The sequence below is a fragment of the Micromonospora sp. CNZ322 genome (genome assembly GCF_007827755.1).
Window position 1 is genome coordinate 173,015 of record NZ_VITD01000011.1, and the last position, 57,671, is coordinate 230,685.

General features: G+C 70.8%; 47 protein-coding genes (1 of these 47 cut by a window edge). 27 read left to right on the plus strand and 20 right to left on the minus strand.

The features are described from left to right. The 4 genes from FB453_RS24355 to FB453_RS24370 form a co-directional block, all read left to right on the plus strand. Nucleotides 1–1,780 carry the 3' portion of a LuxR family transcriptional regulator gene (locus tag FB453_RS24355; protein ID WP_145793803.1) on the plus strand. The gene continues 1,046 nt to the left of window position 1, outside the view, so only the last 1,780 of its 2,826 coding nucleotides appear in the window; the start codon falls outside the window, past its left edge; the stop codon is at nucleotides 1,778–1,780. A gap of 46 nt (nucleotides 1,781–1,826) precedes the next feature. Continuing rightward, entirely contained in the window at nucleotides 1,827–2,975 is a 1,149-nt protein-coding gene (locus tag FB453_RS24360) for an acyl-CoA dehydrogenase family protein (protein ID WP_145793805.1), read from the plus strand. Between the two features lie 20 nt (nucleotides 2,976–2,995). Continuing rightward, nucleotides 2,996–3,460 carry a MaoC family dehydratase gene (locus tag FB453_RS24365; RefSeq protein ID WP_112589469.1) on the plus strand — a complete coding sequence of 155 codons (465 nt, stop codon included), beginning with the start codon at nucleotides 2,996–2,998 and terminating at the stop codon, nucleotides 3,458–3,460. A gap of 501 nt (nucleotides 3,461–3,961) precedes the next feature. Then, nucleotides 3,962–7,606: an nSTAND1 domain-containing NTPase gene (locus tag FB453_RS24370; RefSeq protein WP_145793807.1), complete on the plus strand. Its 3,645-nt coding sequence runs from the start codon at nucleotides 3,962–3,964 to the stop codon at nucleotides 7,604–7,606. A gap of 20 nt (nucleotides 7,607–7,626) precedes the next feature. Here the strand turns inward: FB453_RS24370 and FB453_RS24375 are convergent, their stop codons facing one another. Together FB453_RS24375 and FB453_RS24380 are read right to left on the minus strand one after the other, a co-directional pair. Next, nucleotides 7,627–8,625 carry an acetylxylan esterase gene (locus tag FB453_RS24375; protein ID WP_145793809.1) on the minus strand — a complete coding sequence of 333 codons (999 nt, stop codon included), beginning with the start codon at nucleotides 8,623–8,625 and terminating at the stop codon, nucleotides 7,627–7,629. Between the two features lie 21 nt (nucleotides 8,626–8,646). Then, complete coding sequence (locus FB453_RS24380) at nucleotides 8,647–9,684, minus strand: LacI family DNA-binding transcriptional regulator (RefSeq protein ID WP_145793811.1); 1,038 nt, start codon at nucleotides 9,682–9,684, stop codon at nucleotides 8,647–8,649. A gap of 318 nt (nucleotides 9,685–10,002) precedes the next feature. On the opposite strand from FB453_RS24380, the gene FB453_RS24385 reads away from it, so the two are divergent. The 9 genes from FB453_RS24385 to FB453_RS24425 all read left to right on the plus strand — a co-directional run bounded on the left by FB453_RS24385 (nucleotide 10,003) and on the right by FB453_RS24425 (nucleotide 23,946). Then, a complete protein-coding gene (locus tag FB453_RS24385) occupies nucleotides 10,003–12,366 on the plus strand; it encodes a beta-xylosidase/alpha-l-arabinosidase (RefSeq protein ID WP_145793813.1) in 2,364 nt (787 codons plus the stop codon). 10 nt (nucleotides 12,367–12,376) lie between these two features. Beyond that, nucleotides 12,377–13,366 carry an ABC transporter permease subunit gene (locus tag FB453_RS24390; protein ID WP_145793815.1) on the plus strand — a complete coding sequence of 330 codons (990 nt, stop codon included), beginning with the start codon at nucleotides 12,377–12,379 and terminating at the stop codon, nucleotides 13,364–13,366. After that, the gene (locus FB453_RS24395; RefSeq protein WP_244166150.1) at nucleotides 13,363–14,271 is read left to right on the plus strand and encodes a carbohydrate ABC transporter permease; all 909 of its coding nucleotides are present in this window, start codon (nucleotides 13,363–13,365) and stop codon (nucleotides 14,269–14,271) included. The genes FB453_RS24390 and FB453_RS24395 overlap by 4 nt, the downstream gene beginning before the upstream one ends. A 53-nt stretch (nucleotides 14,272–14,324) precedes the next feature. Then, complete coding sequence (locus tag FB453_RS24400; protein WP_145793817.1) at nucleotides 14,325–15,962, plus strand: ABC transporter substrate-binding protein; 1,638 nt, start codon at nucleotides 14,325–14,327, stop codon at nucleotides 15,960–15,962. 88 nt (nucleotides 15,963–16,050) lie between these two features. Next, the gene (locus FB453_RS24405) at nucleotides 16,051–16,740 is read left to right on the plus strand and encodes a DUF624 domain-containing protein (protein ID WP_145793819.1); all 690 of its coding nucleotides are present in this window, start codon (nucleotides 16,051–16,053) and stop codon (nucleotides 16,738–16,740) included. After that, nucleotides 16,737–18,770 (plus strand): beta-galactosidase, encoded by a 2,034-nt coding sequence (locus FB453_RS24410; RefSeq protein ID WP_145793821.1) that lies wholly within the window; start codon nucleotides 16,737–16,739, stop codon nucleotides 18,768–18,770. The genes FB453_RS24405 and FB453_RS24410 overlap by 4 nt, the downstream gene beginning before the upstream one ends. Further along, entirely contained in the window at nucleotides 18,767–20,905 is a 2,139-nt protein-coding gene (locus FB453_RS24415) for an alpha-glucuronidase (RefSeq protein ID WP_486480414.1), read from the plus strand. The genes FB453_RS24410 and FB453_RS24415 overlap by 4 nt, the downstream gene beginning before the upstream one ends. A 307-nt stretch (nucleotides 20,906–21,212) precedes the next feature. After that, nucleotides 21,213–22,523 carry an extracellular catalytic domain type 1 short-chain-length polyhydroxyalkanoate depolymerase gene (locus tag FB453_RS24420; protein WP_145793824.1) on the plus strand — a complete coding sequence of 437 codons (1,311 nt, stop codon included), beginning with the start codon at nucleotides 21,213–21,215 and terminating at the stop codon, nucleotides 22,521–22,523. Between the two features lie 40 nt (nucleotides 22,524–22,563). Further along, a complete protein-coding gene (locus tag FB453_RS24425; protein ID WP_145793826.1) occupies nucleotides 22,564–23,946 on the plus strand; it encodes a glycoside hydrolase family 10 protein in 1,383 nt (460 codons plus the stop codon). A gap of 100 nt (nucleotides 23,947–24,046) precedes the next feature. Here FB453_RS24425 and FB453_RS24430 read toward each other — a convergent pair whose 3' ends face one another. Next, nucleotides 24,047–24,766 carry a methyltransferase domain-containing protein gene (locus tag FB453_RS24430; RefSeq protein ID WP_145793828.1) on the minus strand — a complete coding sequence of 240 codons (720 nt, stop codon included), beginning with the start codon at nucleotides 24,764–24,766 and terminating at the stop codon, nucleotides 24,047–24,049. Between the two features lie 28 nt (nucleotides 24,767–24,794). Between FB453_RS24430 and FB453_RS24435 the strand changes: the two genes are divergently transcribed. Continuing rightward, on the plus strand, nucleotides 24,795–25,202 hold the full coding sequence (locus FB453_RS24435) for a MerR family transcriptional regulator (RefSeq protein WP_486480415.1): 408 nt from the start codon (nucleotides 24,795–24,797) through the stop codon (nucleotides 25,200–25,202). On the opposite strand, the gene sthA is transcribed toward FB453_RS24435, so the two are convergent. The 4 genes from sthA to FB453_RS24455 form a co-directional block, all read right to left on the minus strand. Next, entirely contained in the window at nucleotides 25,199–26,602 is a 1,404-nt protein-coding gene (gene sthA, locus FB453_RS24440; RefSeq protein WP_145793830.1) for a Si-specific NAD(P)(+) transhydrogenase, read from the minus strand. The genes FB453_RS24435 and sthA overlap by 4 nt on opposite strands. A gap of 53 nt (nucleotides 26,603–26,655) precedes the next feature. Further along, nucleotides 26,656–27,675, minus strand: coding sequence for a cellulose binding domain-containing protein (locus FB453_RS24445; RefSeq protein ID WP_145793832.1), 1,020 nt, complete (start codon nucleotides 27,673–27,675; stop codon nucleotides 26,656–26,658). A gap of 88 nt (nucleotides 27,676–27,763) precedes the next feature. Further along, complete coding sequence (locus FB453_RS24450) at nucleotides 27,764–28,402, minus strand: response regulator (RefSeq protein ID WP_112605503.1); 639 nt, start codon at nucleotides 28,400–28,402, stop codon at nucleotides 27,764–27,766. Then, complete coding sequence (locus FB453_RS24455) at nucleotides 28,399–29,601, minus strand: histidine kinase (RefSeq protein ID WP_145793834.1); 1,203 nt, start codon at nucleotides 29,599–29,601, stop codon at nucleotides 28,399–28,401. Before FB453_RS24455 ends, FB453_RS24450 begins: the two co-directional genes overlap by 4 nt. 146 nt (nucleotides 29,602–29,747) lie before the next feature. Between FB453_RS24455 and FB453_RS24460 the strand changes: the two genes are divergently transcribed. Beyond that, nucleotides 29,748–30,506, plus strand: a complete 759-nt coding sequence (locus FB453_RS24460; protein WP_112589497.1) for an ABC transporter ATP-binding protein — start codon at nucleotides 29,748–29,750, stop codon at nucleotides 30,504–30,506. 8 nt (nucleotides 30,507–30,514) lie between these two features. Continuing rightward, nucleotides 30,515–33,034, plus strand: coding sequence for an ABC transporter permease (locus FB453_RS24465; protein WP_486480416.1), 2,520 nt, complete (start codon nucleotides 30,515–30,517; stop codon nucleotides 33,032–33,034). Between the two features lie 51 nt (nucleotides 33,035–33,085). Here the strand turns inward: FB453_RS24465 and FB453_RS24470 are convergent, their stop codons facing one another. The 8 genes from FB453_RS24470 to FB453_RS24510 form a co-directional block, all read right to left on the minus strand. Continuing rightward, nucleotides 33,086–34,699 (minus strand): ricin-type beta-trefoil lectin domain protein, encoded by a 1,614-nt coding sequence (locus FB453_RS24470; RefSeq protein ID WP_145793838.1) that lies wholly within the window; start codon nucleotides 34,697–34,699, stop codon nucleotides 33,086–33,088. Nucleotides 34,700–34,904: 205 nt separating this feature from the next. Continuing rightward, complete coding sequence (locus FB453_RS24480) at nucleotides 34,905–35,738, minus strand: MmyB family transcriptional regulator (RefSeq protein WP_145793922.1); 834 nt, start codon at nucleotides 35,736–35,738, stop codon at nucleotides 34,905–34,907. Between the two features lie 98 nt (nucleotides 35,739–35,836). Continuing rightward, entirely contained in the window at nucleotides 35,837–37,261 is a 1,425-nt protein-coding gene (locus tag FB453_RS24485; RefSeq protein ID WP_145793840.1) for an aldehyde dehydrogenase family protein, read from the minus strand. Between the two features lie 85 nt (nucleotides 37,262–37,346). After that, nucleotides 37,347–38,312 (minus strand): quinone oxidoreductase family protein, encoded by a 966-nt coding sequence (locus FB453_RS24490; protein ID WP_145793842.1) that lies wholly within the window; start codon nucleotides 38,310–38,312, stop codon nucleotides 37,347–37,349. Beyond that, a complete protein-coding gene (locus FB453_RS24495) occupies nucleotides 38,309–38,671 on the minus strand; it encodes a hypothetical protein (protein WP_112589508.1) in 363 nt (120 codons plus the stop codon). Before FB453_RS24495 ends, FB453_RS24490 begins: the two co-directional genes overlap by 4 nt. Further along, nucleotides 38,668–39,534 (minus strand): DODA-type extradiol aromatic ring-opening family dioxygenase, encoded by an 867-nt coding sequence (locus tag FB453_RS24500; RefSeq protein ID WP_145793844.1) that lies wholly within the window; start codon nucleotides 39,532–39,534, stop codon nucleotides 38,668–38,670. Before FB453_RS24500 ends, FB453_RS24495 begins: the two co-directional genes overlap by 4 nt. A gap of 30 nt (nucleotides 39,535–39,564) precedes the next feature. Further along, nucleotides 39,565–40,335: a citryl-CoA lyase gene (locus FB453_RS24505; RefSeq protein ID WP_145793846.1), complete on the minus strand. Its 771-nt coding sequence runs from the start codon at nucleotides 40,333–40,335 to the stop codon at nucleotides 39,565–39,567. Beyond that, nucleotides 40,320–41,456, minus strand: coding sequence for a CaiB/BaiF CoA transferase family protein (locus FB453_RS24510; protein ID WP_112725027.1), 1,137 nt, complete (start codon nucleotides 41,454–41,456; stop codon nucleotides 40,320–40,322). Before FB453_RS24510 ends, FB453_RS24505 begins: the two co-directional genes overlap by 16 nt. Before the next feature lie 198 nt (nucleotides 41,457–41,654). Between FB453_RS24510 and FB453_RS24515 the strand changes: the two genes are divergently transcribed. The 5 genes from FB453_RS24515 (at nucleotide 41,655) to FB453_RS24540 (ending at nucleotide 48,160) form a co-directional block, all read left to right on the plus strand. Next, nucleotides 41,655–43,091 carry an amidohydrolase family protein gene (locus tag FB453_RS24515; RefSeq protein ID WP_145793849.1) on the plus strand — a complete coding sequence of 479 codons (1,437 nt, stop codon included), beginning with the start codon at nucleotides 41,655–41,657 and terminating at the stop codon, nucleotides 43,089–43,091. A 4-nt stretch (nucleotides 43,092–43,095) separates the two neighbouring features. Then, a complete protein-coding gene (locus FB453_RS24520) occupies nucleotides 43,096–43,899 on the plus strand; it encodes an IclR family transcriptional regulator domain-containing protein (protein WP_091399055.1) in 804 nt (267 codons plus the stop codon). A gap of 143 nt (nucleotides 43,900–44,042) precedes the next feature. After that, complete coding sequence (locus FB453_RS24525; RefSeq protein WP_145793851.1) at nucleotides 44,043–44,618, plus strand: DinB family protein; 576 nt, start codon at nucleotides 44,043–44,045, stop codon at nucleotides 44,616–44,618. Nucleotides 44,619–44,697: 79 nt separating this feature from the next. Beyond that, complete coding sequence (locus FB453_RS24530) at nucleotides 44,698–45,948, plus strand: HNH endonuclease signature motif containing protein (protein WP_145793853.1); 1,251 nt, start codon at nucleotides 44,698–44,700, stop codon at nucleotides 45,946–45,948. A gap of 631 nt (nucleotides 45,949–46,579) precedes the next feature. Beyond that, nucleotides 46,580–48,160 (plus strand): DHA2 family efflux MFS transporter permease subunit, encoded by a 1,581-nt coding sequence (locus tag FB453_RS24540; protein ID WP_145793856.1) that lies wholly within the window; start codon nucleotides 46,580–46,582, stop codon nucleotides 48,158–48,160. Between the two features lie 51 nt (nucleotides 48,161–48,211). On the opposite strand, the gene FB453_RS24545 is transcribed toward FB453_RS24540, so the two are convergent. The 4 genes from FB453_RS24545 to FB453_RS24560 form a co-directional block, all read right to left on the minus strand. Beyond that, nucleotides 48,212–48,673: a DUF5709 domain-containing protein gene (locus FB453_RS24545; protein WP_112589637.1), complete on the minus strand. Its 462-nt coding sequence runs from the start codon at nucleotides 48,671–48,673 to the stop codon at nucleotides 48,212–48,214. 120 nt (nucleotides 48,674–48,793) lie between these two features. Further along, nucleotides 48,794–49,678 (minus strand): alpha/beta fold hydrolase, encoded by an 885-nt coding sequence (locus FB453_RS24550; protein ID WP_145793858.1) that lies wholly within the window; start codon nucleotides 49,676–49,678, stop codon nucleotides 48,794–48,796. A gap of 113 nt (nucleotides 49,679–49,791) precedes the next feature. Further along, complete coding sequence (locus tag FB453_RS24555; protein WP_145793860.1) at nucleotides 49,792–50,715, minus strand: sigma-70 family RNA polymerase sigma factor; 924 nt, start codon at nucleotides 50,713–50,715, stop codon at nucleotides 49,792–49,794. A gap of 94 nt (nucleotides 50,716–50,809) precedes the next feature. Then, entirely contained in the window at nucleotides 50,810–51,778 is a 969-nt protein-coding gene (locus FB453_RS24560) for a helix-turn-helix transcriptional regulator (protein WP_145793862.1), read from the minus strand. Nucleotides 51,779–51,840: 62 nt separating this feature from the next. On the opposite strand from FB453_RS24560, the gene FB453_RS24565 reads away from it, so the two are divergent. From FB453_RS24565 to FB453_RS24575, 3 genes are read left to right on the plus strand one after another with little or no spacing between them, the layout of a single operon-like run. Next, nucleotides 51,841–52,974, plus strand: a complete 1,134-nt coding sequence (locus tag FB453_RS24565; RefSeq protein WP_145793864.1) for an epoxide hydrolase — start codon at nucleotides 51,841–51,843, stop codon at nucleotides 52,972–52,974. Beyond that, a complete protein-coding gene (locus tag FB453_RS24570) occupies nucleotides 52,971–54,128 on the plus strand; it encodes a winged helix DNA-binding domain-containing protein (RefSeq protein WP_145793867.1) in 1,158 nt (385 codons plus the stop codon). Before FB453_RS24565 ends, FB453_RS24570 begins: the two co-directional genes overlap by 4 nt. Before the next feature lie 37 nt (nucleotides 54,129–54,165). Further along, a complete protein-coding gene (locus tag FB453_RS24575; RefSeq protein WP_112589536.1) occupies nucleotides 54,166–54,930 on the plus strand; it encodes a YqjF family protein in 765 nt (254 codons plus the stop codon). Here the strand turns inward: FB453_RS24575 and FB453_RS24580 are convergent. Continuing rightward, nucleotides 54,924–55,901 (minus strand): aldo/keto reductase, encoded by a 978-nt coding sequence (locus tag FB453_RS24580; RefSeq protein ID WP_145793869.1) that lies wholly within the window; start codon nucleotides 55,899–55,901, stop codon nucleotides 54,924–54,926. The genes FB453_RS24575 and FB453_RS24580 overlap by 7 nt on opposite strands. Nucleotides 55,902–56,070: 169 nt before the next feature. Between FB453_RS24580 and FB453_RS24585 the strand changes: the two genes are divergently transcribed. From FB453_RS24585 to FB453_RS24595, 3 genes are read left to right on the plus strand one after another with little or no spacing between them, the layout of a single operon-like run. Further along, a complete protein-coding gene (locus FB453_RS24585) occupies nucleotides 56,071–56,430 on the plus strand; it encodes a nuclear transport factor 2 family protein (RefSeq protein ID WP_145793871.1) in 360 nt (119 codons plus the stop codon). A 33-nt stretch (nucleotides 56,431–56,463) separates the two neighbouring features. Beyond that, the gene (locus FB453_RS24590; RefSeq protein ID WP_145793873.1) at nucleotides 56,464–57,024 is read left to right on the plus strand and encodes a carboxymuconolactone decarboxylase family protein; all 561 of its coding nucleotides are present in this window, start codon (nucleotides 56,464–56,466) and stop codon (nucleotides 57,022–57,024) included. A gap of 4 nt (nucleotides 57,025–57,028) precedes the next feature. Continuing rightward, nucleotides 57,029–57,595: a TetR/AcrR family transcriptional regulator gene (locus FB453_RS24595; RefSeq protein ID WP_145793875.1), complete on the plus strand. Its 567-nt coding sequence runs from the start codon at nucleotides 57,029–57,031 to the stop codon at nucleotides 57,593–57,595. Nucleotides 57,596–57,671: the final 76 nt, after the last annotated feature.

Below are 57,671 nucleotides of genomic sequence, written 5' to 3' on the forward strand. Positions count from 1 at the left end.
CGCGGCGCACCGACTGCTTGCCGAGGTGCTGGTCGCGGACGGGCAGCGGCTGCGCCGGGCGATGCACCTCGCCGCCGCGACCGCGGGTGCCGATCCGGCCCTCGCCGCCGAGCTGGAACAGGCGGCGGTCGGCGGACCCGACGGCTGGGCCGCCGCCTCGGTGGCGCTGCGGTGGGCCGCCGAACTGAGCGACCATCCGAGGCTGACCGCCACCCGTCTGCTGACCGCAGCCCGCTACGCCTGGGCCGGGGGGCAACCCGACGAGGCCCGGCTGCTACTCGACCGCCTCCGCGCGGTCTGCCTAGACCCGGTCGTTCGAGGCCGTGCCGACCTGCTCCGCGGTGAGCTGGAGCTGCGCTGCGGCACCGCGTCGAGTGCGTCGGCCACGCTGCTGGCCTCCGCCGCGGCGGTGGACGGCACCGACCGTGCCCTGGCGCTGACCGGGCTGGTGCGGGCCGGCGAGGCGGTCTGCTTCACCGGCGACCAGTACCGGTACGCCGAGGTCGGCCGGCGGGCACTGCCGTTGCGGCGCCCGAACGACCCGCCGGCCCTGGAGGTCATGGGCTGTCTGATCGCCGGGGTGGCGGCGACCCTGCGGGGCGACCACGAGCGAGCCGGGCCCGCGCTGCGCCGCGCCGTGGTGCTGGGCGACCGGCTGACCGGTTGGGCGTTGACCCCCACCGCGCTCAGCTGCGCCGCGGCGGCCGGACTGCTGGTGGCCGTGGACGGCGCGGCCCACCGGCTCGCCGAACGCGCCGTCGAGCTGGCCCGGGAACGGGGCGAGCTGTCCATGCTGTCGCGGGCGTTGGAGCTGCGAGCGGTCGCCGAGTACTGGCTGGGTCGACACGAGGCGGCGGCGGAGACCTCCCGCGACGGGCTGCGCGTCGCCCGGGCAACCGGGCAGGTCAACTGCGCCAACGTCCATCTGGGCATGCTCGCCGTCCTCGCCGCGATCCGGGCCGATCGGGACACCAGCCTGCGGCGGATCCGCGAGATCGGCGAGTCGCCGACGCCGGGCAGCCGCCCGCACGCGCTCGCCGTGTGGGCCCTGGCGGTGCTCGACCTGATCGACGGCCGGCACGCCGAGGCAGCGGAGCGGTTGGCGTCGCTGGCTCGGCTCGGCACGCGCCGAGGTCAGGTCCTCGTGCAGGTGATGGCCACCCCGCACCTGGTGGAGGCGGCGGCGCACCTGGCGCACCGGCCGGCGGCGACGGCCGCCCTCGCCGCGTTCGACAGGTGGGCCAGCAGCACCGCGAGCCCGTTGCGCCGGGCCCTGTCCGCGCGGTGTCACGCACTGCTCGCCCCTCGGGGCGGCGCCGAGGCGGAACGAGACTTCCAGGCGGCGCTGCGCCTGCACCCGACCGAGGCCGGCACGTTCGAGCGGGCCCGCACCGAACTGCTCTTCGGCCAGGAGTTGCGCCGTAGTCGACGCCCTCGCGACGCGCGGACGCACCTGCACCAGGCCCGCGAGATGTTCAGCCTGCTCGGGGTGGAGTGCTGGGCCGAGCAGGCCACCACGGAGCTACGAGCTGCCGGGGAGTCGATCGGTCCGCCGGACCTGCCCGCGGCGCGGTTGTTGACCGGCCAGCAACTGCGGATCGCCGAGCTGGTCGCCGAGGGTGCCACCAACCGGGAGATCGCGGCCCGGATGTTCCTCTCCACCCGGACGGTCGACCACCACCTGCGCAACGTGTTCCACCGGCTGGGCATCCGTTCGCGGACCGAGCTGGCCCGCGCGTTCGCCGCCGAGCGGCACGTCGGTCTGGCCTCCGACCGGTGAACGTCCGGTCTGGACGCGTTTAACTATCGCCGCTAGTTTGAGCGTCATGGACCTCACCCTCTCCGCCGAGCAGGCGGCGGTCCGCCAGCTGGCCGCCGAGTTCGCCGACCGCGAGCTGCTGCCGCACGCTGCCGCCTGGGACCGCCGCGAATCGGTCGACCCCGCCATCCTCGGCATGCTCGGTGACCTGGGCTTCCTGGGGCTGACCATCGCCGAGACCGACGGCGGTTCCGGCGGCGACCACCTCGCGTACTGCCTGGTCCTGGAGGAGTTGGGCCGGGGCGACTCGGCGGTGCGCGGCATCGTCTCGGTCTCCCTCGGCCTGGTGGCGAAGTCGATCGCCGCGCACGGGAGCGCGGAACAGCGGGCCGAGTGGCTACCGAGGCTCTGCGCCGGCAGCGCACTCGGATGCTTCGCGCTGACCGAGCCGGACAGCGGCTCGGACGCGGCCGCCCTGCGCACCCGTGCGGTCCGCGACGGCACCGACTGGCTGCTCACCGGCACGAAGACGTTCATCACCAACGGCACCACCGCCGACGTCGCGCTGGTCTTCGCCCGCACCGGCGGCCCCGGGCACCGAGGAATCACCGCGTTCCTGGTGCCCACCGACAGCCCCGGGCTGACCCGGCGGGAAATCCACGGCAAGCTCGGCCTGCGCGGTCAGGCCACCGGCGAGCTGGGCTTCGACGAGGTGCGCGTGCCCGACACGGCCCGCCTCGGCGCCGAGGGCGCCGGATTCCGGCTAGCCCTGGCCACCCTCGCCAAGGGTCGGATGTCGGTGGCCGCGGGGTGCGTCGGCATCGCCCAGGGCTGCCTCGACGCGGCGGTCGGTTACGCCGGGCAGCGCACCCAGTTCGGCAAGCCGATCGCCGGGCACCAGCTCGTCCAACAACTGCTGGCCGCCATCGCGGTGGACACCGCCGCCGCCCGGCTGCTGGTCTGGCAGGTCGCCGACCTGATCGACCGCGGCCAGCCCTTCGCCACCGAGGCGTCGATGGCCAAGCTCTTCGCCAGTGAGGCCGCCGTCCGCGCGGCCAACAACGCGGTCCAGGTCTTCGGCGGGTACGGCTACATCGACGAGTACCCGGTCGGTAAGTATCTGCGCGATGCCCGGGTGGCCACTCTCTACGAGGGCACCAGTCAGATTCAGCAACTCCTCATCGGACGCGCGCTCACCGGCGTCAACGCCTTCTAGTAGCTGTAGGGAGATCCGGCATGAGAGTCTTCACCTCGTTCGAGGAGTTGGCCGCCGCGACCGGCGAGAGCCTCGGGCCCGGTCCGTGGCAGCGCGTCGAGCAGAGCCGCGTCGACCTCTTCGCCGACGCCACCGACGACCACCAGTGGATCCATCTCGACCCGGTCCGAGCCGCGGCGGGGCCGTTCGGCGGGACGATCGCACACGGGTACCTCACCCTGTCGCTGTTGCCGGCGTTGGCGAGCGGGCTCTACCGGGTCGAGGGGGTGGCGATGGGCGTCAACTACGGGCTGAACCGGGTGCGCTTCCCCGCGCCGCTGCGGGTCGGCGCCGCCGTACGCGCCACCGCCACCATTGCCGACGTGTCGCCGGTGAGCGGCGGTGTGCAGCTGGTCGTGACGGTCACCGTGGAGAGCGACAGCGGCGGCAAGCCCGTCTGCGTGGCCGAAACCGTGAGCCGGCTCTACCACGCTGTGGAGCAGTGACCCTCCGCGGGCTGACGGGGCGGCGACGGATCCCGTCGCCGCCCCGTCACCGCACCGCCGTAGCAGTCGATGCGGAGGGAGATGGTCCTGATCCTCGCCGATTCGATACCAGCGGCGACCGCGAGGGCCGCGAATCGATGACGCACCGAACGTTGGGCCCCGAGGCGAACTGCCGAAACGGTCCCCGTTCAGCCGCGCTAGCGAAATCGTAATCGAATAAGAGCCCCCCTTGTCTATCCGGGATTGTGTGACGCCCCCCGTACCCAGGACGACCATCAGTGCTGTGGGTAACAGCGCCGGTGCCGTTTCTGGCGTGCATCACACACCCCCTCCCGGTCCTCCTCCGTGTCGTGATCGCGTTGAGTCGTCGCACGCCAAGTTGCGCTGTGGCTGCTACCCGACACTCGCCGATCGACGTCCACGGAACTAGATATAGTCCCCTATGGATTGTTTGCCAATCATGTCGCCAGGCTGACAAACAACTCTGTGACGGGGGACAACGTGGGAAGACCTGAGCGGCCGCTCGACCCGGAGGCAGGCGAGCTGGAGCGGTTCGCGCTCGACCTACGCCAGCTGCGGACGAAGGCGGGTTCGCCGACCTACCGTCAACTGGCCAGACGCGCGCACTTCTCGGTGACCACCCTGGCGAAGGCCGCCAGCGGAGAGACCGTGCCAAGCCTTCAGGTGACACTGGCGTACGTGGCCGCCTGCGACGGCGATCCGGCCGAATGGACCGAACGGTGGCACAGCCTGATCGCGAGCGTGACGTCCGCCGAGACGGTGGGGGTCGGCCGCGGACCGTACTGGGGAATGGCAGCGTTTCAGCCGGAAGACTCAGAATGGTTCTTCGGACGCGAGCGCATGGTGGCTCAGCTCTGTGAAATGCTCAACCGCCTCCGGTTCGTCGCGGTTTTCGCCCCGTCCGGTGCGGGCAAGTCGTCCCTGCTACGAGCGGGTCTGATAGCGGCCGTGGTGGAGAATCCCGTCAAGGGTCAGCCGGCCTGGGCCACGGTGCTGATGACGCCCGGCGAACATCCCATCGAAGAGCTTGCGTTCCACCTCGTCAATGAGCAGGACCTGGCTCGTGACACGATCCAGCGCCACCTGGCCGATGATCCGGTCAGCATTCGCGGAATGATCGAGCAGATTCTCAATTCGCGTCCATCGGTCGCGAACATGCTCATCGTGGTGGACCAGTTCGAGGAGCTCTTCACGCTCTGCCGGAACGAGGAGGAGCGATCGGGCTTCATTGCCGCGCTGCTCGCCGCAGCGGAGATCCCCAGGGTGCGCGTGGTGCTGGGAGTGCGGGCCGACTTCTATGGTCGGTGTGCCGCCTATCCGGCCCTGGTGGCCGCTCTCCATGAGCACCAGCTGTTGATCGGCCCGATGGACGATGAGGATCTGCGTCGGACGATCACTGGCCCCGCGGAGCGCGCCGGGTTGCTGGTGGATCCGGCGTTGGTGGAGATGGCCGTGGCAGACGTTGGCGGTCAGACAAGTGCGCTACCGTTGCTGTCCCATGCACTCTTGGAGACGTCGCGCCTGCGGCAGGGCAAGCGGATCACGCTGGCCCACTACCGCGAGTCAGGCGGCGTGAACGGCGCCATCACCCGTACCGCTGAAGGGGTGTACGCGCAGTTCGATGAGGGGCAGCGAGGGCTGGCACGGGACATCTTCCTGCGCCTGACCGCCCTCGGCGACGGCACCGAGGACACCCGACGCCGGGCACCCCTCGCCGAGTTGGTGGGCGGGGTGGACCCCTTGGCCGCGGCCGAGGTGCTGGGCAGGTTGACGGCCGCGCGGCTGGTGACGGCGGACGAGAAGGGCGTCATGGTGGCCCACGAGGCCCTGATCCAGGAGTGGCCCCGGCTGCGTCGCTGGCTGACCGAAGATCGGGAGCTGCTGCGCTCGCACCGCAGGCTGACAGAGGCTGCCGCCGAGTGGGATCGGCACGACCGCGTGGACGGATTCCTGTATCGGGGGGTCCAGTTGGCGCTCTGGGGAACGCGCCAGGTGATGGACCTCAGTGACCTGGAACAGGACTTTCTGGAGACCAGCCGTGCACGCGAGAGCCGGCACCGGGCAGCCCGACGGCGGCGGAGCAGGGTGGCATTGACCGGGCTCGCGGCAACAGTTGTCGTGGTGAGCGTCCTCGCGGCAGTGGCACTGGTGCAGGCGAACCGGGCGGCCGCCGAACGAGACCTCGCTGTTTCCCGGCAGCTGACGGTCGAGGCCGACAACCAACTCCAGATCGATCCGCGGCAGGCGCAGCGCCTCGCCAGACGCGCTCTGACCACCCGCCCGACCGTCGGTGCGGAGATGGTGCTCCGCCAGGCCGCCGTCGACGACCGGCTGCAGGCGATTGTGCCGATGAGCAGCAAGAAGGCCTTGGGCGTGGCGTTCAGTCCGGACGGAAGGCGGGTGGCGGCCACCGGGACGGACGGCGAGGTGCGGGTGTGGACCTGGGCCGGGCACGGCGTCTCCGGACCGGGCCAGGCTCTCACCGGCGGACCCGAGGGGCAGGTCTGGAGCCCGATGTTCAGCCCGGACGGGAAGCGACTGGTCACCGCCGGCTCGGACGGCACCGTCCGGATCTGGCAGGTCGATGGAAAGGCTGGGCCCATCGTCCTCCGCGGGCACGAGGGCCCGGTCTGGGGAGTGGCCTTCAGCCCCGACGGACGGTTGGTCGCCAGTGCTGGCGAGGACACCACCGTTCGGGTCTGGGATGCCCGCGGCGACGAACGACCGGTGGTGCTGCGTGGGCACACGAAGGTCGCGGTCGGTGTGGCCTTCAGCCCCGACGGGCGCCAGTTGGCCAGCAGCGGCCACGACGCGACGGTACGGCTCTGGGATCTGGCCGCGCGATCCACCAGAACGGTCCTCACCGGGCCACGCGAGGCCACCAGGACGTTGGTGTTTAGCCAGGACGGCACCCGCCTGGCCTGCTCCAGCGCCGACGGTACGGTCTGGGTGTGGCCACTGACCGGGTCGGCGGCGCCGGTGGTGCTGCGTGGGCATGAGGGCACTGTGGAAGGGCTCGCGCTGAGCCCGGACGAGCAGTGGTTCGCGACCACCAGTGACGATCTGACCGTACGGATCTGGAACGCCAACGGCGCTGGTGACCCGTTGGTGTTGCGCGGCCACACCAACCGGGTCTGGGCGTTGGCGTTCAGCCCGGACGGATCCCGGCTGGTGAGCGCGGCCGATGATGGCACGCTACGGATCTGGGACCCGGGCAGCGATCGTCTGATCCTGCGGGGCCACAAGAAAGCCACCTGGTCCGCAGCGTTCACCCCGGACGGGCAGCGGGTGGTCAGTGGCGGCGAGGACGGCACGGTACAGGTCTGGAACCTGGCCACACCGGCCGAGCCTCGGGTGCTCGGCCGCCACGACGGCGACGTCTACGGTCTCACTGTGAGTCCGGACGGGGCGAGTGTGGCCACCGGTGGCCGCGACGGCAGCGTGCGAGTCTGGGACCTCGCCGGCAGACGCGATCCTGTGGTGCTTCGGGGGCACGAGAAGCAGGCGTGGATCGCCGACTTCAGCCCTGACGGCCGTCGCCTGGCCAGCGTCAGCAACGACAGGAGCCTACGAATCTGGGACCTCACCGGCCAGAGTGCCCCGGTAGTCCATCGAGCCGCCGAAGAGATCCGGTACGCCGCCTTCAGCCCGGACGGCAGGAAGGTCGCCACAGCTGGCGCGGAGGGCGCCCTACGGATCTGGGATGCTCTCGGCACGGCCGAACCACTGCTACTTCCCGGTCACGAGGGATTGGTATGGGCCGTGGCCTTCAGCCCGGACGGACAACGGGTCGCCAGTGCCGGCTTCGACGGCACCGTGCAGATCCACTCCGTCACGAGCGGCATCGCGCCAATGGTGTTGCGAGGACACGAGGGGCCGGTCTGGCACGTGTCGTTCAGCCCGGACGGGCAATGGGTGCTCAGTTCTGGAAAGGACGGCACCGCTCGGCTGTGGCGCGCTTCGGAGGCCGCGCGGTCCGTGACCTTCGGGGGATTCGGCGCTTCCGTGGAGACCGTCGACTTCAGCCCGGACGGCGAGCGGCTCGTCTCGACGCATGACGACGGCACCGTACGCGTCTGGCCCTGCCGGGCGTGTGCTCCGGTCCAGAACCTGCTGGAGCCGTGACCAGGAAAGGGGTGGGCCGTTCAGGCCCGCGCTGAGTGGAGCACCGAGCCCAGCCAGCGCAGCTGGCGCCGGACGTGCACGGCCTCGCCGCCCTCATGACCGTTGAACGGGTAGACGTGCATCTCCCGCTCGGGCGGGACCGGCTTCCCGTTCGCGGCGCCGTAGTGGTTGTAGGCGGCGAAGGCGGTTCGCGGTGGGCAGACGGTGTCGCGTTGGCCGACTCCGAAATGTGCCGGCGCCGTCGCCCGACGCGCGAAGCTCACGCCGTCGACGTAGGACAACGTGCGCCACACCGCCTCCTCGGCCTCCCGGTGCACCGCCAGGTACCGGGCGATCTCGCCGTACGGCGCGAGGTCGGTGAGCGCGACGGCCCGGCGCATGTCGCACAGGAACGGGGCGGTGGTCAGCACCGCGCTGAGATCCTCGACGAGACCTGCCACCGCCAGGGCGATGCCACCGCCCTGGCTGTTGCCGACCACGCTGACCCGGTCACCAGCGACCCCCGGCAGCGCGCGGACCGCCTCGACCGCCCGCACCGCGTCGGTGATCAGGCGGCGGTAGTGGTAGTCGCGCGGATCGAGGATCCCCCAGGTGGCCGGCCAGGGCCCGCCGGGCGCGCCGTGCGGGTCGGGGGTGTCTCCGGCGCCGTGCTGCCCCGCCTGGCCCCGGTTGTCCATCAACAGGTGCGCATACCCGGCAACGGCCCAGGTCGGCCGCTCGTGGGGCAGCCCCCGCCCGCGACCGTAGCCGGCGTACTCGACAACGGCCGGCAGCGGCTCGCGAACCCCGGCCGGGCGGGTGTACCAGGCGCGGACCGGGTCACCGCCAAAGCCGGCGAACGTGACGTCCCAGGAGTCGAGCAGCCGCAGGTCGGTGGGTTCGGGGCGGACGTCGACGAGCACCGGCACGACGGCCGCCTCGGCGAGCGTGTCCCGCCAGAACTCGTCGAAGTCGTCGGGTTCGGCGACCTCGGGTGCGTACCGCTGAAGGTCGTCGAAGGTGGAGGCGGAGTGGGGCACGGGTCCTCGCAGGGGCCGGGGTCAGTGCGGGTGGGCGGGGGGCGCGGTGCTCTCCCGGACGACCAGCTCGGTCACCAGGTCGATCCGGCTGGTCGCCGGCTCGTTCCCCCTGGTCAGGTCGAGCAACATCTGGGTGGCGATGCCGGCCATGTCGCGCAACGGCTGGTTGATCGTGGTGAGGGCCGGGTCGGTCCAGGCCGAGACGGGCAGGTTGTCGTACCCGATCACCGAGAGGTCCTCGGGCACTCGCAGGCCGCACTGACGGGCGGCCCGGAGCACCCCCATGGCCTGGATGTCCGACCCGGCGAAGATCGCCGTGGGTCGGTCCGGCCGCTGGAGCAGTTGCAGCCCGTGGGCGTGCCCCGCTCCGGCGGAGAAACTGCCGTAGCGGATCAGCTCGCGGTCGACCACTATCCCGGCTTCGTCGTGGGCCGACTGGAAGCCGGCGGCCCGGGCTCTGCTGCACAGCACGTCGGGTGGCCCGGAGATGATGGCGATCCGGCGGTGCCCCAGCTCCAGCAGGTGCCGGGCGGCGAGCAGACCGCCGTTCCAGTTGTTCGACCCGACGGTCGGCACGGAGGCCGAGGTGGCACTGTCCGTGTCGACGACGACGAACGGAATACCCTGCCGGCGTAGGTGCTGCTGTTGGGTCTCGGCCAGGTGGGAGAGGACGAACACCACGCCCAGGGGACGGTCGGCGAGTAACGCCTCCAGCCATCGTGCCGGCGGGCGGTGCGCGCCGTCGAGCTGGGCGATCGACAGCCCGATGCCGGCGGCGGAGGTCACCGCCTCGACGCCCCGCAGGATCTCCATCGCCCAACCCGTGTCGAACTCGTGGAACACGAGGTCCACCCGGCCGACGCTGGTCGCGTGTCGCCGGGCGCGGCGCTGGTACTGGTGGCGGTCGAGGCTCGCCTCCACCCGGGCTCTGGTGCCGGGGGCGACATCGCCGCGTCCGTTGAGGACCTTGGACACGGTCGCGACCGATACGCCGACATCGTTGGCGATGGTCGCGATGGTGGTGGAGGCGGGTGGGTCGAGCGGGCGGTGCTCTGTCATCGCGGCCTCATACAACATCCGAAAGTTTCGGGCGACCTTAACACGATGAGACATTCATGCCAGTAGGTGCCGCACTCGGGCTGCGCATTCACGTGACATTGCGCGGCTTCTCGGCGACTGAGCGTTGATCGTGGGGTCACCGTGTGCAGGAACCGCCCCCTGGTAGTCCGATTGAGACTCTTGACAGGCATCGATGGGACACTTAGGTTGCCGAAAAGGTTACGCAGGTTTCCGGAAAGTTTCGGATCGTGAGATACGTCCGCCACGCAGCTGGTTCACGAGGGCACGGGGATGTGGCCGGAGCTAAGGGGTCATGGCATGAGAAGTCAGTCGCTCGAGGACGGCGGCGCTGCGCCGTGGCGTGATCAGCGGCTGTCGCCCACCGAGCGAGCCGAGGCGCTCCTACCGAAGATGACCCTCGAAGAGAAGATCGCCCAGCTCGTCGGTGTCTGGGTCGGCGCGGACGCCAGCGGCGAGGGCGTCGCACCGCACCAGTCGGACATGATCAGCGAGTTGCCGCCGTGGAGCACTGTCATCCAGTACGGGTTGGGTCAGCTGACCCGCCCGTTCGGCACCGCCCCGGTCGACCCGGTGTTCGGCGCCCGGTCGCTGGCGGCCTCACAGGCGCAGATCGTGGCCGCCAGTCGGTTCGGCATTCCGGCGCAGGTGCACGAGGAGTGCCTCACCGGGTTCGCGGCCTGGCGGGCCACCGTCTACCCGACTCCGCTCAGCTGGGGCGCGTCCTTCGACCCCGAGCTGGTCGAGGCGATGGCCGACCGGATCGGGCGGTCGATGCGCGCCGCCGGTGTGCACCAGGGCCTCGCACCGGTGCTGGACGTCACCCGGGACTACCGCTGGGGCCGTACCGAGGAGACGATCGGCGAGGACCCCTACCTGGTCGGCACGACAGGTGCCGCCTACGTGCGGGGCCTGGAGCGGGCCGGCGTGGTGGCCACTCTGAAACACTTCGCCGGCTACTCGGCCTCCCGGGGCGGACGCAACCTCGCGCCGGTGCCGATGGGTCGCCGCGAACTGGCCGACGTCATCCTGCCGCCGTTCGAGATGGCGCTGCGCCTCGGCGGCGCCCGCTCGGTGATGAACTCCTACGCCGAGATCGACGGCCTGCCCGTGGCGGCCGACCGTCGGCTGCTGACCGGGTTGTTGCGGGACGAGTGGGGCTTCACCGGCACCGTGGTGGCCGACTACTTCGCCGTACGGTTCCTCCAGACCCTGCACGGAGTCGCCGGGGATGCCGCCGACGCGGCCCGGCTCGCCCTGCGGGCCGGGATCGACGTCGAGCTGCCCACAGTGGACGCCTTCGGTGGACCGCTGGTGGAGGCGGCTCGCCGCGGCGAGGTCGACGAGGCGCTGATCGACTGCGCGCTGCGTCGGGTGCTGATCCAGAAGATCGAGCTCGGTCTGCTCGACGAGGGCTGGCAGGAGCTGCCCGACGACGTGGCGTCCCTGCGCTTCGACGACGAGGCCAGCCAGGACATCGCCCTTCGCCTGGCCCGGGAGTCAGTCGTCCTGCTGCGCAACACCGCCGTCCTCCCGCTGCCCCTCGGTAGCCGGATCGCCCTGGTCGGTCCGGTCGCCGACGACCCGATGGCCATGCTCGGCTGCTATTCGTTCCCCAACCACGTGGGCATCAACCACAGCGAATTCGGGCTCGGCCTGGACATCCCCACACTGCGCGACGAGTTGGCCCGACGCGTCCCGCTGCTCACCCACGAGCCGGGCTGCGCCATCACCGGCGAGGACACCTCGGGTATCCCGGCCGCGGTCGCCGCGGCCGCCGCCGCCGACGTGTGCGTGCTGGCCGTCGGCGACCGGGCGGGAATGTTCGGCCGGGGCACCTCCGGTGAGGGCTGCGACGCCGTCGACCTTCGACTACCCGGCGTGCAGAGCGACCTCGTCCGCGCCGTCCTCGCCACCGGCACCCCGGTCGTCCTGGTGTTGATGGCCGGTCGCCCCTACGCGCTCGGCCCGGAGTTCGACGGCGCGGCGGCCGTGGTGCAGACGTTCTTCCTCGGTCAGCTCGGTGGGCAGGCACTCGCCGAGGTGCTCACCGGCGCGGTCAACCCCTCCGGGCGGTTGCCGGTCAGCGTCCCCCGGCACGACGGCGGGCTGCCGAGCACCTACCTGGCGCCGCCACTCGGCCGGCGCAACAAGGTCTCCTCGGTCGATCCGACCCCGGCGTACCCGTTCGGCCACGGGCTGAGCTACACCACCTTCGAGTGGTCCGACGCGACGGTGGTCGAGCCGCGCGACGATCCGGCTGCCTGGCCGGTCGACGGCGAGGTACGGGTGCGGATCACCGTCGCCAACACCGGTGAGCGGGCCGGCACCGAGGTCGTGCAGCTCTACCTGCACGACCCGGTCGCGCAGACCACGCGTCCGGTGGTGCGGCTGATCGGCTACACCCGGCTGCCGTTGGCGCCCGGCGAGGTGGCGCACGTGACGTTCGGCGTACCGGCCGACGTGGCGTCGTTCACCGGGCTGACCGGCCAACGGATCGTCGAGCCCGGCGACGTCGAGCTGCGGTTCGGCCGATCGAGCGGCGACGCGGCGGCGGCCCTGCCGCTGCGACTGGTCGGCACCGAGCGCCAGGTCGGTTTCGAGCGGGAACTGCTCACCTCGGTGCGGGTCGAGCCCCTCGTGGCCGTTCCACAGTCGGTATAGGAGGCCACGGATGACATCCACCCTGCGGCCACCGCCGCCGGCGCCGCCGAGCTCCCCGCGGCCGGCGCAGAGCCCTGCCCCGCGATCACCGCGACGCCGTCGCAGTTGGCGGCAGGCGCTGCGCCGGGACTGGCAGCTCTACTCGCTCGCCGTCCTGCCGCTGCTGTTCTTCCTGGTCTTCCGGTACCTGCCGATGATCGGCAACATCATCGCCTTCCGCCGGTTCAAGCCGGGCGGCAGCATCTTCGGTGAGTACTGGGTCGGGCTGCGCTACTTCCGGATGTTCCTCACCGACCCGACGTTCTGGGAGGTGTTCACCAACACCCTGGTGCTGGGGACGCTGACCCTGCTGTTCTGTTTCCCGCTGCCGATCGTGCTGGCGCTGATGCTCAACGAGGTGCGCGCCCGCCGGTTCAAGCGGTTCGTGCAGTCGGTGTCCTACCTGCCGCACTTCCTGTCGATCGTGATCGTGGCGGCGATGGTCATGCAACTGACCTCGGTCGGCGGCGCGGCCAACCAGATCGTCGGCCTGTTCGGCGGCGACCCGGTGGCCTTCCTGCAGAAATCGGAGTGGTTCCGCACCATCTACGTCTCGTCCGAGGTCTGGCAGACCGTCGGTTGGGGGACGATCCTCTACCTCGCCGCGCTCACCACGGTCGACGAGGACCTGTACGAGGCGGCCCGGATCGACGGCGCGAGCCGGTGGCGGCAGACCTGGCACGTGACGTTGCCGGGGATCCGGCCGACGATGATGACGCTGCTGATCCTCAACATCGGCAACTTCCTGGCGGTCGGGTTCGAGAAGATCCTGCTGCTCTACAACCCGTTGACGTACCCGACCGCCGACGTGGTCTCCACCTATCTGTTCCGGATGGGCTTCCAGTCGAGCAACTTCAGCTACGCGGCCGCCATCGGCCTCTTCGAGGCGGTGATCGGGTTGATCCTGGTCCTGACGGCGAACCTCATCTCCCGGCGCACTGTGGGGACGAGCCTGTGGTGATCCTCGGTACGAAGAGCGACGCCCCGAAGACGCGGGGTCCGGTGGACAGTCGTGGCTACCGGATCTTCCGGATCGTCAACACTGTCGTCCTGATCGGCGTCGTGGTCGTGACGCTGTTCCCGTTCCTCAACATCGTGGCCCGCTCGCTCAGCGAAGAGGCGTACATCATCACGGGGAAGGTGAGCATCGTCCCGCGCGGGTTCGACCTGACCGCGTACAAGCTGTTGATGTCCGATGGGTTGTTCTGGACGAACTACCGCAACACTGTGGTGTACACGGTGGTCGCCACGCTCATCTCGATCGTGCTGACCACGTGTTACGCGTACGTGCTGTCGAAGCCACAGCTCAAGGGGCGCGGCGTCCTGGTCGGCATCGCGCTGTTCACCATGTTCTTCTCCGGCGGCCTGATCCCCAACTACGTGCTGGTCACCAGCCTGGGGATGAAGAACACCATCTGGGCCGTGGTGGTCCCCAACGCCATCAGCGTGTTCAACCTGCTGGTCATGAAGGCGTTCTTCGAGAGTCTGCCGAGCGAGTTGGAGGAGGCCGCAGCGGTCGACGGGCTGAACACGTACGGCATCCTGCTGCGAATCGTGCTGCCGCTGTCGAAGGCGATCATCGCGACGATGGTGCTCTTCTACGCGGTCTCCTTCTGGAACTCGTGGTTCACCGCGTTCCTCTACATCGACCAGCAGGACCTGCTGCCGGTCACGGTCTACCTGCGCAACCTCATCGCGGGCGCCACCAGCGCCGAGTCCGCCGCCGCCGACGCCGACAAGGTCCAGGCCGCAGCCACCCTCGAGGCCGTGACGATCGTGCTCACCACCCTGCCGATCCTGGCGGTCTACCCCTTCGTCCAGCGGTATTTCGTCCGCGGCGTGATGCTCGGCGCGGTCAAGGGATGACGCAGGCGCTGCACCGTCCCACATTCGAATCCCCACCACCGAAAGGACGAGCCATGCTCCACAAGACGTGGCGCCGGGTGGCGATAGCCACCGCGGGTCTGCTCGCGCTCACCCTCAGCACCGCCTGTTCCGAGGACCCCGGCGAGTCGACGGACCTCTCGGAGAACAAGGTCGGGGCGATGGCCACCTACGGCGTCGGCGACCAGTTCAAGGCCACCGAGGCGCTGTCCTTCTCCACCCTCTACAACAACCACACGTTCTACCCGCTCAAGGAAGACTGGGCGTTCTGGTCGGAGCTGACCAAGCGGACCAACGTCAAGATCGAGCCGGTGGCCGTGCCGCTGAGCGACTACGAGCAGAAGCGCAGCCTGCTGATCGGCGCCGGAGACGCCCCGCTGATCATTCCGAAGACGTACCACCCGCAGGAGAACGCGTTCGTGTCCTCCGGGGCGATCCTCCCGGTGAGCGACTACCTGGACCTGATGCCCAACCTCAAGGACAAGATCGCCAAGTGGAACCTCAAGCCGGAGATCGACAACCTGCGGCAGTCCGACGGTAAATTCTACCTGCTGCCCGGCGTCCACGAGAAGCCCACGCAGGACTACACGGTGCTGGTGCGCACCGACATCATGCAGGAGCTGAACCTGGCGGTCCCGAAGACCTGGGACGAGCTGTACACGGTGCTCAAGGCGATGAAGGCGAAGTACCCGAACGTCTACCCGTACTCCGACCTCTTCAGCAAGCCCAACCCCACCGGGGCCCTGCTGAACATCCTCGGCTCGGCCCACGGCACCCAGGCGGGTTGGGACTACCAGCACGCCACCTGGGACCCGGCGGCGAAGAAGTTCAACTACACCGGCTCGTCCGACCAGTACAAGCAGATGGTCACGTTCCTGCACAAGCTCGTCGCCGAGGGCCTGCTCGACCCGGAGAGCTTCACCCAGACCGACGACCAGGCACGCCAGAAGCTCGCCAACGGCAAGTCCTTCGTGGTCACCGGCAACGCGCAGACCCTGGTCAACAACCACCGACCCGACCTGGCCAAGACCCTGCCGAACGCCAAGTTGGCCAAGATCCCGTTGCCGATCGGCCCGGCCGGCGAGATCAACCCGTTCCCCCGGTTGGAGAACGGCATCATGATCTCCTCGAAGGCCCGGGAGAGCAAGAACTTCGTGGCCATGATGCAGTTCATCGACTGGCTGTGGTATTCGGACGCCGGCTTGGAGTTCGCCCGCTGGGGCATCGAGGGCACCACCTTCACCAAGGACGCGTCCGGCAAGCGCACGCTCAACCCCGGAGTTGATTTCCTCGGCCTCAACCCGAAGGCCCCCAAGCACCTGCAGAAGGACTTCGGCTTCCAGAACGGCGTCTTCGCCTACGGCGGCAGCCCCGACCTGGTCCGCGGCTTCTTCTCCCCGGAGGAGCTGGAGTTCCAGAAGGTGATGGACGCCCGTACCCCGAGGGTGGTGCCTCCGCCCGCCCCGTTGACCGACGAGGAGCGCGAGCAGGTGTCGCTCTGGGAGACGCCGTTGAAGGACTTCGTCACCCAGAACACGCTGAAGTTCGCCCTGGGTCAGCGCCCGCTCAGCGAGTGGGACGCGTACGTGGCCGAGCTGAAGGCCAAGAACTCCGACCAGTACATCGACCTGGTCAACAAGGCGTACGAGCGGTTCCAGAAGAACAACGGCTGATCAACGGGGGTCCGGTCGGGCGGCCTGTCGCGGCCCGGCCGGACCCCCGGCGACCACGGATCAGCTGAGTCGACCGGAGGGAGCGACAGTGAGTGGCGCGACTCAGACCCGGCGACAGTTCGGCGACGGACCACTGTCGCGGATCACCTCGCGCGTCTACATCCTGCTCGTGGTCGAGCTGCTCCTGCTGCTCACCACGCTGCCCGCCCTGCTCCCGCTGCTTCTGCTGGGCCGCGATCCGAGCAACCTGCCGCTGGCCGCGCTCCTGCTGGTATCGGTCGGCCCGGCGATCTCCGCCGCCCTGTACGCCCTGCGCCACCAACGAACCGACCTCACCGACCTGCGCCCGGCCACCCTGTTCTGGCGTGGCTACCGGGCCAACGTGCTCGGCGTGCTGCGCGTCTGGGTGCCGACGCTGCTGTGGCTGACAGTGCTCGCCGTGAACCTCGCCTACCGCGGCGCGATCGGCCTGTCGAGCTGGTGGGCGGTGCCGCTGGTGCTGATCGGAGTGGGCGTGACGCTCTGCGCGGCCAACGCCCTGGTGATCACCTCGCTGTTCGACTTCCGCACCCGGGACGTGCTCCGGTTGGCCGTGCACTTCCTCGTGCGTACCCCCGGTGTCTCCGTCGGCAACGCCCTGCTGCTGGCCGCGGCGGCCGGGATCACCGCGGTCTTCTCCGAAGCGGTGCTGATGCTGCTGGCGTCGGTCGCGGTCCTGGCGTACCTGCGCATCAGCGAACCGATGATCCATCTGATCCGGAAGGAGTTCACCTCGTGAGCCTGCCTCTCAGCGCCAAGGTGCCCTTCGGGGGCGACTACAACCCGGAACAGTGGCCCGAGGACGTGTGGAAGCAGGACTACCGTCTCTTCGACACCGCACGGATCGACCTGGTCACCCTCGGGGTGTTCGACTGGGCGCTCACCCAGCCCGCCGAGGACACCTACGACTTCACGCTGCTGGACAGGATCGTCGAGCGGGCCAGTGCCGAGGGACGCGGGATCTGCCTGGCCACCGGCAGCGGCGCCCACCCACCGTGGTTGGCGAAGGCGTACCCCGAGGTGACGCGGACCGACTTCGAGGGCCGCAAGCACCGCTTCGGTCAGCGACACAACTCCTGCCCCAGCTCGCCGGTCTTCCGCCGGCTCTCGACGGAGCTGGCCCGCCGGGTCGCCCGCCGCTACGCCGACACCCCGGCGGTGCTCGCCTGGCACGTCGGCAACGAGTACGGCGGCGCCTGCTACTGCGCACTGTGCGCGGCCGGCTTCCGGAACTGGCTGCGCCACCGCTACGGCACCCTCGACGACCTGAACGAGGCCTGGTACACCACCTTCTGGTCGCACACCTTCACCGACTGGGACGAGATCGAGCCCCCGTCGGCGCTGACCGAGCACTGGCGCGGCCCGGACCACACCGCGTTCCCGGGCATCACAGTGGACTACCTGCGGTTCACCTCCGACGCGATGCTGACCAACTTCCGCGACGAGAAGGCGGCCATCCGGGAGTCCAGCCCGACGCTGCCGGTGACCACGAACTTCATGGGCATGTACCGGCCGATCGACTACCACCGCTGGGCCCCTCATCTGGACTTCGTCTCCTGGGACAACTACCCGCCCGACGACGAGTCGGCGGCCCGGATGGCACTGACCCACGACCTGATGCGCGGGCTCAAGGACGGCCAGCCGTTCTGGCTGATGGAACAGACCCCGAGCTGCACCGCGTGCCGCGACGTCAACCCGTTGAAGCGTCCCGGGCTGATGCGGCTGTGGAGTTGGCAGGCCGTGGCGCACGGCGCCGACGCGGTGCTCTTCTTCCAACTGCGTGCCTCCCGCGGTGCCAGCGAGAAGTACCACGGAGCGGTCATCGGGCACGCCGGTCGTGCCGACACCCGGGTGTTCCGGGAGGTCGCCGAGCTGGGCGCCGAACTGGAACGGCTCGGCCCGGCGTCGCTGGGCGCGCGGACCCCGGCCCGGGTGGCGCTGCTGTTCGACTGGGACAGCTGGTGGGCGTTGGAGCTGTCCGACGGCCCGTCCCGGCTGGTCCGCTACCAGCAGGTCGTGCTCGCGTACCACCGGGCACTCTGGGACGCCGGTGTGGACCTGGACGTCGTCGCGGTGACCGCCGACCTGTCCCGCTACGACGTGGTCGTGGCCCCGGCCCTGCACCTGCTCAAGGGGGACCTGCCGCAGCGGCTGGAGGCGGTGGCGGCGCGCGGCGGGTCGGTGCTGACCACCTACCTGTCCGGCCGGGTGGACGAGAACGACCAGGCGTTCCTGATGGACGTGCCGGGTCCGCTCGGGCAGCTCATGGGCGTCCGGGTCGACGAGTGGGACGCCCGCGGCCCGGAGGTGGTCAATCCGGTCCGCCTCGGCGACGGCGCGGATCAGGTCGAGGTCGACGCGCGGCTGCTGTTCGAGCTGGTGATTCCGCAGGGCGCGCAGGTCGTCGGCACCTACCAGGCCGACTTCTACGCGGGCACCCCGGCGGTGACCCGCAACTCCTTCGGCGCCGGCGACGGCTGGTACGTGGCCGCCGGACTGGACCAGGCCGGGGTGTCCTGGGTGGTGCGGCAGGTGCTCGCCCGCCATGACCTGCTCGGGCCCTACCCGGACGTGCCGGACCTGGAATCCGCCGTCCGGGTCGCGGCGGACGGGTCGCGGCTGCTGTTTCTGCTCAACCACCGCGCCGAGCCGGTCGAGGTGACCGCCCGGACCGGCGGCGCCGACCTGCTCACCGGCGACCGTACGGCGGCCGGCGGTGCGCTGCGGCTGCCGGCGTACGGGGTTGTCGTGCTGGAGGAGGACCGGTGAACGCCGAAGAGTCGGTGGAGTTGGAGCAGCTGATGTTCGTCGAGGAGCCGATGGACGGTGACGACCCGCGCGTCCACCCGGCCTGGCTGCCCCCGGAGGCGTTCCGGTCGCTCGGCGCGCGCCGCGTCCTCCTGCACGGCGAGGGGTTGCTCGTCGACACCGTCCTCAACGAGGTCTCGCGCGCCTGCGCGCGTTACGGCGGACGGGTGTGGCACTCCCCGTCCTGGGACGTCGACGTGGACCTGGTGCTCGCCCTGCGCGACGCCGGTGAGCTGCCCAACCCGTCGGTGGAGACGGCGCGCGCCGCCGGCGAGGCGGCGCTGGTCGAGTTGGGCGACGGCGGGACGCTCGGCGACGAGGGTTTCGTGTTGGCGCGGGCCGGCGACGTGACCGCGGTGCTGGCCGACGCGCCCGCCGGCCTGCTGTACGGGCTCTTCCACGTGGTCCGGCTCTGCGCGGCGGCCTTCGACCCGGCCCGACCGCCCGAGCGGCACCGGCCGGCGCTGCGCCGACGAATGCTGAACCACTGGGACAACGTGGCAGTGCACCCGGTGATGGGCCAGGTCGAACGGGGGTACGCGGGCGGCTCGATCTTCTGGCAGGACGGCCGTCCGCGCGGCGACCTGGCCCGGGTACGGGAGTACGGGCGGCTGCTGGCCTCCTGTGGGGTCAATGCGATCTCGGTGAACAACGTCAACGTGGCCCGTACGGAGGCGCTGCTGCTCACCGAACGGCTCGGCGACGTGGCCGAGATCGCCGACGCGCTGCGCCCGTACGGCATCCGGGTGCACCTGTCGGTCAGCTTCGCCGCGCCGGTGCTCCTCGGAGGCCTGTCGACCGCCGACCCCCTGGACGAGGCCGTGCGGGCCTGGTGGGCCGCTACCACCCGGCGGGTCTACGACCGCATCCCGGACTTCGGCGGTTACCTGGTGAAGGCCGACTCGGAGGGGCAACCCGGCCCGTTCACGTACGGCCGCGACCACGCCGACGGGGCGAACCTGCTGGCCGAGGCCCTCGCCCCGCACGGGGGAGTGGTGCACTGGCGTGCGTTCGTCTACAACCACCACCAGGACTGGCGGGACCGGTCCACCGACCGGGCTCGGGCCGCGTACGACCACTTCGCCCCGCTCGACGGGCGGTTCCGCACCAACGTGGTCGTCCAGGTGAAGTTCGGCCCGGTGGACTTCCAGACCCGCGAGCCGGTCTCACCGGTGCTCGCCGCGATGCCGGCGACCCGGCTGGCGGTGGAGTTGCAGGTCACCCAGGAGTACACGGGCCAACAGCGGCACGTCTGCCACCTCGGCCCGTGGTGGAGTGAGGTGCTCGGCTTCGCCCCCTGGGGGCCGGACGGGAGGACGATCGCCGACGTGGTCACGGGAGAGGGCGCGGCCGGCGGCGGGATGGTCGCCGTCGCCAACGTCGGCGACGACCTCTTCTGGACCGGGCATCCGTTGGCACAGGCCAACCTGTACACGTTCGGCCGGCTGGCCTGGGACCCGCGGCGGGACCCGACGGCGATCCTCGACGAGTGGATCACGCTGACCTTTCCGCCGTCGGCGACCGCCGACGCGGAGCTGGTGCGGCGGACCCTGCACGAGATCATGGACGACTCGTGGCGCACGTACGAGCGCTACACAGCCCCGCTGGGCGTCGGCTTCATGGTCAACCCCGGCGACCACTATGGACCCGGCGTCGACGGGTACGAGTACACCCGGTGGGGCACCTACCACTTCGCCGACCGCGACGGCGTCGGCGTGGACCGCAGCCGCATGTCGGGCACCGGCTTCGCCGGCCAGTACCCGCCGTACTGGGCCCAGGTGTACGAGTCACCCGAGACCTGCCCCGACGAGCTGCTGCTCTTCTTCCACCACGTGCCGTACGGGCACGTGCTGCACAGCGGTTCGACAGTCATCCAGCACATCTACGACACCCACTTCGCGGGGGTCGAGGAGGTGACGGCGATGCGACGGAAGTGGCAGACGTTGACCGGCATGATCGACCCGAGCGTGTACGAGCGGGTCGCCGAACGCCTCGACGAGCAGGTGCGCTGCGCCACCGAGTGGCGCGACCAGATCAACACGTACTTTTTCCGCAAGTCCGGGGTGCCGGACGAGCGAGGGCGGGACATCTACTGAGCGGCGGTGGGGCGCGGCTCGGCCATCCGGTCGGGCCGTCCTCGTGCCGTGCGCCCAGCGCCTGGCAGGTTCCGAAAACGTCCCGATAATTTATCGCCACCCATTGCCCCTGATCATGCCCGTCGATGCCCACTGCTGCGCAGGTGACCGCCGGAACCGTTGCGGCGAAAGGTTTCCGGAAGTCTTGACAATCGAGTGTGCTCGATCGAAGCTGACATGGTCACGCGAGCCGCGGTCAAGGTCGGGCGAAGGGCAGTCCTCGACTTAAGTCCCCTTCCACGCGCCTTTTTCGCAAGGGATCGCGACGATGACACTGAAGACGAGAATGCTTGGCGTCGTCATGGCGGCCGTGACACTGGCCGCCGCCGCGTTGACGTTCGCCACTCCCGCGTCGGCGGCGACGCTCACGCAGGTGACCAACTTCGGCACCAACCCCACCAACCTGCAGATGCACCTGTACGTCCCGGACCGGGTGGCGGCCCGACCGGCGATCCTCCTGGCCATGCACTACTGCACCGGGACGGGCCCCGCGTTCCACTCGGGCACCCAGTACGCCTCCCTCGCGGACCGGTACGGGTTCATCGTGATCTACCCGTCGGCCACCCGCAGCAGCAAGTGCTGGGACGTCTACTCGCCGCAGGCGTTACGCCGTGGCGGCGGCAGCGACCCGGTCGGGCTCATGTCGATGGTCGACTACGTGCGGCAGCGCTACTCCGCCGACCCCGCGCGGATCTTCGCCACCGGCACCTCCTCCGGGGCGATGATGACCAACGTCATGCTGGGCGTCTACCCGGACGTGTTCGCGGCGGGCGCCTCGTTCGCCGGGGTGCCGTTCGCCTGCTTCGCCACCGGCGGCACCTCGGAGTGGAACAGCCAGTGCGCCAACGGGCAACTCATCCGGACCGCCCAGCAGTGGGGTGACCTCGTCCGGGAGGCGTACCCCGGATACACCGGCCAGCGACCCCGGATGCAGATCTGGCACGGCACGAACGACGAGACGCTGCGCTACCCGAACTTCGGTGAGCAGGTCAAACAGTGGACCAACGTGCACGGGCTGAGTCAGACCCCGACGTACACCGACTCCCCGCAGTCCGGCTACACCCGCACCCGGTACGGCAGCAGCGGCCCGATGGCGCCGGTCGAGGCGATCAGCATGCAGGGTGTCACGCACAACCTGCCGGTCGACGCCGCGCAGGTGATCCGCTTCTTCGGGCTCGACGGCACCCCGCCCCCGACCACCCCGCCGCCGACCACGCCGCCCCCGACGACCCCGCCCCCGACCACGCCGCCGCCGACCGAGGGAGCCTGCCGGGTCGGCTACACGGTCAACGCCTGGAACAGCGGCCTCACCGCGAGCGTGGCCATCACCAACACCGGTGCCACCGCCGTGAACGGCTGGGCGCTGACCTTCACGCTGCCCAGCGGACAGCGCATCACCAGCGGCTGGAACGCCCAGTACGCCCCGGCGAGCGGCGCGGTGACCGCCCGCAACGTCTCCTACAACAACACCATCGCCCCGAACGCGTCGGTCGAGATCGGCTTCCAGGCCACGCACGAGGGCGGCACCGGCAAGCCGACCTCGTTCGTCCTCAACGGTGCCGCCTGTTCGGTGTCCTGATTTCCCTTCCCACCCCACCACCCTCAGAAGGAGCCACACGATGAGAAGTACGAGATGGAAGGCGGCATCGAGAGCCACGCTAGCGCTGGCCGGCGCGGGCGCCCTCGCGGCCGGCATGGCACTGTTCGCGACGGCACCCGCCTCCGCCGGGACGACGCTCGGTGCGTCCGCCGCCGAGAAGGGTCGGTACTTCGGCACGGCGGTGGCCGGATTCAAGCTCTCCGACAGTGCGTACACCACGATTTTGAACCGTGAGTTCAACATGGTGACCGCCGAGAACGAAATGAAGATGAACGCCACCGAGCCGCAGCAGAATCAGTTCAGCTACGGGGCGGCGGACCAGATCGTCAACCACGCGCGCAGCCGCGGGATGAGCGTGCGGGGTCACACGCTGGCGTGGCACTCGCAGCAGCCCGGCTGGATGGAGAGCATGAGCGGCAGCCCGCTGCGGCAGGCGATGCTCAACCACGTCACGCAGGTGGCCACCCACTTCCGCGGTCAGGTCGTGGCGTGGGACGTGGTGAACGAGGCGTTCGCCGACGGCAGCTCCGGAGGCCGTCGCGACTCCAACCTCCAGCGCACCGGCAACGACTGGATCGAGGCGGCATTCCGGGCGGCGCGTGCCGCGGATCCGGGCGCGAAGCTCTGCTACAACGACTACAACACCGACAACTGGACGCACGCCAAGACCCAGGGCGTCTACAACATGGTGCGCGACTTCAAGGCCCGTGGCGTGCCGATCGACTGCGTGGGCTTCCAGTCGCACTTCAACAACGAATCCCCGTACGTGAGCAACTACCGCACCACGCTGTCGAGCTTCGCGGCGCTCGGTGTGGACGTGCAGATCACCGAGTTGGACATCCAGGGCGCTTCGGCGAGCACCTACCGCAGCGTCGTCGAGGACTGCCTGGCCGTGGCCCGCTGCAACGGCATCACCGTGTGGGGCATCCGCGACAGTGACTCCTGGCGGGCTTCGCAGACCCCGCTGCTGTTCAACAACAACGGCTCGAAGAAGCCCGCGTACGACGCGGTTCTCGCCGCGCTGAACAACGGCACCACGCCGACGGACCCGCCAACGGACCCGCCCACGGACCCGCCGACCGACCCGCCCACGACTCCGCCTCCGGGCCCGGGTGGCTGCACGGCGACGGTGTCGTTGAACCAGTGGACGGGTGGCTTCGTGGCCACGGTGAAGGTGACGGCCGGTTCGTCGGCCATCAGCGGCTGGACGGTCGCCATCGGTCTCCCGTCCGGCGCGACGGTCACCAACGCGTGGAACGCCAACCGCAGCGGCAACACCGGCACGACGAGCTGGACGAACGTGGCGTACAACGGCCAGATCGGCGCCGGACAATCCACCGAGTACGGCTTCCAGGCCAACGGCACCGCCGGCAGCCTCAGCCCCACCTGCTCAGCCCGCTAAAGCCCCATCCGCCGGTGCGGAGGCCCTGCCTCCGCACCGGCCTTCGTTGATCAAGAGGTTTGCGTCATCCTGCTGGCCTGTCATGACGCAAACCTCTTGATCACCCGGCTTGTGGCGGGCGGGTGGGGGCCTGGGCGGCGACGAGGAACATCGGCACGGCGACGAGGATCCGGTTCGCGCGGGCGCGCTCGGTCTGCTCGGAGAGCCAGGTCTCCTCGTTGGTGATCCGCTTCACCACGTCGAGCGCGGTGTCGTCGGTGAACACAGCCGTGTGCACCTCGACGATCGGGTCGGTGAACCCGGCGTCGAGCAGCAGGTTGCGATACCTACGGGCAACGCGCGGCGACGGCAGCGAGTCCGCCTTCCCGTGGACCAGCCGACGGGTGGTTTCCGGGTCGTCCGAGTCAATGGCGATCAGGTCCCAGTCTTGGCCGAGCAGCACGGCTCGGCCGCCCGGTGCGAGCACCCGCCGGGCCTCGGCCACGGCTCGCGTCGGGTCGTCGAGCACGTGCAACACCTTGTCCGCCCGGTAGTGGGTGGCCGACCCGGTCTCCAGCGGCAGTTCGGTGGCGTCGCCGACATGGAACTCGCCGGCCGGCCAGCGCTTGCAGGCCACGGCGATCATCTCGGGATCGAGGTCGACGCCGACCGCGTGGGCTCCGCGCTCGGCCAGCTCGGCGACGGCGCGGCCACTGCCACAGCCAGCGTCGACGACGGTTCGGCCAGTGAGGTCGCCGAGCAACTCGTAGGAACGGGCGCGCAGTTCGACGGCCGCGGGCTCGCTCTCGATGGCATCGAGGACAGCTAGAAGACTGGACATGCCCGCCATGCTCGGACTTAATGTCGACATGAAGTCAAGCACGATGACGATCGGCGAAGTGGCCGACCACTTTGGCTTGCCGGCGCACGTACTGCGGCACTGGGAGTCGGTGGGCCTGCTCTGCCCCGCCCGGGTCACCGGCGGTCGTCGCCGCTACACCCGCGACGACATGTTCCGGGTGGCCTCGATCCTGCGCGCGAAGCAGGCCGGCCTGTCGCTGCCGGACATCCGGGCGTTCCTCGCCGCAGGCGACCCGGCAACCCGCAAGGACGTGCTGCGCCGCAACCACGGCGCGCTGCAGGCCAGGATGGCGGCGCTGCGGTCGGCGCTCGATCTGCTTGAGGCCGGGCTGAACTGCTCACACGAGGACGTCTCGACCTGCCCGAACTACCGCAGTCGGTTGGCGGAGCTGGTGGAGGTCGGGGGTGGTGGCTAACCGTCGATGCGGGTGATGTTGCGGATCTTGTTGGACGCGTCCAGGGCGGCGACCTTGTACGCCTCGGCCAGCGTCGGGTAGTTGAACACCGCGTCGACCAGGTAGTCGATCGTGCCACCGCAGCCCATCACCGCCTGACCGATGTGGACGATCTCGGTGGCGGCGGTGCCGAACACGTGCACCCCGAGCAGGCGGCCGTCCTCGGGGGAGACGAGCAGCTTCAGCATCCCGTACGAGTCGCCCACGATCTGCCCCCGGGCCAGTTCGCGGTACCGGGCGATGCCCACCTCGAAAGGGGTCGAGCTTTCGGTGAGCTGCGCCTCGGTCTGCCCGACGAAGCTGATCTCCGGGATCGTGTAGATGCCGATTGGTTGCAGGCCGTGCATCTCCCGGATCGGCTCGCCGCAGGCGTGCTGCGCGGCCAGTCGGCCCTGCTCCATCGAGGTGGACGCGAGCGCGGGAAAGCCGATCACGTCGCCGACGGCGTAGATGTTCTCCACCGGGGTGCGGTAGTTGGCGTCCACAGTGATCCGGCCGCGTCGGTCCGCCTCCAGCCCCGCCGCCTCCAACGCCAGGTCGTCGGTCTGACCCTGCCGCCCGGCCGAGTACATCACCGTGTCCGCGACGATCTTCTTGCCGCTCTTGAGGATGCACAGCGCCGCAGTCTGGTGCTTCTCCACCGCGGCGACCTCCTCGCCGAAGCGGAACGCCACGGACAGGTCGCGCAGGTGGTACTTGAGTGACTCGACGACCTCGTCGTCGCAGAAATCCAACATCCGCTCGCGGCGTTCCACCACCGTCACCTTGGTGCCGAGCGCGGCGAACATCGACGCGTACTCCATGCCGATCACCCCGGCGCCGACCACCACCATGCTGCGGGGCACGGCCTGAAGGTTGATGACGCCGTCGGAGTCCACGATCGTCCGGTCGTCGAAGTCGACGCTGTCCGGGCGGGCCGGGCGGGTGCCCGCGGCGATGACGATCTTGTCGAAGGTCACCTTGGACTCGCGGCCGGAGCCGCCGTCGACCCAGATCGAGTGCGCGTCGGCGAAACGCCCGGTGCCGGTGATCATCGCGACCCGGTTGCGCGCCAGCTGATTGCGGATGACGTCGGTCTGCCTGGTGATCACGTGCTGCGTCCGGGCCGCCAGGTCGCTGACCGTGATCTCTTCCTTGACCCGGTAGCTGCTGCCGTACAGGTCCCGCTGGCTCAGGCCGGTCAGGTAGAGCACGGCCTCGCGCAGCGTCTTGGAGGGGACCGTGCCGGTGTTGATGCACACCCCACCGATCATGTCGCGGCGGTCCACGATGCCGACCCGCCTGCCGAGCTTGGCGGCGGCGATCGCGGCCTTCTGACCGCCGGGTCCGGAGCCCAGCACCAACAGGTCGTAGTCATACACAGGCGTTAGCGTCGCAAGATGTCGCGGCTGGCGCCAGACCCCGGAGTCGAGCGTTATTCGTCTGCCACAGTGCAGAGGCCGCCGTTCAGCGTGATCTCCTCCGGCAGTTGCGTGCCGGTGGCGACGAGGCTCAGCGACACCGTGCCGCCGGGCGGGATCACCGCGTTGTAGCGCACGTTGCGCACGCGCAGGTAGCTGCTGTCGCGGTCGACGACCTCCGCACCCCACAGGCTGCGCAGTTGCTGGCCGGCGTAGAACCGCCACCTCATCGTCCACCCGTCGATCGTCGTCGAGCCGGTGTTCGTGACCTGGAGGCGTGCCACGAAACCGTCGGGCCACTGCCCCACGGTCGACCGAACCGAACAGGTTGGCGGCGGCGGCAGGGTGGTCACGGTGACCGGTGCGGACAGCGGGGACAGGTGTCCGACCTCGTCGCGGGCCTGCACCACGAAGGTGTACGTGGTGTTCGGCGCCAAACCGCTGATCTGTGCACTGTTCACGGGCGGGTACTGGTACACCTCGCGGACCCGGGTGAGAGTGCCGCCGGCGTCGACCCGGAACACCTCGTACCGGTCGAGGGCGACGTTCTCCACCGAGTGCGCCCACCGCAGACGGACCACAGTGGCGGCGACGTCGTACGCCACCGGTTGGCCCGGCGCGCTCGGCGGTTGGTCGTCGCCCGGTGGCATGGTCAGCCGCACTGTCGGGTTGGACACCGAGCTGTTGCCGGCCGCGTCCAGCGCCCACACCGAGAAGGTGTAGGTGCGCGACGGCCGCAGGTTGGTGATCCGGATGCTGTTGGTGTCTGTCGAATACTGGGCGCCGGAATCCTCGAATCGTGCGCCGACCGGATAGCGGACCACGCCCACGTCGTCGGTCGCGGCCGCCCAGGTCAGCTCGACCGAGGTGGTGTCGATGGCGACGACAGTGATCGGGCCGGGTGCGGTGGGCTGTTCGGTGTCTGCCGCGGCGTACGCCGCGGTCGCGCCCGCCGCGACCACTGTCACCGCCAGCGCGCACGCGGCCAGGGCGGGGACCGTGAACCGGATTCTGCGGAACGGATGATCAGGCACGATGATGACCTCGCTTCCGAGTGACCGCAGCGGACCAGCTATTGACTGTCATTGATGTTAGGGCAGTGCCGGTCGCACCGGTGTCCCGTCAGCCGACGAGGCGGCGTTCCCACGCCCAGGCGGCGATCTCGACCCGGTTGCGGGCCTTCAGTTTCATCTGCACGCTCGCCAGGTGGGTCTTGACCGTGCCCACGGCGATGAAGAGCTGGGTGGCGATCTCGGCGTTGGTCAGGCCCCGGGCGACGAGCTTCACGACGTCGAGTTCCCGTGGCGACAGGCCACCGTCGTCGCGCGCCGGAGCCGGCGAGCTGAGGTGCTCCAGCAGCCGTACCGTGATCGAGGGGCTGATCAGCGCGTCGCCGGACACGGCCGCGCGGACCGCCTCCACCAGCAGGGCCGGGCCGGAGTCCTTGAGCAGGAAGCCGCACGCGCCGTTGGAGAGCGCGGTGTGCACGTACTCGTCGAGGTCGAAGGTCGTCACGACGACCACCCGGACCGGGTCGGCGACGCCCGGCCCCGCGAGCAGCCGCAGTGCCTCAAGACCGTCGAGGCGGGGCATCCGGATGTCCAGCAGCACCACGTCCGGGCGCAGTCGTCGGGCCAGTTCGACGGCCTGGACGCCGTCGGCGGCCTCGCCGACCACCTCCATGTCCGACTGGGCACCAATGATCATGCCGAAGCCGGTCCGGACCATGGCCTGGTCATCGGCGATCAGCACCCGGATCACCGCGTCACCGCCACCTGAAGTGGGAACGCCGCGTCGAGCACCCAGCCACCGGCGACGCCGGGCCCGGCGGTGATCGTGCCGCCGAGGGCGCGTACCCGCTCGTTGAGGCCGATCAGACCGAAGCCGTGCCCCCGGGCCGGCGCGGTGCGCGGCGACGCGCCGTCGTCGGCGACCCGGACCAGCAACCAGGCCGGGGTACGCCGCACCGCCACGTCCACTGACCGCGCGTCCGGCGCGTGCTGGCGGGTGTTGGTCAGCCCCTCCATCACCACCCGGTACGCCGACGTGGACACCTCCACCGGCAGTCCGTTCAGGTCGCCGTCGACGTGCAGTCGAGCCGGCGCGTTCGCCGCGCTGTTGAACCCGGTCAGCAGCGGCTCCAACTCGGTCACCCCGGCCAGTGGCGCCAGCGGCGCGTCCGGCGGGGCGTCCGGGTTGCGCAGGATGCCGACCATCCGCCGCATCGAGGCCATCGTCTCCGCGCCGGCCCGCTCGATCTGCTCCAGGGCGACGATCACCAGTTGCGGGTCCTGCTCGGCGACGAACCGGGCACCCTGTGCCTGCACCACGATGCCGGTCACGTGGTGGGCGATGAAGTCGTGCAGGTCCCGGGCGAACTCGGCACGCTGCTCGGCCCGGACCAGCGCGATGGCCCGCTCCCGGCCGGCGGCCATGATGCGCAGGTAGAGCCCCACCCCGGCGGCGCCGGCCGCGGCGAGCACCTGGAGCAGGCCGAAGATCACCAGCAGGTTCTCGGTGCCGACGCGCAGCGGCATCGCGGCGACGGCGAGCCCGGCGGCTACCGCGGCCCACGGGGCGAGCCGCGGCGCGCCCCAGCGGCTCACCACGAACACCACGCCGATCAGCCCTGCCGACTCGGCGAGCCCCCAGGTGCGGGCGAGCAGGATGCCCCCGCCTCCGGAGAGGAGCACCACCCCTGCGGTCACGGCCAGTGAGGCGGTGGCGAGTGCCAGCGCGGCCAGCGGCAGCCGGCGGGAACCCAACCGGTGCACCGGCAGCCACAGCGGCACCGTCGCCACCGCCAACCCCATCGGCACCAGCAGGAGCAAGAGAGTTCCGATGCCGGAGTCATCCGCCGTGCTGGCCGCAAAGTCGAAGAGGGCGAGCAGGCCGAAGGCCACCAGCCCGGCCGCTTGGGCCAGGCGTACCCACAGACGTCGAAGATCCGGCGCGCTCATGGTGACCCAGCGTAGCCAGCCAGGTGGAGGTGGTGGATCGGCCAAAAGGCAGACCCCGCACCGGCGATACCCGGCCCCGGGCCGATGCGCGCACCCGCCGGTGGCGGCGACGCTTCCCGGGTCACCACGCAGCCACTGGAGGAACGATGACAACCCACGCCCCGCCGGAGACCAGCCACGCCGCGGTCGCCGCGGTCGACCTGGTGAAGGTGTACGGCAGCGGCGACACCGCCGTCCGTGCCCTGGACGGGGTCTCGGTCGGCTTCGGTCGGGCCGAGTTCACCGCGATCATGGGCTCGTCCGGGTCCGGCAAGTCGACACTGATGCACTGCCTCGCCGGCCTCGACACGGCCACCTCCGGTCGCGTCCTGCTCGGCGGAACGGAGCTGACCGGCCAGTCGGACCGGACGCTGACCCGGGTACGCCGGGAGCGGATCGGGTTCGTCTTCCAGTCCTTCAACCTGCTGCCGCAGCTCACCGCCGCGCAGAACATCACGCTGCCGCTGGACCTCGCCGGTCGGCAGCCCGACGCCGAACTCCTGGCGCGCCTGGTCGACCTGCTGGGCCTCGGCGACCGCCTGAAGCACCGGCCGAGCGAGCTGTCCGGCGGACAGCAGCAGCGCGTGGCGCTGGCCCGGGCGTTGGTGGCCCGGCCCGAGGTGGTCTTCGCCGACGAGCCGACCGGCAACCTCGACTCCCGCTCCGGCGCCGAGGTGCTCACCATCCTGCGCGACTCGGTACGCGACCTCGGCCAGACCGTCGTCATGGTCACCCACGACCCCATCGCCGCCGCGTACGCCGACCGGGTGGTGCTGCTCGCCGACGGGCGGCTGGCCGGCGAGATCGACAAGCCGAACCAGGTGTCGGTCACCGACGCGCTGCGCGATCTGGCGGCCCGCCGATGAGGGCGACAGTGCTGCGTACCCAGACGACCGCCGCAGCCCGGCGGCCCGGCCGGCTGATCCTGACCGGCCTGGCGATCCTGGTCGCGTCGTTCGTCGTGTTCGGCACCGTTCTGGTGCAACAGATCACCGAACGGACCGTGCGGGACAACCTCAGCGGCACCCCGGCCGTCACCGACCTGGTGATCGGCACCGTTGACGTGCCGCCACCCACAGTGACCGACGTGCGGCAGGTCCGGGCCGTGCCCGGGGTGGCCGAGGCGGTGGCCCGGGTCTCGACCGGGGTCTCCATCGGAGAGGGGTACCTCAACCTCCAGTCCGATCCGGGCACCGGCCCGCTGACCACGGTCCGGGTGATCGAGGGCAGCTACCCGGACCAGCCCGGCGAGATCGCGATCACGCCGCGCACCGCCGAACGGCTCGGACTCTCGGTGGGCACCACCACCAGCGGCACCGGCGGTGAACTCACCACGCCCGCCCCACTCACCGTGACCGGCGTGGTGGAGAGCAGCGCCGACGCCGGCTACGACGCGTACGCCCCGGACAGCGCCGTGATCGCCTGGGCGCGCCTGACGAGTGTGGAGCGCGTCGACGTGCGGGTGGCCCCCGGGGCGTCGACCGACGCGGTCCGCCAACGGGTTACCGCGGCGGTCGCCGGCCAGCCGATCCGCTCCGGTGCCGAGGTGCGCGAGGCCGAGGCCCAGGCGGCGGCCGAACAGGTCGGGAGACTCTTCATCCTGGTCGGCATGTTCGTCTCCATCGCGGTCGTCGCGGCCGCGCTGGTGGTCACCTCGACCTTCCGCATCGTCTTCGCCCAGCGGATGCGGCAGCTCGCGCTGCTGCGGGCGGTCGGCGCGAGTCGGGCCACCCTGGTGGGGGCCCTGACTGCCGAGGGAGCCCTGACCGGGCTGGTCGCCGGCGTCGTCGGGGTCGCCAGCGCCCTCACCCTCGGGTACGCGCTACCGGCGATCCTGCGCGCCACCGGCCACGCTGTCTCGTCGCCGGGACTGCCGCTGGCGGCGGCGGTCACTGTGGTGATCGGTGCCGTCGTGATCACCGTGCTGGCCGTGCTGGCACCGGCGCTCTCCGCCGCCCGGGTCTCCCCGCTGGAGGCGCTGCGGGCGGCGAGCGTCACCGCCGGCCGCCGCGGCATCGGCGTGCTGCGTCTGGTCTTCGGGCTGCTCCTGGCCGGCGGCGCGGTCCTGGCGGCGGTCGGGACGATCAGCCAGTTGCCGAAGCCGGAGCAGTCGGACTACGACCCGTCGATGCCACTGCTCCTGCTGGTCGGGTCCGGCGCGTTGGCGTTCTTCGCGCTGGTGGCCCTCGGCCCGCTGCTGGTGCGCCCGGTGCTGGCCGTGGTGGGTTGGCCGCTGCGCCAGCTCGGGCCGCTCGGGCGGATGTCGGTCGGCGGAATCGGCGGGACGCCGCGCCGCGCCGCCGCGGTCTCCGTCGTGGTCGCCCTCGGCGTGACCCTGATCTCCGGGGTGGTCATCGGCGGCGCGTCGTTGCAGATCCTCGCCGACCGCGAGATGGCGCTCTCGGCCCCGTCCGACTTCGAGGTCACCAGCAACGGTGGGACGCTCCCGCCGGCCGTCGTGAGCCGGGCCGAGGCGGCACACGGTGCGCTGGCCAGAGTGGTGCCGTACCGGATGGTCGACGACGCCACGCTGCTGCGCGGCGCGGACAAGCTCGGCGACGTCGAGGCCGGTTATCCGACCAGCGACCTGGACCTGGCGGCGTTGCCGAGCACCGGCGACCTGGACGTGGCCCAGGGCACCCTGACCGATCGTGGCCCCGGCCGGATCGTGCTCAACAGCTGGGTCGCGCGGGACGCGGGCCTGCGCGCCGGCGACACGGTCACGCTCGCCGTCGCCACCGGCACTGTCGAGGTGCGGGTGGCCGCGGTCCTGCCCGGTGACGGGCCGCTGCACGCGGGCATCCTCGTCGATCCGGCCGACCTGGACCGGCTCGGTGTGCCGGCCGCGTACACCGGTCTGCTGGCCGACGCGGCCGGTGTCGGCGAGGACGGTCGGACCGCCGGCGTGCGGGCCCTGCGGCAGGCGATCGGGGGCAGCGACGGGGTGGGCCTCGCGGTGCTCGCCGACGAACGGGACCGCAACGACGCGTTGGTGCGCACGCTGGTCTGGATCGCTGTCGGTCTGGTCAGCCTGACCGTGCTGATCGCGGTGGTCGGCGTGGGCTCCACGACCGCGCTGTCGGTGGTGGAGCGGGTACGCGAGTCCGGGTTGCTCCGGGCGATCGGGCTGTCCCGGACCGGTTTGCGCACCATGCTGACCGTCGAGTCCGGCCTGTACGGGGTGATCGGCGCGACCATCGGCCTGGTGCTCGGCATTCCGTACGCCTGGTTGGCGGTCCAGACCCTCGGGATCGAGGCGCCGCTGACAGCGCCTCTGCTGCCGCTGGCCGGGCTCTTCGTGGTGCTGGTCGGGCTGACCGCGCTGGCCGGGGTGCTGCCGGCCCGTCGGGCGTCGCGGGTCAGCCCGGTGGTGGCACTGGGGGCCGACAACTGAGCACCGTCGTGGGGTGGCGCCGTGCCTTCGGCGCCACCCACGGCGGCCTGGTCAGTTGGGGTTGTTGGCGTGGGTCAGCGTCTCCCAGGCGACGAAGAGGTTGTTGGTTCCGGCCGGACGTTGTTGCAGCGTGAGGGTCTGGGTGTTGGTCATGACGTTGCCCAACCGGGTGCTCATCGCGTTGAAGCCGACCTCGGTGATCGGCCCGAGGCCGCGGGTGAGGCTGCCACCGCAGAGCCAGGAGGGCGGCGCCTCGCCGAGCTGGTAGCGCGAGTGGAAGCCCAGCGCCTGACGCAGCCGCTCACCGACCTGTGGGTACAGGTCCCGTCCCTGGATCCGGGAGGTCTCCGCGACGTGCGAGATGGCGGAGATCCCGTACCCGGTGTGGACGAAGTCGCGGCAGGTCTCCTGGGCGAGGCCGGCGACGAAGGTGGACTGGCCCTGCCAGTAGCCGATGATCTCCGCGCTGGTGTCCAGGCCGCTGCCGGGCATCGTGTACGGCAACGCGCCGTCGCTGGGCAGGTAGACGAACGCCCGGGTGCGGTTGAGGAAGCGGCTGACCGCCGCGTCGTACACGGCCCGATCGTCCAGGAACACCGCGGTGCCGACGGCGGCCTCCATCATGGTCAGTTCCCAGTTGCCGTTGCTGTTCGAGCCGTTGCGCACCACCGGCAGGTAGACGTTGCGCAGCATGGTGGCGAAGCGGTTGGCGTTGGGCCAACTCGTGTACGTGTACTTGATGATCTCCGCTGCCCGGGGCCAGACCGAGGCGGCCCAGCCGGTTTGCAGTGGCGCGTTGCTGCCGGTGTGCGCGGTGATGGTGGCCGACCACGCGTCCATGATCTGGATCGATTTCTGCGCGTACCGGGCGTCCCCGGTGAAGTACCAGGCGAGCGCGTCGGTGTACGCCGCGATGGCGTCCTCCCGCTCATCGGTGCAGCCGTTGTTCGGGTTGGAGTAGGAACCACACTCGACCACCGAACGGGCAGCCGGGGTACGCGACAGGGAGGCGTACCGGCTGCTCATCATCTGGTTGTAGGCCGCCGCCCACGGCTGCGCGCCGGCCTGCACCCGGCCGCGGACGAAGTCGAGCTGGCCTCGGCTGACCAGCACGCCGGGGTGGGTGAAACCACCCGAGGGCGGTGGTGTGGTGCCGCCGCCGGTGGGCAGCGCCCAGGTCTGGTTGGCGGTGCCGGTGCAGCTCCAGATCTGCAGGGGGGTGCCGTCGGCGGAGCTGGGACCGGTCGCGTCGAGGCACTTGCCCGAGGTCGGGTTGACCAGTTGCCCGGCGCTGGGCGACCACTGCTGCGCTCCGGTGCCGTTGCAGTCGTAGATCTGCACCCGGGCGCCGTTGGCGGTGCTGGCGGCGGCGATGTCCAGGCACTTGCCCAGCGCCCGGATCGTGCCGTCGTCGGCCACCGTCCACTGTTGCGCGGTGGAGCCGTTGCAGGTGAAGAGCTGCACCGCTGTGTTGTTGGCCGGGTTCGCGGCGGCCACGTCGACGCACTTGCCGCCGTACCCGGTGATGGCGCCCGTCGCGGCCGCCACCGCGGGCGATGCGGCGACGACCAGGCCGGTCGGTACGGCGAGCACTGCCGCGGCGAGCGCGGAGGTCAGTCTGATGCGGGGGCGGCGGGGCAGGAGCCCGGCCGATCGTCGCGCCATGTGGGGGTCCTTCCGGGGCGGCGAAACAACTGTAAAGTGTATTAATCATTACAGTCATACACACCGATATCAATGTCTTCGTCGCCACGGATGCCGTTACGGGTGCATGGACGCACCCTTGAGCACCTTGTCCACCACGTTGCGCGGCGCGTGCAACGCCAGGCCCGTCAGCCCAGCCCGCCACCCCCGCCCGAGCTGATCGCGGTCAGACGAGCTGGCCGCCGATGACGGCGAGCAGGCGCAGCTTCTCGTCGCTCGGCGACCCGGGCACGGCCGTGAAGACCAACAGTGTCTGTGACTGGTCGGGGTCCACCAGCGTCTGGCAGTGCAGCTCCAACGCCCCGACCTCCGGGTGCACAAAGTGCTTGGGCGGGCAGTAACCGGCGGGCACCGGGTGCTCCCGCCACAGCTGCGCGAACTCCGGGCTCCTGGCCAGCAGGTCGTCGACGAGCGCGGCGGCCCGCGAGCCGCGCCCGTCGCGGGTGTACGCCGCGTGCAGGTGCGCCACGAGCAGGCGACTCTGCGTCTGGTGATCCTGTGCCGGGTGCAGCCGCCGTGCCGTCGGGTCGGTGAACCAGCGGTAATGCGCGCTGCGCGCCAACCCGGTGTGCCGGGTCTCGTCACCGAGCAGGGCGATGGCCGGCGCGGTCTGCGCCAGGGTCTCGCCGAGGTGGTTCACCACCTGGGCGGGAGTGTCGTGCATCCGGTCGAGAATGCGCATCATCCCGGGGTTGACGTGGTCGGCCCGGACGGCGCGGTGTGGGACGGCGTGACCGGCGAGTTGAAACAGGTGGTCCCGTTCGGCCAGGGAGAGTCGCAGGCCACGGGCGAGGGCGGCGAGCATCTGCTCCGAGGGGTGCGGCCCGCGCTGCTGCTCCAACCGGCTGTAGTAGTCGGTGGACATTCCGCTCAACGTGGCGACTTCCTCGCGCCGCAGCCCTCCGGTGCGCCGGCGCGGACCCCGGGGCAACCCGACGTCCTCGGGCTGGAGCGCCTCGCGGCGGGTGCGCAGGAAGCTGGCGAGTTGGGCGCGGTCCACGGTGTCTCCGATCACTGCGTGCCGGCTGTCGACCGGCGCATCGAGTGCAACAGGGGAGACCCGGCAGGGTGTTCCGCCTCCCGGGCCGTCCCGTGCCGTCAGCGCTGGATGGACTTGGTCTCCAGGAACTCCTCCAGCCCAAAGCGGCCGAACTCGCGGCCGTTGCCGGAGTGCTTGTAGCCGCCGAACGGGGCGAGAGGGTTCCAGTGGCCGGCGTTCACGTCGACCTGGCCCACGCGCAGCCGCCGGGCGATCGCCAGCGCGTGCTCCGGCTCACCGAAGACGCCGCTGGTCAGGCCGTACAGCGTGCCGTTGGCGATGGCCACGGCCTCCTCCTCGTCGGCGTAGGGGATGATCGTCAGCACCGGGCCGAAGATCTCCTCCTGGGCGATCGCGGAGGTCGGGTCGACGTCGGCGAAGATCGTCGGCTGGACGTAGGCCCCGACGGTCAACCCCTCGGGCCGCTGCGGACCGCCGAACACGAGCCGGGCGCCGTCGGCGATGCCTCGCTCGATGTAGCCGACGACCTTCTGCCGGTGGGCCTCGGACGCCATCGGGCCGATCCGGGTGGCCTCGTCGCCCGGGTCGCCGACGGTGTACTGCTTCGCGGCCTCGACGGCCAACGCCACGACCTCGTCCTGACGGGAGGCGGGCACCAGCATCCGCGGCCACGCGCCGCAGACCTGACCACCGTTGCTGAACGCCATCATGAGACCCCGCTCGACCGCGGCGGGCAGGTCGGCATCGTCGAGGATGATGTTCGCGCCCTTGCCACCCAGCTCCAGCGCGACCCGCTTGACGGTCGCCGCGGCCACCGCGGAGATCCGCTGCCCCGCCCGGGTGGAGCCGGTGAAGGAGATCATGTCGATGTCCGGGTGTGCGGAGATCGCCTCGCCGACGGTCGCGCCGGTGCCGTAGACGACGTTGAACACACCCGCCGGTACGCCGGCCTCGGCGGCGACCTCCGCGAGGATGCGCGCGGTCAGCGGGGCGTTCTCGGACGGCTTGAAGACCATCGTGTTGCCCGCGAGCAGGGCCGGCGCCAGCTTGGAGACGATCTGCTGAAGCGGGAAGTTCCACGGCGTGATTGCGCCGACCACGCCGATCGGCTCGCGGACGATCAGCGAGTTGCCGACCTCCTCGGTCCAGGCGAAGTCGTCGGCCAGGCCGGCGATGGACTCGACCACCGCGGCCGGGAACGCGACCTGGGCGGTCCGGGACATACCGATCGGAGAGCCCATCTCGGCGGTGATCGCCTGGGCGATCTCCTCCGTGCGGGCGGCCAGGCTGGCGCCGAGGCGACGCAGCACGTCCGCCCGGTGCTGCGGGGTGGTCGCCGACCAGGTCGGGAAGGCGGCTCGGGCGGCGGCGACGGCGCGGTCGACGTCGGCGGCGGTGCCGGCCGGGGTCTCGGCGACGACCTCGCCGGTGGCCGGGTTGACGACGGGAAGGGTGTCGGCGGAGCCGGTGACGGTCTCGCCACCGATCCAGTGGCCGGCGACGGTGTAGGTGGAAGGTGTCATGGACCGACCGTCGCACCGCTGCCGAACCCCAACCAGGTGCGGTTTATCCAGGGTTCCGCGATCCCTGGCTGAGGCCCGGCCCCCCTCAGAGCGCGAGGACGATCCGGCCGGCGGTGGTGCCCGCGTCCTGCCGGGCCCAGGCGTCCGCGATGGCGTCGAACGGCAAGATCTCGTGGTCGACGGTGAGCCGGCCGGTCGCCGCGTGCCCGGCCACCACTGTCAGCGCCGCGGCCCGCTCGGCGGTCGACAACCCGTTGTTGGTGTAGCCGATCATCCGCAGTGCGCCGCTGCGCAGCACGGCGGACTCGATGGGCGCGGTCGCGCCGGCCGCGCTGCCAAGGTTGACCAGTCGCCCACCCGGGCGCAGCACCCGCAGCGCCGCCGCGGCCGGGACACCGAAGACCGGGTCGAGGACGAGGTCGACCGGCCCGTCGGCGGCGTGGCGGAGCCGGTCGGCCATCGACGCGACATCGTCGTCGGGGAGCAGCGGGACCGCGACGGCGGCGCCGAGCTCCTCGGCGCGGGCCCGTGCGGCGGCCGACCGGGCCACGGCGATGACGCGGCGAGCGCCGCCGAGCAGGGCGAGCTGGACGGCGGCCTGACCGACCACACCACCGGCGCCGAGCACGATGACCTGGTCGCCGGCCGCCAGGCCGCCGGCGTGGGTCAGCGCCGCGTGCGCGGCGACCGCGGAGAGACCGAGGGCCGCGAGCAGGGTCAGCGGTACGTCGGCCGGCAGCGCCACCACGTCGACGGTCGGTACGATGACCGTGGTCGCCATGCTGCCGTCGACACCGGAGCGCATGCCGGCCGACGTGCCGAACCAGACCGGGGTGCCGTCGGCGAGCCGACCGACGCCCTGCACACCCGGCACGTACGGGGTGCTCGGCGGGCCGAAGTAGCTGGTGCCGCTGGCGCAGAGCACGTCCAGCGGGGTGATCGGCACGGCCTCGACGGTGACCGCCACCGTACCGTCGGCCGGCACGGGCGCCGGCCGCTCGGTGATCGTCGGCGCAGCGCCGCAGGTGGTGAGCACTGCCGCGCGGATCACGTCGCGATGTCCGGGTAGGGCATCGAGAAGTGGGCCAGCCGCGCGCCGTAGGACTTCTGGTATTCCAGCGGCTCGGTGTTGTCCCGCTCGAAGAGGGCGATGAAGAGGGTCAGGGTGAGGAACGGGTGCGCGCCCAGCTCGAAGAGCTTCACGTGGTCGTGGGTGGCCAACGCCTCGCGCTCCACGTCGTCGAAGCGCAGCCAGGTGCTCGCCTCGCCGGTGTGGCAGTTCAGCACCGTGTTGGCGCACTCGGCCTCCCACCAGGAGACCAGCTCACGCGGCTCGCTGCGGTAGCGCTCGACCAGCTCCGGGTCCCGGTCGACCATGAAGAGGAACTTGTTCAGCAGGTACTTGCTCATGCCGTCGGCGCTCCGTTCGGGTACCAGGTGAAGTACGCCTCCATGGTGTGGAACAGATCGAGGGTGTCCACGTAGTCGGCCTTCAGGCCGGCACCGGCCACGCCCATCATGAGCATGAAGTCCATGAAGCCGTGGGTGGCGTTGCCCGGTGAGTGCAGGCTGTCCAGGGTGACCTCGCGCAGGCACTCGTCCAGGTCGCCGTTGGCGATCCACTCGACGGCCCGCTGGTCGAACTCCGGGTCCGGGCCGTGCGGGCCGAACTGCCGGGGGCCGCCCAGCTCCAGCGAGAGGTGGCCGGTGCCGATGACGGCCACCCGCAGGTGCGACGGCCACGACTCGACGATGTCGCGGATGCTCTGGCCGAGCTGGACGAAGCGCTTCGGCTGCGGCAGCGGCGGCGCGAAGATGTTGGTGTAGATCGGCACGATCGGCAGGTCGGCCTCGGGCCGCAGGGTGATGATCGGGCAGGTGATGCTGTGGTCGATGCGCAGCTCGTTGCTGAACGCGAGGTCGAAGCCGGCGTCGAGCCCGGCCCGCAGGATGTGCCCGGACAGGTCCTCCTGCCCTTTGAGCAGCATCCGGGGCAGCCCGAACTCGCGCTCCTCGTTGTACCAGTTGGCGTCGTAGTAGGGCGCCTTGCCGACCAGGAACTGCGGCATGTTGTCCAGCCAGAGCTGGTGGAAGTGGTCGGAGCCGACCATCACCAGCACGTCGGGCCGGGCTCGGGTCAACGTCTCCCGGAATGCCAGGATCTTGCGGGTCCACTCGTCGGCGAACGGTGGCCGATCCTCGCCGGTGGCCGTGCTGGCCCGGTAGTAGAAGGGGTGGTGGGTGGAGGCGATGACCGCGACGATGGAGGCCATTCCCGCTCCTTTCGGGGGTGGGAGAGGAGATCAGGGTTCGTAGACGGCGTTGCGGTCGACGGTGCGGTAGATGTCCATGCCGAGCGGCCGTCGTCGCTCCTCGGCGAGGTGTCCGAGCAGCCCCGCCGCGCGGGCCAGCAGGGCGAAACCGCGCAACATCTCGACCGGGAGCCCGAGGTCGGCGAGTGCCGCCCCGCAGACTCCGGCGCCGTTGAGCGGCAGGGTGCGGCCGAGCACCTGCGGGTGTACGCGTCCGACCGCCTCGAACAGCCGCAGGTGCGGGCCGTGCAGGCCCTCCTCGGTGGCGATCCTGATCAGCACGGGGGTGCGCGGGTCCTGCTCCTTGTGCACGGGGTGCCCGAGCCCGGGGACCAGTCGACGCTCCTGCTTGGCCCGGGTGACCGCGTCGAGCGCCACCGCGTCGTAGTCGGTCACCTCGCCGGCCTGGGCGAGCGTGTCGGCGAGGAAGCGTCCACAGTCCTCGGTGACACCGAGGAAGCGGGAGCCGCCGCCGAGCAGGCCGGCGGCGAGCGCGCCCTGCAACGACTCGGGTGCGGACAGGTACGTCAGCCGGGCGGCGATCGCCGTCGGGGTGAAGCCGTGGTCGGCGAGGGCCACCAGCACCGCCTCGAAGACCCGTGTCTCACCCGGGGTGGGACGGCGGCCGGCGACCAGCCAGTACGCCAGCTCGCCGAAGCCCACAGTGCCCATCAGGTCGGCGGCCAGGTCCTGCCCGAGCAGCGAGATGGTGGTCGGGTCGGAGGTGCCGATCCCGGTGGGGAAGCTCAGTTCTTCAGCCACGCGCGGATCTCCTCGCCGTGTTCGTCGAGCCCCGGCGGCGGCAGCTCGTACCGGGCCGGGGTGTCGGAGAAGGTGATGGGGTTGCGGACACCGGGCACGTCTCCGACGGTGACGACCGGGTCGAGCCCCAGTTCCTCGGCGAGCGCGACACCACCGTCGATGGTGTTGATCGGCGCGCACGGGACGCCGGCGGCGAGCAGGTCCCGGAACCACTCGTCCTTGGTCCGCTTGGCGAGGCGTTCGACCAGCAGGGGCCGCAGTTGTTCGCGGTTGGCCGTGCGGTCCTGGTTGCGGCCGAAGCGCGGGTCGTCCGGCAGGCCGGGCAGGTCGAGCACCTGGCAGAGCTTGCGGAACTGCCCGTCGTTACCGGCGATGACGATCAGCTCGCCGTCGGCGGTGGGCAGTGGCTCGTACGGGAAGAGGCTGGGGTGCGCGTTGCCCATCCGGAACGGGACGGTGCCGCCGGCGACGTAGCCGCTGGAGTGGTTGACCAAACCGGACAGCGCCGAACTGAGCAGATTGACCTCGACGTGCTGGCCTCGTCCGGTCTCGTCACGGTGGTGCAGCGCGGCGAGGATGCCGATGCTGGCGTGCAGTCCGGCCATCACGTCGAAGACGGAGATGCCGGCCCGGTACGGCGAACCGTCCGGGTCGCCGGTGAGGCTCATCAGGCCCGAGATGGCCTGCACCATGAGGTCGTAGCCGGGGAAGTCCCTGCCTGCGCCGGTGCCGAAGCCGCTGATGCTCGCGTACACGATCTTGTCGTTGGTCGCGGTGACCGCGTCGTAGTCGAGGCCGAACCGGGCGAGGCCGCCGGGCCGGAAGTTCTCGATCAGCACGTCGGCCCGGCGGGCCAATTCCTGCGCGGCGGCCAGGTCGTCGGGGTTCCTGAGGTCCAGGGCGACCGACCGCTTGTTGCGGTTGATGCCGAGGTAGTACGTCGAGACCCCGTCGCGGGTGGGCGGCATCCAGGTGCGGGTGTCGTCGCCACCGGGGCTCTCCACTTTGATCACCTGGGCGCCCAGGTCGGCCAGGAGCATCGTCGCGTACGGCCCGGCGAGGATCCGGGAGAAGTCCGCGACGAGCAGGCCGGCCAGTGGGCCTGTCGAATGCTGCACCATGTTTCCGCCCGTTCTGCGGACACCTGTCCGCTGGGACAGCTTGCGATACCGCACGGTGCGTGTCAACGGCGCGATTCGCGCGCGGGACCACGCTCTTGACACGAATCGTGACCGGGACCACACTTGCGCCACTCGGGCTGGCCGCACAGCGGACAGGAGTCCGGATTCCCCTCGTACCGTGAAAGGAATGGGTGGCGAATGAGCGCAACCGACCGGCCGGTGGTCTTCCGTAACGGCCTGGTTCTCACCATGGACGACGCGCACACCGTGCTGCCCGGCGCCGACGTGCTGGTCGTCGGCGGCCGGATCGCGCAGGTCGGCGTCGGTCTCACCGCACGCGACGACGCCCTGGAAATCGACGCCACCGGCGGCATCCTCATGCCCGGCATGGTCGACACCCACCGGCACCTGTGGCAGACCGCGATGCGCGGGTACGGCGCCGACTGGACCCTGACCCAGTACTTCGTCTGGTACTACCTCGAGTCGGGCAAGCTGTTCCGGCCCGAGGACGTCTACGCCGGCAACCTGCTCGGCGCCATCGAGGCGATCGACGCCGGCGTCACCACCACTGTCGACTGGTCGCACGGGTTGCAGACGCCCGAGCACGCCGACGCCGCCGTGGACGCGCTGGAGGCGGTCGACGGACGGTTCGTGCTCGCCTACGGCAACATCCAGCAGGGGCCGTGGGAGTGGGCCACCTCGCCGGAGTTCCGCGACTTCCACCGCCGTCGCGTCGACGGTGGCAAGCTGGCCGGCTTCCAGTTGGCGTTCGACGTCACCGGTGACCCCGCTTTCCCGGAACGGGCCGCGTTCGAGGTGGCCCGGGAGTTGGGCGTCGCGGTGACCACCCACGCGGGCGTGTGGGGCGCCACCAACGACGACGGCATCCGGCTGATGCACGAGAACGGGTTCATGACCCCGTCGACCGTGTACGTGCACGCGGCGACGCTCACCCAGGACTCGTACAACCGGATCGCCGCGACCGGCGGCTCGGTCTCCGTCTCGACCGAGAGTGAGCAGAGCGCCGGTCAGGGTTACCCACCCACCTGGCAGTTGCGCCACCACGACATCCCAGTGTCGCTGTCGATGGACACCAGCGTGTGGTGGAGCGGCGACCTCTTCTCCGCGATGCGCAGCACGCTCGGCGCGGACCGCTCCCGGGAGCACCTGGAGGCGCACGCCAAGCAGGAAACCATCACCCACTGCCACCTGCGCGCCGAGCAGGTCGTCGAGTGGGCCACCCGAGGCGGCGCCCGTGCGCTCGGCATGGACGCCACGATCGGCGCGCTCACCCCCGGCCGTCAGGCCGACGTCGTCCTGATCAAGAACGACGCCTCGCCGGTGATGTTCCCGATCCTGAACCCGCACGGTCACGTCGTCTTCCAGGCCCAGCGTGCCGACGTGCACACCGTGCTGGTGGGTGGCCGGGTCGTGAAACGCGACGGCCGCCTCGTCGGCGTCGACCTCGCCGCCGCGCGGACCAGGGTGGCCGCGACCATCGATCACCTGCGCGAGACGATGGGGGAGGAGGCTTGGCAGCGGGGAATGAACCCGGACGTCCCCGAGACCGCGATCCTGGAGAACCCGTACCAGTACACCGAGTGGGACGCCGGGTCGGCGCAATGGAAGCATTAAGGACATGAGTGACAACGGAAGGGGCGCCGGGCCCGACTTCATCGAGGCTCTCGCCCGTGGCCTCGACGTCCTGCGCTCCTTCCGTCCCGCCTGCCCCTCGATGACGCTCAGCGAGCTCGCCACCGCCACCGGCCTGGCCCGCCCCACCGTCCGGCGCATCCTCATCACGCTCGAATCGCTGGGCTACGTCCGCGCGGTCGGCCGCGGCCACACCCTCACCCCGCGCGTCCTGGAGCTGGGGATGGCGTACGTCAACGCGCTGAACATGTGGGACGTGGCCCGGCCGCACATGGAGAAGCTCGTCGCGCAGACCAACGAGTCGACCTCGATGGCCCAGCTCGACGGCAGCGACATCGTCTACGTCGCCCGGGTGGCCGTACCCAAGATCGTCACGCTGGGTGTCACCATCGGCACCCGCTTTCCGGCACCGGCGACGTCGATGGGCAAGGTGCTGCTCGCGGCCCTCCCACCGGAGACGCTGGCGACCGTCCTCGCCGAGCCCAGCCGCTCCGGCATCACACCGCGTTGGCAACCCGCACCGGGCGACCTCGACGCCGTGCTGCGCGAGGTCCGGGCCAAGGGCTGGGCGCTCGCCGACCAGGACCTGGCACCGGGAATCCGGTCCGTCGCCACCGGCGTCCGCGACGGCGACGGGCGGGTCGTCGCCGCCATCAACGTGACAGTGCACGCCGCCGAGACCTCGCTGGAGACCCTGCGCGAAGAGCACCTTCCGAGGTTGCTGCGCGCGGCCGCCGACATCGGGCACGACTGGGCGCTCACCGCCGCCGTGCCGGTGGTCACCGCCTAGACGAGCAAGATCTCACTTCGGTTTGGCCTGGCCCAGGTGATCGGCAGGCCGGGCGGCGCGGCCCAGGGCATCTCCTGCCGATCATGAGCTTCGCGAATCGTCCGGGGCAGCGCCGACACCGGACCGGATGCCATAGTGCCGCGATGAAGGCGGACCTGCACAGTTACTTGAAGGGCGGCCGCGAGTCGCTGCTGTGGAAGCTCGACGGGCTCGGCGAATACGACATTCGGCGTCCGTTGACCCCGACCGCGACCAACTTGCTCGGTCTGGTGAAGCACTCGGCGGCCATGGAGATCCTCTACTTCGGCGTCGTGTTCGGCCGACCGTTCGAGCAGGAACTGCCGTATGTCGGCGACGGGGCGGAGACCAATGCCGACATGTGGGCGAGCCCGGGTGAGACCCGCGAGGAGATCGTCGCACTGTACCGTCGCGCGGTCGCCCACGCCGACACCACCATTGAAGCCCTTGCACTGGATGAGGTAGGCCGCGTGCCGTGGTGGGGCGATGCAGCAGTCACGTTGCACCACGTCCTGGTCCACGTCATCGCGGAAACCCAACGGCATGCCGGCCACGCTGACATCGTGCGCGAACTCATCGACGGCACGGCCGGGCTGCTGCCCAGGAACGACAACCTGCCCCCCGTGGACGAGTCATGGTGGCTGGACCACCACCAGCGAGTGGAGCAGGCTGCCCTCGACGCCAGCAAGCGCAGCAACTAGTTCTCTGCCGCCTGGGCCGGCCTGCCGAAAATCGATCATGATGACTGGAAGTGTCGTACGCCTGTTCTAGATTCGGGTCGTGGTCGAGGAGTTGACGCAGGCAGAGGACGCCATCGCGGCCTGCGCCGACACGGCCACCTGGGCACTGCGCGAGGGCGAGCTGATCACCGCGCTCGACACCGCGCACCGCATCGAGCAGCGTCTCGCCGCGGTCAAGCTGGCCCTGATCCGTGAGCTCGACGGCCGAGGCACCGCCACAGCGCAGGGCGCCTCCTCCACCGCGGTCTGGCTCCGCGAACGGTTACGCCTCACCATCCCGGCCGCCCGCCGCCTCGTCGACCTCGCCGAGGTTCTGGACACAGGCAACCCTGGGGTGCGCCACGCACTGGCCGATGGCCACATCACCGTGGACCAGGCCCCTGTCATCGCCGACACGGTCGACAGCGTGCAGACCGCCGCCGGTCCCGAGGCGGCCGACAAGGCCCTCGGAGTGCTCGTCGAGTGGGCCGGGCAATTCGATCCCACCCTCCTACGCAAACTCAGCACCCGCATCCTCGACCACGTCGCACCCGACATCGCCGACGCCGCCGCCACAGCCGCTCTGGACGCCGAAGCCCGCCGCGCTACCCGTGACCGCCACCTCACCCTCTCCACCCTCAGCGACGGCCGCCTGCGACTCACCGGCATCCTCGACACCGAGACCGCCGGGCTGCTCCGTGCCGCCATCGACCCACTCAGTGCACCCTCGGGCCCTGACGACCAGCGCTCTCCCGGGCAACGCCGGCACGACGCTCTCAGCGACATGTGCCGCCTCGCCCTGCGCACCGGCGAGTTGCCCGAGCACGGCGGTGATCACGCCCAGATCGTCGTCACCACCAGCTACGACGGGTTGACCCGGCAACTGGGCAGAGGTGCCCTCGACACCGGCCTGCGCCTCACCCCCGAGGCCGTGCGCCGCCTCGCCTGCGACGCCGCCATCCTCCCCGCCGTCCTCAGCGGTGCCGGCCAACCACTCGATCTCGGCCGACAACGTCGTCTCATCACCGGCCCCCTCCGGCGAGCTCTGGTGCTGCGGGATGGGGGCTGCGCCTTCCCGGGCTGCGACCGACCACCGCGCTGGTGCGACGCCCACCACATCAAGCACTGGGCCGACGGCGGCGACACCAGCCTCGCCAACGCCGTCCTGCTCTGCGGCCACCACCACCGGCACCTGCACCACAGCGACTGGGCGGTGCGACTGGCAGGCGACGGCCACCCCGCGTTCGTGCCACCGGCCTGGCTCGACCCTGAACAGGTCCCCCGCCGCAACCACTACCACCGACGAACGTGAGCATCACCCGAACACAACGATCACCCCGGTCAGCAGGCCGATCGAGTGGCCAGGCCAGCACCCCCCCAAATCCCGCGCGGTCACGACGGTCAGAAGGCGCGCGGCCAGGGCCCCACTCCCGCTGAGCTGCCGGGGCGGTGAGGGAGGCGCGCGACCAGGACCGGCACGGCCCACTCCGTCTCAGCTACCGAGGCGGTGGGAGAGGCGCGCGACCAGGACCCGGCACGCAGCTCGGCCGCGATTTCGTACCCGATTCCCTTCGTGCCGGGGACCAGCGCGATTCTCGATGCAACTTCGCCGCTGCGCCGTTGGTGGACGCGCCAACCGTCACGACGGTGATCGCTTGGCCGTCGCACAGCCGAACCCGGGCCGCACCGCGCTGATCCGGACCGCGACCCGCCCCTGGCTCGCGGCTCTGCCGGCTGATTGCCACCCCGACGTCCGGCCACAGTCGCACGGCCGATCGGATACGCGGCCGGGCGGTCGCGAAATCCGGCGGCGAATCGTCACAGCTGGCGGTTAGTCTTCCTCCGCGCGTCGTCGTCCTGGCACGTCGCGCCCCGCGCCCGGTTGGCGCGGCATCGCCGCCACCGCCCACCGTCGGCCGGCTCAATCGACTTCAGGAGAGTTAGTGACACAGCAATCCCTCGCGACATCGGACAAACTCGACGGCGCGGTGCTCAAGGTGGCGGGCGTCGTCGTCCTTGGCGCGATCATGTCGATCCTCGACGTGACGGTGGTCAGCGTGGCGCTGCCCAAATTCCAGAGCGAGTTCGACGCGTCCTACGCCCGCGTGGCCTGGACCATGACCGCCTACACCCTCGCGCTCGCCACAGTGATCCCGCTCAGCGGGTGGGCGGCGGACCGGTTCGGCACCAAACGGCTCTACATGGTGGCGCTGACCCTGTTCACGATCGGGTCGGGGCTCTGCGCCATGGCCGACACCATCGGCGAGCTGATCGGCTACCGGGTCCTGCAGGGCCTCGGTGGCGGCATGCTCATGCCGCTGGGCATGACCATCATGACCCGGGCGGCCGGTCCGCACCGGATCGGCCGGCTGATGGCCGTCCTCGGCATCCCGATGCTGCTGGGGCCGATCGGCGGCCCGATTCTCGGTGGTTGGCTGATCGACACCGCGAGCTGGCACTGGATCTTCCTGATCAACCTGCCGATCGGCCTGATCGCCCTGATCTACGCGCAGGTCGCGCTGCCGAAGGACGCGCCAGAGCCGTCCGAATCGTTCGACTTCGTCGGCATGCTCATGCTCTCGCCGGGCCTCGCCCTCTTCCTCTACGGCGTCTCGTCCCTGCCGGAGGCGGGCACCTTCGCCGAGGCCAAGGTGTGGGCTCCGATGCTGGTCGGCGGCGCGCTGGTGGTGGCGTTCGTGCTCTACTCGTTCAAGCCCCGGCACCCGCTGCTCGACCTGCGGCTGTTCCGCAACCGCAGCCTGACCATCGCGTCGGTGACCATGTTCGTGTTCATCATCGCGTTCATGGGCGCCGGCCTGCTGTTCCCGAGCTACTTCCTGCAGGTGCGCGGTGAGTCGACGCTGGCCGCCGGCCTGCTGATGGCGCCGCAGGGCATCGGCGCGATGATCACCATGCCGATCGCCGGCACGCTGGCCGACCGCGTGCCGATCGGGCGTACCGTCCCGTTCGCGCTGGGGCTTATCGTCGTCGGGTTCTTCGGTTTCACCCAGGTCGACCCGCAGACGTCGTACTGGCTGCTCGGCGGGTCGCTGTTCGTGATGGGCCTGGGCATGGGCGGCACGATGATGCCGATCATGACGTCGGCGCTGCGGACGTTGTCGGCCAACGACGTGGCCCGCGGCTCGACGCTGGTCAACATCCTCCAGCAGATCGGCGGTTCGGTCGGCGCCGCCGTGATGTCGGTGATCCTCACCAACGAGCTGAACGGCTCCCGGCAGATCCCCGGCCTGGTGGACGAGAGCGGCAAGCCGGTCACCGAGGCCGGGCTGGCCATCGCCGCCCAGCAGCGGCCGGAGCTGCTTCAGCAGATGCCGGTCGACCCGTCGCTCATCGAGCGCGGGCTCGACTTCGCCGCCAAGTCGTTCGCCAGCACGTTCTGGGTGGCGTTCGCGCTGGTCGTGCTCACGCTCATCCCGGCGGCGTTCCTGCCGCGCCGACGTCAGCCGGCGCAGCTCGACGACCCGCAGGGCGAGCAGGCCAGGACGCCCGTCGTCATCCACTGACCGACCCCGCCGCGCCCGGCACCTGAGGTGCTGGGCGCGGCGGGTACGGCGTCAGCGCAACGGACCGTCGCCGGGCCCGTCCGGGTCCTCGACCACGTGGATCGCCGCCTCCTCCGCGCTGGCGGCACCCGCGTCGATGCCGGCGTCCCACGCCACCGACTCGGCCTCGTCGTCCTCGCGGACGCCCTCGTCGTACGCGACGAGACGGCCGGCGCGCGCCTCCGCCTCGTACCCCCGGCGGGTCAGCTCGTCCTCGTCGTCGCCACCCTCGGCGTACGGGTCGACATCCGGCACCTCCTGGGCGAGGTGTTGCGCCAGGGACTCGCCCGCCCGCTCCTCGGCCGGCGTGGTGCCGAACCGGTTTGCCGCCGTCCAGTGGTCCTCGGCGACGATGCCGGTGTCGAGGGGGTCGCCGACCCGGTCGTCGTCGAGGGTGTCGGAGGCGTCCAGGACGCCGTCATCCTCGGCCACGTTCCACTCGTCGACGGAATCCACTCGTTCGGTCTGGCTCACGGCGGTCTCCTCTTCGTTGCGGTGCAGCAAAGCGCTCAGCCTATGACCGTGCAACGCGCCCGCACCCCGAGGCCTGCCCGCTGTGACGAACCCACCTCGGGGCGGGCGGTGCCCGGTGGGTCAACGCTTCAGCAGCTCCGCCACGGCGTCGGTGAACTCCACCGGCTGCTCGATGTGCGCGAAGTGTCCGCTTCGCTCCAGCGTCACCAGCCGCGAGTCCGGAAGCCCCGCGTGCAACTGCTCGGCCCAGCGAGGGCCACAGATGAAGTCGTACGCCCCGACGATCACCACGACGGGCACTGTGATCTCAGCGAGGTTCTCCCGCACGTCGAAGGGTGTGGGGTCCTGCGCGCCGGCCGGCGTCGCCCAGATCCGGACGGCCGCCTGAAACGGGGCGAACTCGTCCAGTCGGCCCCAGAAGTCCGCGAAGTACACCGGCAGGGCGGCGCGCAGAGCGGCCCCCAGCGACTCGTCGTCCGTCGCGCCGCCGATCTGCGCGAAGGCAGCCGGGACCGCCGCGGCCTCCGGCCGGTCCGGGTGCCGCTGCGGGTAGGCGGCGAGGCCGGCCATGGCCTCGCCCCAGAACTCGGCGCCGGTGACGGGCGAGGTGTCGTACAGGGCGAGGCCGGAGATCCGGTCCGGGTGGGCGAGCGCGTACCGCTGGACGACGAAACCGCCGTGCGAGTGCCCGAGGAGGTACACCCGGGGTTCGCCGAGGTGCTCGACGACGGCGTGCAGGAACCGGACATATGTGTCGAGACGGTAATCGTCGGGGTTGTCGAGCTGCCCCGACGCGCCAGTGCCCACCGGCTCGACGTAGACCATGGTGAAGTGCGTCTCAAGGCTGGGCGTCCGCAGGTACGCCCACTCGATGCCCGGGCCGCCGGAGTGCGCCACGCAGACCGGGCCGGTGCCGGCGACGTGGTAGACCTGCCGAACGCCATCCACTGTGAACGTGTGGGCGCCGGGTGCGAGGGCGCTGACGTCGTGGCTGGTGAAACCCATGAACTATCTCCCGATCCGAGACCCGCGCGGCGTCCGCCGGCACGGCAACTGGTGCATGACGCAGACCAGATGCGCGGGTCGAGAGGAAAGTTCGCTCGGTCGGAGAAGTTTTTTCAGACCAGCGCGGGGACGGGGTGGAAGAGGGTGAGCTGGCGCACCCGGCCCTCGCGCAGCACCTGCAACCACAGCGCCGCGGGTGGGCAGTGCTCCGGGTCGTCGGGTGGGCTGATCAGGTCGGTTTCCCAGATCAACACGTCGCCGCTGGCCACCACGTTGCGCAGCCGCTGACGTACCCCGGCGGCCAGGTCGCAGTTCATGCCGTTGATGGCCAGGTCACGGCCACCGCGCGGGCCGCCTGGCACGATCATCTCGGCGTCCGGCCACCAGCTCTCGCGGACCACCCGCTCGAAGTCGCCGCCCATCGCCGTGGAGATCATGTCGCTGCCCTCCCGCCACCGCGAGTCGTTCGAGGCGGCGACGTCCGTGTGCGCCGCGTCCGCCGCCGTCCGCAGGCCGCCGGCGAGCGCCCGGCGGGCGTGGCTGAGGCGGCTGCGGACGGTGCCGACCGGCACGCCACACACGGCCGCGATCTGCTCGTACGAGGACGCGTCGCTGAAGTACCGCAGCAGGGTGACGAGCCGGTCAGGTTCGGACAGTTGCCCGAGGGAGTGCCACACCCAGTCGCGCATCGCGGCCCGGTCCAGTGCCTCCTCCGGGGTGGGTGTGTCGGCGGGGCGGGTGAACCACTCGGGTTCGGCGACCGGGACGGCTCTGGGCCCGCGCAACGCCATCCGGCTGTTGTTGCGGACGATGGCCCGCAGCCAGGGGCCGACGGCGTTCGGGTCGCGGATCTCGCCGATGCGACGCAGGGCGACGACCATCGTGTCCTGCACCGCATCCTCGGCGTCCGGCCCGTAACCGAGGACGCTCAGCGCGACGGCCCGCATCCCGGCCTCGTGCCGGGCCAGCAGCGCCCCCAGCGCGGCCGCGTCTCCCGCCTGCGCGAGCACGACCAGTTCCCCGTCGCTCTGCGTCACGCCCAGTTCCTCCCCGAAACGCCTGTTCTGAACGCTTGTGCTCCATCAAGCGTACGGCGGGCCGGCGTGCCAATGCCCCGGGCCGTCGGCCGTCCTACGCTGCGGACGGGCTGGCGGCGCGGGTCGCCCGGGTGCCGATCTGCCGCAGGTGCGCGATCAACTCCGGAGGCTCATGGACCTCCATGTCGCAACCGAGGGTCAGCAGGCGCCACGCCAGCCACTCCAGAGTGTCGGCGTTGCTGCGCAACCGGCAGGAGGTCGCGTCGATCGGCTCCAGATCGACGCCGGCACCACCGAGCGGGCCCGCCATCCGCTCGATCGGTGCGTGCAGCGTCACCACCGCCCGGTAGACGGGCGTCAGCTCAAGCAGCTTCTCCGTCATGAACGAGGCGGCGTCGGGTGCCGGCAGTTGCCGGGCGGCGACCCGGGTCCCTGTGGGGCGCAGGTCGGTGATCCGGTCGACCCGGAAGATCCGCCAGTCGTCGCGGTCGTTGTCGTAGCCCACCAGGTACCAGCGCCGGCCTGCCGACACCAGCTTGTACGGCTCGACGAGCCGTTCGGTGTCCACGCCGTCGCGACGGCGGTAGGTGAACCGCAGCTGTTCACGATTGTTGACGGCGGCGGCCAGCGCGCTCAGGTGCTCCGGGTCGACCGTCGGTCGGTCCCAGGTGAGCAGCGGTTCGGTGGCCGCACCCAGCGCGCTGACGCGGTGCCGCAGCCGGGACGGCAGCACCTGTTCGAGCTTCGCCAGCGCCCGTACCGAGGCCTCCTCGATGCCTGCCACCGCGTGACCGGCGGCGGTGCGCAGACCGACAGCGATCGCCACCGCCTCGTCGTCGTCGAGCAGCAGCGGCGGCATCGCCTTGCCGGCGACCAGGCGGTATCCGCCGATCGCGCCCATCGTCGCCTGCACCGGGTAACCGAGGTCGCGCAATCGCTCCACGTCGCGGCGGATGGTGCGCAGGCTGACGCCGAGCCGGGTGGCCAACTCGCTGCCGGGCCACTCGCGGGGCGTCTGCAACAGCGACAGCAGGCCCAGGAGTCGGGCGGGGGTGTCGGACATGGTCCCAGAATGCCAGCGATGTGTGCCAGAAGCTGTCCTATATGGACCGTAGCGTTGCCGGCATGACGCCATTTCGCATCGACATCCCACAGGCGGACCTCGACGACCTGCGTGACCGGCTCTCCCGAACCCGGTGGCCCCGCTCGTTGCCCGGCACCGGCTGGAGCCGCGGGGTGCCGGTGACGTACCTGCGCGAGCTGACCGAGTACTGGGCGAATGGTTACGACTGGCGGGCCCACGAGGCGCGCCTGAACGACTTCCCCCAACTCGTCACCGAGATCGACGGCTTGGATGTGCATGTGCTGCACGTCCGCTCGCCGGAGCCGGACGCGCTGCCGTTGTTGCTGACACACGGCTGGCCCAACTCAGTGGTCGAGTTCACCGAGCTGATTGGCCCGCTGTCCGACCCACGCGCTCATGGCGGGGATCCCGCGCAGGCGTTTCACGTGGTGGTGCCGTCGGTGCCCGGCTACGGTTTCTCGCAGGCGCCGCCTGCCGGGTTCACGATCGACAGGCTCGCCCGGATGTGGGTCGAGCTGATGGCCCGCCTCGGCTACCACCGTTACGGCACCCAGGGCGGCGACCTCGGTGCGTACATCGCGCCACGGGTGGCAGCGGCGGCGCCGGAGCAGGTGGTGGGCGTGCACATCGACGGCGGGTTCGGCTTCCCGACCGCCGCCGACGTGCCGGACATGAGCGCGGCGGAACGCGCCGAGTGGGAGCAGATGCAGCAGTGGATGAGCGGTGGCGTCGACCATCACGCGCTGCTGCGGGCAGCGCCGCAAACCTTGTCGTACGCCTGGAACGACTCGCCGGTCGGGCTGCTGGCCTGGATGATGCAGAAGTTCAAGGAGTTCACCATGACGGTGCCGACGCCGGAGCAGGCCATCGACCGGGACCACCTGCTCACCAACGTGAGCCTCTACTGGTTCACCGGCACGTCGGGAACGTCGTCGTGGCCCATGTACGAGCGACTCACCGTCGCCGACGATGGCGGTTTCGCCTGGCCCACGGGCCAGCGGCGGGTGCCGTCCGGTGTGTACGGCGGCGGCTCCGCGCTGATGCGCCGCCTCGCCGAGCGGGACAACACCATCGTCCACTGGCCGCAGGGCAACCCGGGCAGCCACTTCGTGGCGATGGACGAGCCGCTGGCGCACGCGGCGGACATCCGCGCGTTCTTCGAGGGCCTGCGATGACCGAGCTGAGCTGGGCGCAGGTGTCCGCCCGACGGCTTGCGCGACACCGGCTGCGCCCGCCAGCGGCGGACGCGGCACCGGATGCCGCACGCGTCGCCGACGTGGTGTCGACGATCTGCGGCGCGCACGCCCAGATCGCGTCGGCCGCCGAGCTGTCCATCGGGCTGCGGGTGCCGGGCACGACCCGCGCCCTGGTACGCCGGGCACTGTGGACCGACCGCACGCTGGTCAAGACCCGTGGGCCACGCGGAACCGTGCACCTGCTCGCCGCAGCGGACCTGCCGATGTGGGTCGGCGCGCTGACCGCGTTGCCGGCGCCGTCCTGGGAGCGGAGCGTTGTCCTGCTGACGCCCCGGCAGACCGAGCAGGTCCTCGCGGCCATCGCCGACGCGGTCGCCGAGGCCGACCTGACCACCGCCGAGCTGACCGAGGAGATCGTCGCCCGTACCGGCCCGTGGGCGGGCGACCTGGTCATGGAGGCGTTCCAGGACAAATGGCCCCGGTGGATCGCCGCGATGACCGCCGCCACCCGGGCCGGAGTGGTCTGCTTCGGCCCGAATCGCGGTCGGGTCAGCACGTACACCAGCCCGACCCGGTGGCTGCCCGACTTCGCGCCGATGCCCGGTCGCGCCGCCCTGGCCGCCCTCGCCCGCAGCTACCTATACGCGTACGGGCCGGCCACCCCGGCACAGTTCGCCCGGTGGCTGGCGGTGGCGCCGGGATGGGCGACGTTGCTGTTCGACTCGCTGGACCTGACCGAGGTGACGGTGGAGGGCACCCGGGCCTGCGTGGCCGCCGACGACACCGAATTCCCCGACGACCAGCCGTCCGGGTTGCGGCTGCTGCCGTACTTCGACGCGTACGCGGTCGGCTGTCACCCCCGCGAACGGCTCTTCCCCGGTGCCGCCGCCGAGCGGGCACTCGCCGGTGGCCAGGCCGGCAACTATCCGGTGCTGCTGGTCGACGGGGTGGTCGCCGGCGTGTGGCATCAACGCCGCTCCGGCCGCTCGATCCGGGTCACCGTCGAGCCGCTGCGGACGCTCGGTGCCGCCCAGCAGCGGGCGTTGGGGGAGGAGGTCGAGCGGGTCGGCGAGATCCTGGAGGGCAAGGCGTCGCTGACCATCGGCACCGTCAGTGTCGGTCCGCACGCCTGAGGCCACGCCGGCCCACCGCCTGGGCGACGATGGGAGGGTGCATCCCGAACCGGTCGACCACGCACCCCGACAGGCGTTCCCCTGGGCGCTCCTGCGCCAGCGCTGGGAGGACCTCACCTTCCTGCACTGGGCCGTCGCTCCGGAGGTGGTCGCGCCGTTGCTGCCCGCCGGCACTCGTCCGGACACGCTGCAGGGGGTCAGCTACGTGGGCCTGATCGGTTTCCGGATGGTCGGGCTGGGCTTCGGCCGCGGCCCGGGGGTGCCGTACTTCGGCACCTTCTGGGAGACCAACGTCCGGCTCTACTCCGTCGACGACGCCGGCCGGCGAGCGGTCGTGTTCCGGTCGCTCGACGCGTCCCGCCTGCTGCCGGTGCTGGTGGCGCGGGCGACGCTGCGCCTGCCGTACCTCTGGTCGTCGATGCGGTTGGATCGCGACGGCGACCGTCGCACCTACCGCTGCCGGCGGCGCTGGCCGGGGCCGGCGGGTACGACGAGCCGGATGGTGGTGCGGGTGGGGGAGCGGATCGTCGAGCCGACCCCGCTCGAACACTTCGTCACCGCCCGCTGGGGGCTGCACACCCGGGCGTACGGGCGCACGCTGCACCTGCCGAACTGGCATCCGAGCTGGCCGCTGCACCGGGCCGAGGTGCTGCACCTGGATGACGAGTTGGTCGCCGCCGCCGGGCTGCCGGCATCGCTCGGGCCACCGGTGAGCGTGCTCTACTCGCCAGGTGTCGGCGTCAGGTTCGGCCCGCCGGTGGCGGCCCGGCCACACGGTGCCGGGCCGCCGGAGCCTCAGTAGCGGCCACCCTCGGGCGCGGGCAGCGCGTCCAGGTCGGCCAGGTCCTCGGCGCTGAGCCGCACATCAGCGGCCGCGCAGTTGTCCACCAGGTACTTCGGGGTCTTGGTGCCGGGGATCGGGATGACCTGGTCACCCTGGACGACCACCCACGCGAGGGCGACCTGTGCGGGGCTGAAGCCGGCCCGGTCGGCGATCTCCCGGACCCGGGCGACGATGGCGAGGTTGGCGCGCAGCGCGTCCTGCTGGAAGCGCGGCAGGCCACGCCGGAAGTCGTCGGCGGGCAGGTCGTCGAACGAGGTGAACCGGCCGGCGAGGAAACCGCGACCGAGCGGGGAGAACGGCAGGAAGGCGATGCCCTGCTCGGCGCAGTACGGCAACACCTCGGCCAACGGGTCGCGCGTCCACAGTGACAACTCGGACTGCACCGACGCCACCGGGTGCACCGCCTGGGCCCGCGCGATCTGCGCGACCGTCACCTCGGACAACCCGAGCTGCCGGGCCTTGCCCGCCGCCACAACCTCGGCCATCGCGCCCCAGGACTCCTCGATGGGCACCTCCGGGTCGACCCGGTGCAGCTGGTAGAGGTCGACGTGGTCGGTGCCGAGCCGGCGCAGGCTCTCGTCGATCGCCGTACGGATGTGCTCCGGGCGGCCGTTGTTGCCGATCTTCGGTGAGTTGCCGGGACCACCGGTGGGGGAGGTGGCCACCAGGCCGACCTTCGTGGCCAGTACGGCCCGCTCCCGGTGCCCGCCGGCCAGCGCCCGCCCGACCAGCTCCTCGTTGGTGTACGGCCCGTACACGTCCGACGTGTCGATCAGCGTCGCGCCCAGGTCCAGTGCCTGTCGGATGACGGAGATCGACGTGTCGTCGTCGCGGGGGCCGGTGATGTCGTAGCCGTGGCTCATGCCCATGCAGCCGAGGCCGATGACGCCGACCGCGGGTCCGGTGCTGCCCAGCGTGGTGGTTCGCATGCGCCCACGCTACGACCGGACCGGCCGACCCGCACCCGCCGTGGCGGGCACAGCCGCCCACCGGGTACGTGACGACTCTCACCGGAAGTGGACTCGGGAGTCCGGTACGGTGGGCGCTAAGCGGACCTGCGAGTCCGGATGTGCTCGACAGTGACTTACGAGGAGCCCCATGAACCCGGTACGGATCAGCGATGCCCTGCGCGCGGTGGTCTTCGAGCCGACGCGCGACCTGACCGACGCGCTCGACGAGTTCTACGCCCCCGACTACACCCACCGCAGCGACGGCGAGACCCTCGACCGGGCCGCGTTCGTCGAGATGGTGACCCGGGTGCGTGGTCAGATCGTCGATGGCACCGTGCGAGTCCTCGACGAGCTGCGCGATGGCCTCCACTACGCCGAACGACACGTCTTTGAGATCACCATGGCCGACGGGTCGACCGCCAAGCGGGAGATCGCCATCTTCGGGTCGTACGCCGAGGACGGTCGCTTCCGCCACCTCAGCGAGACGGGCTTCGACCTGCCCGCCTGACCTCACCTCGACGACCAGAAACAGGAGAGAGCCATGCCCCGCCTTACCGACCCCGACCCGAACGCGATTCCGGCCGACGTCCGCGACGTCCTGTCCGCCCTGCCGCCCGACCCGATGGTCAAGATGCTGACCCACTCGGTCGGCACTGTGGCACCCTTCATCCAGCTCGCGAGGGCGCAGTTCACCTCGTTGGAACTGCCCGCCCGCTCGCGGGAACTGGTCATCCTCACCGTGGCGGAGTACACCGGGTGCGAGTTCGTGGCGGCCCAGCACGCTCCGATGTCCGCGGCGGCCGGTGTTGACGAGCGCACCCGCGAGATCATCAGCAGCCGCGACATCGACAACCCGTACCTCTCCGCGTACGACCGCACGCTCATCCGATTCGCCGCCGAGGTGGTGCGGTCACCGCGCGTTCCCGACGACCTCTTCGACCAGGTGCGGCACATCCTCAGCGAACGCGAGATCGTCGAGGCGCTCCAGGTGATCGGCTACTACTGGTCGTTCGGCCGGGTGGCCACGGTGCTCGACGTCGAACTCACCACCGTGTACGGCGACGAGCCGCTGCTGACCGACGAGACCGAGCGGGCAGACTGAGGCCATGGCCCCACCGACGCCGAGCGACAGGGATGCTCCCCATCGCCGTCTCGACGCCCGTCGCAACCAGGAGCGGGTCATCGCCGCCGCCCGGGAGCTCTTCAGCGAGCAGGGTCTGCAGGTGACGGTGCCGCAGGTGGCGGAGCGGGCCGGGGTGGGCCGCGCGACGGTGTACCGCAGCTACCCCAGCAAGGAAGACCTGATCATCGCGGTCGTCCAGCAGCAGTTTCAGGAGCTGGAGCAGCGCACCCGCGCGGCGCTCGACGGCGTCGACGCGTACCGGGAGTGGTGTTCCTACGTGCCCGACCTGTTCGGACGCCTCGCCCGCGACCGGGTCCTCGCCGACGCGTTCTTCGAGGGCAGGCTGGTGCCCGCAGCGCGCATCCTGGGCCTGATCGGGCAGCTGGTCGCGGCGGCCCGAGCGTCCGGCAAGATCCGCCCGGACGCCGGGGAACTGGACATCCGGGTGATCCTCTGCGGGGCGGTCCGGCAGCTCATCGTGCTCGACGAGCGCGACCCGGCGGTGTGGCGCCGGTACGCCGACCTCGTGCTCAACGCGCTGCGCCCCTGACGGCCACGGCTGACACTGGGAGAAAGTTCGGCGGACGTGTCGAGGACGGTCGGTCGGCTTCGACCATTGGTTGAGG

Coding starts and splice junctions, on each gene's coding strand:
- FB453_RS24495 (WP_112589508.1), bottom strand. CDS start 38,671: ATGAGCAAGTACCTGCTGAACAAGTTCCTCTTCATGGTCGACCGGGAC.
- FB453_RS24420 (WP_145793824.1), top strand. CDS start 21,213: ATGACACTGAAGACGAGAATGCTTGGCGTCGTCATGGCGGCCGTGACA.
- FB453_RS24580 (WP_145793869.1), bottom strand. CDS start 55,901: ATGCGAACCACCACGCTGGGCAGCACCGGACCCGCGGTCGGCGTCATC.
- FB453_RS24525 (WP_145793851.1), top strand. CDS start 44,043: ATGAAGGCGGACCTGCACAGTTACTTGAAGGGCGGCCGCGAGTCGCTG.
- FB453_RS24385 (WP_145793813.1), top strand. CDS start 10,003: ATGAGAAGTCAGTCGCTCGAGGACGGCGGCGCTGCGCCGTGGCGTGAT.
- FB453_RS24360 (WP_145793805.1), top strand. CDS start 1,827: ATGGACCTCACCCTCTCCGCCGAGCAGGCGGCGGTCCGCCAGCTGGCC.
- FB453_RS24595 (WP_145793875.1), top strand. CDS start 57,029: ATGGCCCCACCGACGCCGAGCGACAGGGATGCTCCCCATCGCCGTCTC.
- FB453_RS24485 (WP_145793840.1), bottom strand. CDS start 37,261: ATGACACCTTCCACCTACACCGTCGCCGGCCACTGGATCGGTGGCGAG.
- FB453_RS24510 (WP_112725027.1), bottom strand. CDS start 41,456: ATGGTGCAGCATTCGACAGGCCCACTGGCCGGCCTGCTCGTCGCGGAC.
- FB453_RS24430 (WP_145793828.1), bottom strand. CDS start 24,766: ATGTCCAGTCTTCTAGCTGTCCTCGATGCCATCGAGAGCGAGCCCGCG.
- FB453_RS24565 (WP_145793864.1), top strand. CDS start 51,841: ATGACGCCATTTCGCATCGACATCCCACAGGCGGACCTCGACGACCTG.
- FB453_RS24400 (WP_145793817.1), top strand. CDS start 14,325: ATGCTCCACAAGACGTGGCGCCGGGTGGCGATAGCCACCGCGGGTCTG.
- FB453_RS24590 (WP_145793873.1), top strand. CDS start 56,464: ATGCCCCGCCTTACCGACCCCGACCCGAACGCGATTCCGGCCGACGTC.
- FB453_RS24560 (WP_145793862.1), bottom strand. CDS start 51,778: ATGTCCGACACCCCCGCCCGACTCCTGGGCCTGCTGTCGCTGTTGCAG.
- FB453_RS24460 (WP_112589497.1), top strand. CDS start 29,748: ATGACAACCCACGCCCCGCCGGAGACCAGCCACGCCGCGGTCGCCGCG.
- FB453_RS24365 (WP_112589469.1), top strand. CDS start 2,996: ATGAGAGTCTTCACCTCGTTCGAGGAGTTGGCCGCCGCGACCGGCGAG.
- FB453_RS24520 (WP_091399055.1), top strand. CDS start 43,096: ATGAGTGACAACGGAAGGGGCGCCGGGCCCGACTTCATCGAGGCTCTC.
- FB453_RS24470 (WP_145793838.1), bottom strand. CDS start 34,699: ATGGCGCGACGATCGGCCGGGCTCCTGCCCCGCCGCCCCCGCATCAGA.
- FB453_RS24390 (WP_145793815.1), top strand. CDS start 12,377: ATGACATCCACCCTGCGGCCACCGCCGCCGGCGCCGCCGAGCTCCCCG.
- FB453_RS24455 (WP_145793834.1), bottom strand. CDS start 29,601: ATGAGCGCGCCGGATCTTCGACGTCTGTGGGTACGCCTGGCCCAAGCG.
- FB453_RS24550 (WP_145793858.1), bottom strand. CDS start 49,678: ATGGGTTTCACCAGCCACGACGTCAGCGCCCTCGCACCCGGCGCCCAC.
- FB453_RS24425 (WP_145793826.1), top strand. CDS start 22,564: ATGAGAAGTACGAGATGGAAGGCGGCATCGAGAGCCACGCTAGCGCTG.
- FB453_RS24570 (WP_145793867.1), top strand. CDS start 52,971: ATGACCGAGCTGAGCTGGGCGCAGGTGTCCGCCCGACGGCTTGCGCGA.
- FB453_RS24500 (WP_145793844.1), bottom strand. CDS start 39,534: ATGGCCTCCATCGTCGCGGTCATCGCCTCCACCCACCACCCCTTCTAC.
- FB453_RS24380 (WP_145793811.1), bottom strand. CDS start 9,684: ATGACAGAGCACCGCCCGCTCGACCCACCCGCCTCCACCACCATCGCG.
- FB453_RS24435 (WP_486480415.1), top strand. CDS start 24,795: ATGAAGTCAAGCACGATGACGATCGGCGAAGTGGCCGACCACTTTGGC.
- FB453_RS24515 (WP_145793849.1), top strand. CDS start 41,655: ATGAGCGCAACCGACCGGCCGGTGGTCTTCCGTAACGGCCTGGTTCTC.
- FB453_RS24585 (WP_145793871.1), top strand. CDS start 56,071: ATGAACCCGGTACGGATCAGCGATGCCCTGCGCGCGGTGGTCTTCGAG.